This window comes from Candidatus Nitrosocosmicus agrestis, from assembly GCF_008389435.1.
GTDB lineage: Archaea > Thermoproteota > Nitrososphaeria > Nitrososphaerales > Nitrososphaeraceae > Nitrosocosmicus > Nitrosocosmicus agrestis.
Genome location: NZ_VUYS01000013.1, coordinates 1 through 57,671 on the forward strand (window position 1 = coordinate 1; position 57,671 = coordinate 57,671).

The 57,671-nt window shown below is 33.6% G+C and carries 54 protein-coding genes and 2 pseudogenes (1 of these 56 running past the window's edge); 33 read left to right on the top strand and 23 right to left on the bottom strand.

Features of this window, described 5'->3' with window-relative positions:
- Positions 1–660, top strand: a pseudogene (locus F1Z66_RS09130) (hypothetical protein); the annotation flags it as partial.
- Positions 661–2,109: 1,449 nt separating this feature from the next.
- Here the strand turns inward: F1Z66_RS09130 and F1Z66_RS09140 are convergent.
- Positions 2,110–2,733, bottom strand: coding sequence for a hypothetical protein (locus tag F1Z66_RS09140; protein ID WP_149863311.1), 624 nt, complete (start codon positions 2,731–2,733; stop codon positions 2,110–2,112).
- Between the two features lie 214 nt (positions 2,734–2,947).
- Here F1Z66_RS09140 and F1Z66_RS09145 point away from each other — a divergent pair, with 214 nt between their 5' ends.
- Positions 2,948–3,703: a hypothetical protein gene (locus F1Z66_RS09145; protein ID WP_149863312.1), complete on the top strand. Its 756-nt coding sequence runs from the start codon at positions 2,948–2,950 to the stop codon at positions 3,701–3,703.
- Between the two features lie 273 nt (positions 3,704–3,976).
- Here the strand turns inward: F1Z66_RS09145 and F1Z66_RS09150 are convergent, their stop codons facing one another.
- Positions 3,977–4,528 carry a hypothetical protein gene (locus F1Z66_RS09150; RefSeq protein ID WP_149863313.1) on the bottom strand — a complete coding sequence of 184 codons (552 nt, stop codon included), beginning with the start codon at positions 4,526–4,528 and terminating at the stop codon, positions 3,977–3,979.
- Positions 4,529–4,844: 316 nt separating this feature from the next.
- Between F1Z66_RS09150 and F1Z66_RS09155 the strand changes: the two genes are divergently transcribed.
- Together F1Z66_RS09155 and F1Z66_RS16260 are read left to right on the top strand one after the other, a co-directional pair.
- Positions 4,845–5,084, top strand: coding sequence for a hypothetical protein (locus F1Z66_RS09155; protein ID WP_149863314.1), 240 nt, complete (start codon positions 4,845–4,847; stop codon positions 5,082–5,084).
- A gap of 277 nt (positions 5,085–5,361) precedes the next feature.
- A complete protein-coding gene (locus tag F1Z66_RS16260; RefSeq protein WP_255437909.1) occupies positions 5,362–5,496 on the top strand; it encodes a hypothetical protein in 135 nt (44 codons plus the stop codon).
- Positions 5,497–5,753: 257 nt separating this feature from the next.
- On the opposite strand, the gene F1Z66_RS09160 is transcribed toward F1Z66_RS16260, so the two are convergent.
- The 3 genes from F1Z66_RS09160 to F1Z66_RS09170 all read right to left on the bottom strand — a co-directional run bounded on the left by F1Z66_RS09160 (position 5,754) and on the right by F1Z66_RS09170 (position 7,386).
- Entirely contained in the window at positions 5,754–6,185 is a 432-nt protein-coding gene (locus F1Z66_RS09160) for an SRPBCC domain-containing protein (protein WP_149863315.1), read from the bottom strand.
- A 526-nt stretch (positions 6,186–6,711) separates the two neighbouring features.
- A complete protein-coding gene (locus F1Z66_RS09165) occupies positions 6,712–6,891 on the bottom strand; it encodes a hypothetical protein (RefSeq protein ID WP_149863316.1) in 180 nt (59 codons plus the stop codon).
- Between the two features lie 261 nt (positions 6,892–7,152).
- Positions 7,153–7,386, bottom strand: a complete 234-nt coding sequence (locus tag F1Z66_RS09170; protein ID WP_159357415.1) for a hypothetical protein — start codon at positions 7,384–7,386, stop codon at positions 7,153–7,155.
- Positions 7,387–8,229: 843 nt separating this feature from the next.
- Here F1Z66_RS09170 and F1Z66_RS09175 point away from each other — a divergent pair.
- Complete coding sequence (locus F1Z66_RS09175; protein ID WP_159357416.1) at positions 8,230–9,069, top strand: dienelactone hydrolase family protein; 840 nt, start codon at positions 8,230–8,232, stop codon at positions 9,067–9,069.
- A 139-nt stretch (positions 9,070–9,208) separates the two neighbouring features.
- On the opposite strand, the gene F1Z66_RS09180 is transcribed toward F1Z66_RS09175, so the two are convergent.
- From F1Z66_RS09180 to F1Z66_RS16335, 3 genes and pseudogenes are all read right to left on the bottom strand, one after another.
- On the bottom strand, positions 9,209–10,654 hold the full coding sequence (locus F1Z66_RS09180) for an MGH1-like glycoside hydrolase domain-containing protein (protein ID WP_149863319.1): 1,446 nt from the start codon (positions 10,652–10,654) through the stop codon (positions 9,209–9,211).
- A 52-nt stretch (positions 10,655–10,706) separates the two neighbouring features.
- Positions 10,707–11,528: a glucose 1-dehydrogenase gene (locus F1Z66_RS09185; RefSeq protein WP_230207506.1), complete on the bottom strand. Its 822-nt coding sequence runs from the start codon at positions 11,526–11,528 to the stop codon at positions 10,707–10,709.
- A gap of 25 nt (positions 11,529–11,553) precedes the next feature.
- A pseudogene (locus F1Z66_RS16335) lies at positions 11,554–12,579 on the bottom strand (cation diffusion facilitator family transporter).
- A 410-nt stretch (positions 12,580–12,989) separates the two neighbouring features.
- Here F1Z66_RS16335 and F1Z66_RS09195 point away from each other — a divergent pair.
- Complete coding sequence (locus F1Z66_RS09195; RefSeq protein ID WP_149863321.1) at positions 12,990–14,825, top strand: ATP-dependent DNA ligase; 1,836 nt, start codon at positions 12,990–12,992, stop codon at positions 14,823–14,825.
- Positions 14,826–14,963: 138 nt separating this feature from the next.
- On the opposite strand, the gene F1Z66_RS09200 is transcribed toward F1Z66_RS09195, so the two are convergent.
- Positions 14,964–15,872 carry a DNA-formamidopyrimidine glycosylase family protein gene (locus F1Z66_RS09200; protein WP_149863322.1) on the bottom strand — a complete coding sequence of 303 codons (909 nt, stop codon included), beginning with the start codon at positions 15,870–15,872 and terminating at the stop codon, positions 14,964–14,966.
- 157 nt (positions 15,873–16,029) lie between these two features.
- Between F1Z66_RS09200 and F1Z66_RS09205 the strand changes: the two genes are divergently transcribed.
- The gene (locus F1Z66_RS09205) at positions 16,030–16,461 is read left to right on the top strand and encodes a hypothetical protein (protein ID WP_149863323.1); all 432 of its coding nucleotides are present in this window, start codon (positions 16,030–16,032) and stop codon (positions 16,459–16,461) included.
- Between the two features lie 345 nt (positions 16,462–16,806).
- Here the strand turns inward: F1Z66_RS09205 and F1Z66_RS09210 are convergent, their stop codons facing one another.
- Complete coding sequence (locus tag F1Z66_RS09210; protein ID WP_201448557.1) at positions 16,807–17,118, bottom strand: PadR family transcriptional regulator; 312 nt, start codon at positions 17,116–17,118, stop codon at positions 16,807–16,809.
- 90 nt (positions 17,119–17,208) lie between these two features.
- Here F1Z66_RS09210 and F1Z66_RS15500 point away from each other — a divergent pair, with 90 nt between their 5' ends.
- Positions 17,209–17,361, top strand: a complete 153-nt coding sequence (locus tag F1Z66_RS15500) for a DUF5320 domain-containing protein (protein WP_154670534.1) — start codon at positions 17,209–17,211, stop codon at positions 17,359–17,361.
- Between the two features lie 181 nt (positions 17,362–17,542).
- Here F1Z66_RS15500 and F1Z66_RS09215 read toward each other — a convergent pair whose 3' ends face one another.
- Positions 17,543–18,088, bottom strand: a complete 546-nt coding sequence (locus F1Z66_RS09215; protein ID WP_149863324.1) for a BppU family phage baseplate upper protein — start codon at positions 18,086–18,088, stop codon at positions 17,543–17,545.
- A gap of 598 nt (positions 18,089–18,686) precedes the next feature.
- On the opposite strand from F1Z66_RS09215, the gene F1Z66_RS09220 reads away from it, so the two are divergent.
- From F1Z66_RS09220 to F1Z66_RS09265, 10 genes are all read left to right on the top strand, one after another.
- Positions 18,687–18,995 (top strand): hypothetical protein, encoded by a 309-nt coding sequence (locus F1Z66_RS09220; protein WP_149863325.1) that lies wholly within the window; start codon positions 18,687–18,689, stop codon positions 18,993–18,995.
- 318 nt (positions 18,996–19,313) lie between these two features.
- Positions 19,314–20,417 (top strand): GTPase HflX, encoded by a 1,104-nt coding sequence (gene hflX / locus F1Z66_RS09225; RefSeq protein ID WP_159357417.1) that lies wholly within the window; start codon positions 19,314–19,316, stop codon positions 20,415–20,417.
- A 185-nt stretch (positions 20,418–20,602) separates the two neighbouring features.
- Positions 20,603–21,127 (top strand): MarR family winged helix-turn-helix transcriptional regulator, encoded by a 525-nt coding sequence (locus F1Z66_RS09230; RefSeq protein ID WP_149863327.1) that lies wholly within the window; start codon positions 20,603–20,605, stop codon positions 21,125–21,127.
- Between the two features lie 70 nt (positions 21,128–21,197).
- Positions 21,198–22,799 carry an MFS transporter gene (locus F1Z66_RS09235; RefSeq protein ID WP_149863328.1) on the top strand — a complete coding sequence of 534 codons (1,602 nt, stop codon included), beginning with the start codon at positions 21,198–21,200 and terminating at the stop codon, positions 22,797–22,799.
- Positions 22,800–23,341: 542 nt separating this feature from the next.
- Positions 23,342–24,172, top strand: coding sequence for an ABC transporter permease (locus F1Z66_RS09240; RefSeq protein ID WP_149863329.1), 831 nt, complete (start codon positions 23,342–23,344; stop codon positions 24,170–24,172).
- Between the two features lie 3 nt (positions 24,173–24,175).
- The gene (locus F1Z66_RS09245) at positions 24,176–25,282 is read left to right on the top strand and encodes an ATP-binding cassette domain-containing protein (protein ID WP_149863330.1); all 1,107 of its coding nucleotides are present in this window, start codon (positions 24,176–24,178) and stop codon (positions 25,280–25,282) included.
- A 514-nt stretch (positions 25,283–25,796) separates the two neighbouring features.
- The gene (locus tag F1Z66_RS09250) at positions 25,797–25,982 is read left to right on the top strand and encodes a hypothetical protein (protein WP_149863331.1); all 186 of its coding nucleotides are present in this window, start codon (positions 25,797–25,799) and stop codon (positions 25,980–25,982) included.
- 64 nt (positions 25,983–26,046) lie between these two features.
- A complete protein-coding gene (locus tag F1Z66_RS09255; RefSeq protein WP_159357419.1) occupies positions 26,047–26,301 on the top strand; it encodes a MoaD/ThiS family protein in 255 nt (84 codons plus the stop codon).
- A 149-nt stretch (positions 26,302–26,450) separates the two neighbouring features.
- The gene (locus F1Z66_RS09260; protein WP_149863333.1) at positions 26,451–26,894 is read left to right on the top strand and encodes a molybdenum cofactor biosynthesis protein MoaE; all 444 of its coding nucleotides are present in this window, start codon (positions 26,451–26,453) and stop codon (positions 26,892–26,894) included.
- An 89-nt stretch (positions 26,895–26,983) separates the two neighbouring features.
- Positions 26,984–28,276: a molybdopterin molybdotransferase MoeA gene (locus F1Z66_RS09265; protein ID WP_159357420.1), complete on the top strand. Its 1,293-nt coding sequence runs from the start codon at positions 26,984–26,986 to the stop codon at positions 28,274–28,276.
- 17 nt (positions 28,277–28,293) lie between these two features.
- Here the strand turns inward: F1Z66_RS09265 and moaCB are convergent, their stop codons facing one another.
- The 3 genes from moaCB to F1Z66_RS15505 all read right to left on the bottom strand — a co-directional run bounded on the left by moaCB (position 28,294) and on the right by F1Z66_RS15505 (position 29,889).
- On the bottom strand, positions 28,294–29,202 hold the full coding sequence (gene moaCB, locus F1Z66_RS09270; RefSeq protein WP_195907522.1) for a bifunctional molybdenum cofactor biosynthesis protein MoaC/MoaB: 909 nt from the start codon (positions 29,200–29,202) through the stop codon (positions 28,294–28,296).
- A 71-nt stretch (positions 29,203–29,273) separates the two neighbouring features.
- Positions 29,274–29,573, bottom strand: a complete 300-nt coding sequence (locus F1Z66_RS09275) for a hypothetical protein (protein ID WP_149863336.1) — start codon at positions 29,571–29,573, stop codon at positions 29,274–29,276.
- Positions 29,574–29,721: 148 nt separating this feature from the next.
- Complete coding sequence (locus F1Z66_RS15505) at positions 29,722–29,889, bottom strand: hypothetical protein (RefSeq protein ID WP_154670535.1); 168 nt, start codon at positions 29,887–29,889, stop codon at positions 29,722–29,724.
- A gap of 290 nt (positions 29,890–30,179) precedes the next feature.
- On the opposite strand from F1Z66_RS15505, the gene F1Z66_RS09280 reads away from it, so the two are divergent.
- Complete coding sequence (locus F1Z66_RS09280) at positions 30,180–31,889, top strand: molybdopterin-dependent oxidoreductase (RefSeq protein WP_149863337.1); 1,710 nt, start codon at positions 30,180–30,182, stop codon at positions 31,887–31,889.
- 192 nt (positions 31,890–32,081) lie between these two features.
- Here the strand turns inward: F1Z66_RS09280 and moaA are convergent, their stop codons facing one another.
- On the bottom strand, positions 32,082–33,077 hold the full coding sequence (gene moaA / locus F1Z66_RS09285) for a GTP 3',8-cyclase MoaA (RefSeq protein WP_149863338.1): 996 nt from the start codon (positions 33,075–33,077) through the stop codon (positions 32,082–32,084).
- Between the two features lie 180 nt (positions 33,078–33,257).
- Between moaA and tatC the strand changes: the two genes are divergently transcribed.
- Both tatC and F1Z66_RS09295 read left to right on the top strand, forming a co-directional pair.
- Positions 33,258–34,043, top strand: a complete 786-nt coding sequence (gene tatC / locus F1Z66_RS09290) for a twin-arginine translocase subunit TatC (protein ID WP_159357422.1) — start codon at positions 33,258–33,260, stop codon at positions 34,041–34,043.
- Between the two features lie 123 nt (positions 34,044–34,166).
- Positions 34,167–34,826: an MOSC domain-containing protein gene (locus F1Z66_RS09295; RefSeq protein ID WP_201448558.1), complete on the top strand. Its 660-nt coding sequence runs from the start codon at positions 34,167–34,169 to the stop codon at positions 34,824–34,826.
- Between the two features lie 302 nt (positions 34,827–35,128).
- On the opposite strand, the gene F1Z66_RS09300 is transcribed toward F1Z66_RS09295, so the two are convergent.
- Positions 35,129–37,063 (bottom strand): sensor histidine kinase, encoded by a 1,935-nt coding sequence (locus tag F1Z66_RS09300; protein WP_149863340.1) that lies wholly within the window; start codon positions 37,061–37,063, stop codon positions 35,129–35,131.
- A 720-nt stretch (positions 37,064–37,783) separates the two neighbouring features.
- Between F1Z66_RS09300 and F1Z66_RS09305 the strand changes: the two genes are divergently transcribed.
- Together F1Z66_RS09305 and F1Z66_RS15510 are read left to right on the top strand one after the other, a co-directional pair.
- Positions 37,784–38,299, top strand: a complete 516-nt coding sequence (locus F1Z66_RS09305) for a 6-bladed beta-propeller (RefSeq protein WP_149863341.1) — start codon at positions 37,784–37,786, stop codon at positions 38,297–38,299.
- Between the two features lie 245 nt (positions 38,300–38,544).
- Positions 38,545–38,721: a DUF5320 domain-containing protein gene (locus F1Z66_RS15510; protein WP_154670536.1), complete on the top strand. Its 177-nt coding sequence runs from the start codon at positions 38,545–38,547 to the stop codon at positions 38,719–38,721.
- Between the two features lie 66 nt (positions 38,722–38,787).
- Here F1Z66_RS15510 and F1Z66_RS09310 read toward each other — a convergent pair whose 3' ends face one another.
- A complete protein-coding gene (locus F1Z66_RS09310) occupies positions 38,788–39,156 on the bottom strand; it encodes an MGMT family protein (protein ID WP_201448559.1) in 369 nt (122 codons plus the stop codon).
- A 141-nt stretch (positions 39,157–39,297) separates the two neighbouring features.
- Here F1Z66_RS09310 and F1Z66_RS09315 point away from each other — a divergent pair, with 141 nt between their 5' ends.
- Positions 39,298–40,785: a hypothetical protein gene (locus tag F1Z66_RS09315; protein WP_149863342.1), complete on the top strand. Its 1,488-nt coding sequence runs from the start codon at positions 39,298–39,300 to the stop codon at positions 40,783–40,785.
- Positions 40,786–40,998: 213 nt separating this feature from the next.
- Here F1Z66_RS09315 and F1Z66_RS09320 read toward each other — a convergent pair whose 3' ends face one another.
- The 5 genes from F1Z66_RS09320 to F1Z66_RS09340 all read right to left on the bottom strand — a co-directional run bounded on the left by F1Z66_RS09320 (position 40,999) and on the right by F1Z66_RS09340 (position 44,999).
- Positions 40,999–42,018: an adenylate/guanylate cyclase domain-containing protein gene (locus F1Z66_RS09320; protein ID WP_159357424.1), complete on the bottom strand. Its 1,020-nt coding sequence runs from the start codon at positions 42,016–42,018 to the stop codon at positions 40,999–41,001.
- A gap of 177 nt (positions 42,019–42,195) precedes the next feature.
- The gene (locus F1Z66_RS09325) at positions 42,196–42,519 is read right to left on the bottom strand and encodes a hypothetical protein (protein ID WP_230207507.1); all 324 of its coding nucleotides are present in this window, start codon (positions 42,517–42,519) and stop codon (positions 42,196–42,198) included.
- 251 nt (positions 42,520–42,770) lie between these two features.
- Positions 42,771–43,106 carry a hypothetical protein gene (locus tag F1Z66_RS09330; protein WP_149863344.1) on the bottom strand — a complete coding sequence of 112 codons (336 nt, stop codon included), beginning with the start codon at positions 43,104–43,106 and terminating at the stop codon, positions 42,771–42,773.
- A gap of 71 nt (positions 43,107–43,177) precedes the next feature.
- Positions 43,178–43,669, bottom strand: a complete 492-nt coding sequence (locus tag F1Z66_RS09335) for a DDE-type integrase/transposase/recombinase (protein WP_149863345.1) — start codon at positions 43,667–43,669, stop codon at positions 43,178–43,180.
- Between the two features lie 868 nt (positions 43,670–44,537).
- The gene (locus F1Z66_RS09340; RefSeq protein ID WP_149863346.1) at positions 44,538–44,999 is read right to left on the bottom strand and encodes an NUDIX domain-containing protein; all 462 of its coding nucleotides are present in this window, start codon (positions 44,997–44,999) and stop codon (positions 44,538–44,540) included.
- Between the two features lie 1,360 nt (positions 45,000–46,359).
- On the opposite strand from F1Z66_RS09340, the gene F1Z66_RS09345 reads away from it, so the two are divergent.
- Positions 46,360–46,662, top strand: a complete 303-nt coding sequence (locus F1Z66_RS09345; protein WP_149863347.1) for a hypothetical protein — start codon at positions 46,360–46,362, stop codon at positions 46,660–46,662.
- A 262-nt stretch (positions 46,663–46,924) separates the two neighbouring features.
- Positions 46,925–47,716, top strand: coding sequence for an ion transporter (locus tag F1Z66_RS09350; protein WP_149863348.1), 792 nt, complete (start codon positions 46,925–46,927; stop codon positions 47,714–47,716).
- Positions 47,717–47,973: 257 nt separating this feature from the next.
- Here the strand turns inward: F1Z66_RS09350 and F1Z66_RS09355 are convergent, their stop codons facing one another.
- Entirely contained in the window at positions 47,974–48,246 is a 273-nt protein-coding gene (locus F1Z66_RS09355; RefSeq protein WP_149863349.1) for a hypothetical protein, read from the bottom strand.
- Positions 48,247–48,568: 322 nt separating this feature from the next.
- Here F1Z66_RS09355 and F1Z66_RS09360 point away from each other — a divergent pair, with 322 nt between their 5' ends.
- The 7 genes from F1Z66_RS09360 to F1Z66_RS09395 all read left to right on the top strand — a co-directional run.
- The gene (locus F1Z66_RS09360) at positions 48,569–49,045 is read left to right on the top strand and encodes a PPOX class F420-dependent oxidoreductase (RefSeq protein WP_149863350.1); all 477 of its coding nucleotides are present in this window, start codon (positions 48,569–48,571) and stop codon (positions 49,043–49,045) included.
- A gap of 181 nt (positions 49,046–49,226) precedes the next feature.
- Positions 49,227–49,616, top strand: coding sequence for a hypothetical protein (locus tag F1Z66_RS09365; RefSeq protein WP_149863351.1), 390 nt, complete (start codon positions 49,227–49,229; stop codon positions 49,614–49,616).
- A 262-nt stretch (positions 49,617–49,878) separates the two neighbouring features.
- Entirely contained in the window at positions 49,879–50,412 is a 534-nt protein-coding gene (locus F1Z66_RS09370) for a hypothetical protein (protein ID WP_149863352.1), read from the top strand.
- Between the two features lie 303 nt (positions 50,413–50,715).
- A complete protein-coding gene (locus tag F1Z66_RS09375; protein ID WP_149863353.1) occupies positions 50,716–52,512 on the top strand; it encodes a SagB/ThcOx family dehydrogenase in 1,797 nt (598 codons plus the stop codon).
- A gap of 165 nt (positions 52,513–52,677) precedes the next feature.
- On the top strand, positions 52,678–52,980 hold the full coding sequence (locus tag F1Z66_RS09380) for a hypothetical protein (RefSeq protein ID WP_201448560.1): 303 nt from the start codon (positions 52,678–52,680) through the stop codon (positions 52,978–52,980).
- A gap of 1,628 nt (positions 52,981–54,608) precedes the next feature.
- The gene (locus F1Z66_RS09390; protein WP_149863355.1) at positions 54,609–56,822 is read left to right on the top strand and encodes a DUF72 domain-containing protein; all 2,214 of its coding nucleotides are present in this window, start codon (positions 54,609–54,611) and stop codon (positions 56,820–56,822) included.
- A 184-nt stretch (positions 56,823–57,006) separates the two neighbouring features.
- Positions 57,007–57,671: the 5' portion of a M48 family metallopeptidase gene (locus F1Z66_RS09395; RefSeq protein WP_149863356.1), read on the top strand. 193 nt of this gene lie beyond the right edge of the window; only the first 665 of its 858 coding nucleotides appear in the window; it begins with the start codon at positions 57,007–57,009; the stop codon falls past the right edge of the window.

The following is a 57,671-nucleotide window of genomic DNA, read 5'->3' on the forward strand; positions in this document are numbered from 1 at the left end:
CATGTAGTACATGCACCACACAGATGGTATGCTCTAGAAGAAGAGATTCATGGTGTTAACCAATTACGAATAGTTGGTGGTGTTAGCAATTGTTGCTTACAGCATGGATTGAACTTTTATGATGGTAATATTAACAATTACAAAAGTAGTATTGAAAATTATGATGAGGTTAGCATTAAGAAGAATGCAAGTGAACGACCTTCATCATTGATAACATCAGAGAGTATATTGGAATTGATGGATAAAATGAATTATAGAGTCAATTTGGAACCTATTAACAATGAGAAAGAAAAGTATGGATCTATTCCTGTGTTAGAGATTCCAATGCATCCTGTTTCTTCAGTCGAAGTTGCAGAGTTGACTAAAATAATTGAAAATGCTCACAGATATCTCCAAATAGCATTCGCAGAAGAACTATACTTGTACTGTAAATCAAATGGCATAAGTTTCCCCGAACTTAGAGAATCACTAAACACAAAGTGGAATGTCGATATCCTTGAACCAAGAGATGGAATTGGTGGACACTGTCTACCAAAGGATACAAAGATGTTTATCAATTCATCTAACACAATGAAGAGCAAGATACTTCAAGCTGCCATGGAAATTGATGAGGATTATAGAGACTTGGAAAAGATAGTGAATCTGACAAAATTACATTAGATCTTTTAACAAATTTGTAGTCCTATCTCTATATCACATCAAACTAGAACTTGCAGTCGTTACATTGAACTTATCTTTATTCTGATCCTTTCATTATTTTGTAATAAAGAGTAACATAGAAAAATTACCAATTAAATACCAAGACTTTCTTGTTTAAAATGCCGCGTAAGGTGATTGTAGACTCTATATACATTTGTCCTTGATACCTTGCTCTCCACACCCAGGGTAGGAATGTACTGATAAAATAAAAAAAGAATTGTGAATACCTAAAGTAATTGTTCAATCCACCTTCTGATAAAATACTCCTGTGATTGTGGTCATGTTTATCCATTAGGTTTATTTTATCACTATTTTTTTTAGGTTGATCTTTTTTGTATTTACATGATATAAATAAAAAATTAACTCACTTTATCGAACTTTATTATCCATAGTTTAGTTTTATGTTTTATATGTTTAATTGGATAAAATGTATTTCCTAAATTTTTTGGGTTAGTTTATGCGTCTTATAAAGTATGATAAATAACTTTACTTGATGAAAATTGGTAAAAATATGTTAGGACTGTTATCTTTTATTATCAAAAACAGGCTGAATCCAAGAAAAAGAACCACAATTGAGCAATTAAGATGAAATATTGATCCGAATAGTATATAGTTTTAATAAAGATAGCATATATTCAAGCACTTGTTGAATCGATCGCAATAGATTCTATCAACAAAATAAAAAGACAAAACTACATACAAAATGGTTCAGACACCTTCTTTCAGTATAATAAAGTAAATGATATCAATTGTATAATAAATAGGTAACGTTTCTTATATTCAGAAATAACAGAATAATAGCGAATATTGATAGTTCCAAAACTTTTGTATTGACTCTTGGTAGAGTGATTATTGAAATAAATCGAATTATTAGTTTACTATGACCTTTCCTGTCATGGTGGGATGTAATTTGCAATGATATTCAAAAGTACCTGCTTGTTCTATTTTGTTTTCAAATTTATTATCAGGCCTCAAGTTGGCAGAGCTAAATAGATCTTTATTTTCAGTAACTGTATCGATTCTAAAGTCTTTGTTAGTTCCAATAATCGATTCACTTTTATTGATTAAAACGATTTAGATCAAAAGCTTTGTTGCCTAGCGATATAGCATCAGAAACAATAGATATAGAGAAGTTTGATTGTCCCTGTGCGAGAGAAAATATAGGCATTGATAGAATTAACACTATCAATATCCATAGTGTCATTTATCTTCAAATACCGCAGGTTTTATAAATAAATTATAGCACATTTTTGCTACCAAAAAAAGGTATGCTTTATTATGAAATAACCCGCAAGTATCATTATATTAAAAAGTTTGTATTTTTGTATAATTAAAAAAAACAGACCAATATAAAAAATTAATCATTTTCACCTGAGGAAGATGATTTGATGATATATTCTTATAATTTGTCTATTTTTGCATCAACCAGATCGTCCTTTTGATATCGGGTGTCTGTTTGTCTATTGCGATAGTATTATTTAGAAATGAAAAACTGGGGCTATCAGTATTATTGAATTGAATAATGCCATGAAACATTTCATTTGTGTCATTAATTGTCCCAATGTCTGAAGAAATCCAATTGATATTTTGTCCATCTTCAGCAGTGATTGTGCCATAGGCCGTGGCCTGAATCGTTCCATCTGCTAGATGAGTGTTTATAAAAGTCATATTGTTTGTTACGTTACCAATATTTTTCATAACTGCATATTCAGTAACTCTATCTTCGCTTATTAATGGCGAATGGGACGTCAAGTTTTTACTACCAAGAAAAGTTCCAAAATAGGCTTGGTAAACCGGATCAGACAAATTTAGTGAGTTTGTCACCATTGTGTTGATCTCGCTGCTGTTGCTGCTGTTGCTGCTGTTGCTGCTGTTGCTGCTGCTATTTCCGGTGTGGTATTGACTTGCATTTGATTGAGCCATTATATCGTAGTCATATTGTAAAAATGTGCTTGAACCAAATAGTAAAATCCCAAGCAATATTATTTCTTTCATAACAAAAGCAATAATTGATTCTATATAATTGCCTTTCACATGTTTTTTAAAGCAAAAAGGATGGGAATAACTAAAAAAAACATATACAAAAAAAACAATTCAACGACCCTTTTATTGAAGATTCTTTATCCATTTAACTGCCTATAACAAAGGTGGCGGATCTTGTCAAGAAAAATTAGAATACAATAAATTTGACTCCACCTATCACCATTAGATAAACATTCATAAGATATCTCAAAAGAATATCTTGAATATGAGATCATTGCCAATAATTGTTGTAATTTTATCATTACTTTCCATTATCATCGGATCCGCTATGATCGGGCCAGAATCTTATTTATTGGGTTTTATTTCAAATAATGAAACCAAAGACATTTCAAATATGATGTATCATGTGAATTCAAATCCATTTAATTTATCATATGCTGACTGGACTGAAAATTGGTGGAGGTGGACATACTCTATTCCCTGGGGAAGTAACCCTTCCTATGATGATAGTGGAGTAAATTGTGGCCAGCACCAGAATGGTCCTGTATGGTTTCTTACTTCATCATTTGATCATCCGACCACGCGAACATGTGAAATCCCATCTAATACCGCTATACTAACCACTTTGCTTAACTCAGAATGTTCTTTTGCAGAGTACTCCTATTTGAAAACCGAACAACAATTAAGGGAGTGTGCAAAAAAAATACAAGACATTGTTAGTGGCGGCAGTGCATCACTTGACGGCCAAAAAATACCTGGGCAATTTATGTATCGTATTCAAACGGATCTCTTCAACTTCACGCTACCACAAAACAATATATTAAATCTTAGTTCTCAAACTACCCAGGCCGTCGCAGATGGAACTTGGCTCTTCATTAAGCCTCTCTCTCCTGGAATTCACGTCCTGAAAGTTAAGGGAGATATTAATCCAACAACATTTGAAAATGTTACTGATGCTAATCAATACAATGGACCTATCGGTTGGAACCAAACTACAACATATAACTTGATCATAAAGTGATTTAACCACGGGTTTAACACAATTCTTTTACAAACCCAATCCTAAATTATGCTGGATTCATTTTTTCTTTTTGTATGGCAAACCTGAATTGTCTATCAGACAAAAAATTGTATTGTTGCAAAAAGAGATAAGGTCAAGATAAGACGATGCTGATGAAGTATGTTATTCATACTCTGGAAACTATTTTGTCGATTTTTACCCGATAAAAGATCATGATTGTTACTAACTCGGGTTCAAAAAATAAATGGTACAAAGGATGGCTAGACCAATTGGCTAATCACTGTTTTTTCCATCAGTCTTACCGATTCTAATATACAATTGATCCATAAATTCGATAAGTTTGTTCTTTGTTTCGTCATCCTTCTTTCGCATAAAGTAATATAGTTCCTCTGTAGAAGCATGATAATCTATTCCTATATTCTTTGCTAATTCTAAAGAAATCATTGACATTAACAATTTTCGCATAACAATATCTGGTCCATATTTAATTAGGTCTGCATGGAGCTCGGCTAGAGTGTTCTTGAAATTAGAATAAATATATGCATCTTTTGCATCTCTATTTTTAATTGCAAACCCAGTTCCCATTAATCTGTCTTTCAAATGTATCTTTTCCACCATTTCGATAAACGAAAGATCAATTTTTGGATCGGAGAAGAGGATCTGAGACAGCAAATCGGCAGCTTCTTGTTCGTTAATTTGCATTTCATTGGACAAAGTAAATACAACTTGACAGGCCGCACATCCATTGCCTTTTATTATTAAGGAGTTATGTTGAATGTTACTAATAGTTTCTGAGATTATATGCTTTGCTCTTTCAGTTTCCATATATAAAGTTAATAAATATTTCAACAACTTATATTTGATCTCTATTCATTTTCCTTTCCTATATTTAGATAGGGGACTGGCAAGCCAATATTTGAATAGAATTATTTTTCACAATAAAAATTCAATCATTAAAATGAATGAAAGTAGGCAATGTTAGTCTAATATGATATATATGTATATATTGTAGCATCCTTCCTTAATGTGGTATTAATGTGATTTTTTTGTTACTCTTTCAATTGCCTGGTATTTGAAGTATATTTATAATCGTGAGAGAATTATGTTAGATCTATTTAAAATATTATGTGTAATTTATAACATGAGTAACAATTCGATCAATTGGAATGATGTTATTAAAAAAGAAGCAAGAGGTATTAATGACGCAGATTTAGGTGAAGTACAAGAGGTTCGACAAGACAAAGTTATCACCAAAGCAGGTGTAGTGGATAAAGAGGTGTATTCTATTCCCACAAGTCTAGTAGAGAGATATGATGGACATAACTTGTGGTTTAGAGTAACCAAAGAAGAAGCAGAAAGTGTTTACAAAATCAAAGATTAATTTTTCACCAAGCTGTACTTGAGGTTTGAATTACAGTTATCACATTTATAATAGTCCGGATTAACCTGACAATATAAATAGGCAACTCTACCCGTAGTTACACAGTTAAGTATTTATTTTCCTTAGTGTAACTTTACAATGTTAATATTTGCATTTTATTGCCAACACTTTATTCAAGTAGAGAATTCTAGTATAATCGATAAATAGCATTTTTGATAAGACTTTACTTTTGTATTTACTAGTAATACGTTAATAGTTTACCCACTTTAACCAAAGAATGGTAGCTAAAAAAGGTAACTCAAAGGCTCACAAGGAAGGATCAGCTAAAACAACTAAAACAGTAAAGAAAAAAGCTTCGGAGAAATCAAACAAATCTACTTCAAGTGGCAAGAAAACGACAAGCAAAAAGTAATCAGAAATATCCATCCTTAAAACTTAAACATACCTCGTATTTAGGTAAAATCAAATTTTTTTGGATTGTAGTTATAGTTTTTATTTCTTCGTTTAGAATCAGTATTAGTACTGTTTTGATGTTATCTCTAATAGCAACGACAATACTTCCAATAATTATAAAGCAAATTCTATCAATGACATACTAGCTGGATGTTGTAGACAGAATTTGAAAATGCTTTCACACAACACAAGATAATAGGCTAATTGATTGTATGATTATGTCTCTGCCCTTTTTTTCAAAGCCTCATTCATTTCTGTAAAACTGTCTAGCATATCTTTGTCTAGTCTATTTCCTATCAAGTCAACCAAGATCCCTGTAAAAATCTCCTTATGAATGAATTTAGTTTGTTCCTTGCTTATAGATTCTAAAGTAAAAATTCTCTCACCGTTAAAGATTCCGGGCAATATTGATTTGCCATACCAACGCAATTCTTTGTGAGGTTCAACCTTTGTTATGTACGGGCGATAGGTTCTGGTCTTTCCTTTTGATGTGTGAAGATGAATTTTTAGTCTACTTCCTACTTTTGCAGTTCCTTCTATCTTACGAACAAATGGATTCCATTTGTTGTATTCGCCAAATTCTGTTAATATTTGCCATACTTTATGCATTTCTGCATTAATGGTAATCTCTGTACTAATTTCTTTCAAACTTCTAATGTATGTTCTACCACGGTGTTTAAAAATCCCTCTGTTTTTACTAGCATTAGTAAAGGAAAAATTACTAGATTTTGTAATATATTTTATTGAATGTTGAAGAAAATTTTCAAGATTATTTTTTTTACATCTTGAGGCATGTTTGGATCCTCGACTATCTTGTGTAAATCGTTCTTATTTATGCATAATCCATTCTTATTTATTTTGTAAAACCATTTAATATTCTCGGAATGTATCAGAACAGGTGTGTTTAGACAACCTCTTACTCCACAACTCTTTATCTCATCTTTTGTAAAACATATGTGATCGGAAGAGCACTTGTAAATCATATCTTAATGTAAATTCATGTAGTATAATATTAAATATTAAATAATAAGATGAGTAGATTCTTATCCTGCTGTTCAATAAATTATTGCTGACCTACTGCGTTGCTCCCGACGTTCCCATTTACTGATAGAGCAACATTATTGCATGATGCTAATGTATTGTTCAAAAATTCACAAAATGCATCTTGCTTCATTCAGGATCCTTGTGCTATGCCTTGTAAGAGGGAATTAGATTTTTTATTCGTAGTGTATACACCATGACTATCAAATCCCATACTGGGTAGTGCTACTACCAAAATTACTGTTGCAAAAGCTAATACACTAACAATTATACTGGTATTTTTTTTGAAGTAGACGTTTAAATTGCTATTCATATTTAAAGATAGAATATTTACTCTATCGCACTCGGATCTGTAGGTCTTTCTTTTAATTTGATCTCTATTTCATGTTAGTGTTTGAATATATGAAACATTTACAACGTTTCATTATTGAGTATAGATACATACAAAATACTTTATATTGAATTGGATGTGATGTAGGGGCAAGAATAAATTGAAAAAATTGCGATATAATTATCGAACAAATAACCAATCATATTCTATCCCATTAATATCACCCCATCCAATAAAATTTATTTAGATTATTTTTGCTTCTTTCAGTAACGGTTTACCACAGTCTATGCAATATTTCAGAGGAACTCTGTACACTGCACCCTCATCATCAGATATTTGGATAAATATTTTTGTGAATGAATCAAGGTTATTCAAACCTTCTAAGAATACTAGTTCACCTTTAGCATCATTTACATAAATGTATTTCATTTTGCATAGCTCAAGAAGATTATTACATTCTGAATGCATTACACTCATATCTAACGTCTTGTATCGTTTATATTCTTTCTACTTGTAAAAAGTTATCGCACGGTCTGTGAAACAATCGTAAAAATTTCAATACTATGCAGAAAATATCGCAAATCGTCGAAAAATAGACGAATCTCTCTCCTATCGAAGGAAAACCCTCTTCCTGAAACGCATAGTCTTGATTTTGTGTGCTCAGTTTAAATCATTATAAACAATAAAATATAAACCCAATAAAATGAGGTTATTTTTCAAAGGGACTTTACCTATAACCCTCATTTTATCGGTATAGATACGGAGTTCGTTATTTTTGGTACCGTACAAAGGTAATCTTGAATTGTAAGTATTAATAGAATATGTATCTTTTTTTAGTGAAGAAAATCAAATAAATTTGGTTATAAGTGGCCAAAGCTACTTTTAATTTAATAATATAATCACAGGTTTGGGCCTATAATTGTACCAGTATTTTATTTATTTCCAAAGTCAGGATGCGCGGATAATCTCGTTATATCATATATTTTAGCATCATTCTCTTTATCATTACTACTACTACTACTATTTTCATAATTGTTTTTAATTGTCAATAAATTTTCAAAGACGATTTTCTTGTATGTTCAAATTAATTATTTTTCATTGTACTGTGAATGGATTTTGATATTTGAAATATATTTTTAATTTTGATATACAATTACTTGTTTATTAGAATTTGCAATTTATTTCAAGTGATTTGATTAATTAAGCATCAATACGATTACAAGACTTTACACAAAGGTTAAAAATATTGACACACTGAATAGTGTAATGAAACATTCAAGGATGATTTCAATCCTATCTATCCTAGCTGTTTGTTCATGTTTGATTACAAATCCGCCTAATGTCGGAGCTCAAAAGAATACAGGGTTGACTGCTATGACTTTGGCAAGTATTGAAAATGTCAATAATTCTTCAATTCCATCCTCTTCCTCCACAGATTCAATTAACCTGCCCCTCCAAAATGAAACTGTTAATTATTATAATAACGCTTCTGGATATTTGGTTTATCCAGCAATATCTCAAAATGAATCCATAAAGAAACTTCAAGCAGTTGTAATGATTCATGAAAATAAAGGATTAAATGACTACATCATAGAGTCTGCAAACTTGGTAGCACGAAACGGATATGTTGTCTTGGCTGTTGACCTTTTTAATGGAGAAGTTACAACCAATCCCGATAGGTCAAGCGCACTAACCGCTGCAATTAGAGAAAATCCAGAAACTGCAATTTCAAACCTTAAGGGAGCTGTCCGTTACCTTGGATCATTAGATAATGTCGAAGCAACTAAAATAGCATCTCTGGGTTGGTGCTTTGGCGGACAGCAGTCCTTGCAATTGGCTCTTAATAGCAAAGAAAATCCTCTAGCAGCCACTGTGATTTACTATGGCAGACCATCTAACGATACTCAAGCAATTTCCAACATTTCGTGGCCAGTTCTCGGAATATTTGGTGGAAAGGATCAAGCTATATCTGTAGACTCTGTAAAGCAATTCCAGAAAGCATTGAATGACACAGGGATTACAAATGAGATTTATGTCTATCCAAATGTAGGTCATGCATTTGCAAATCCTTCCAATGATAACTATGCCCCACAAGAGACTGCTGATGCATGGAAAAAGACTTTGGAGTTTTTAAACAAATACCTAAAGTCCCATCTATAAATTCCTATATAATGCTACATTAATAATTATTTTTTTTGAGTATTTGATCTAAATAAAAATATGATCAAAACAATCTGCCCTTTTAGATAAATAAAAAATTGGTTTTGGTTGTGTGTAATGCTAATATTTTCACAGAGATCTAGGCAAAACCTTTGGGGTTGTGGATCATGTCTATTACCAGCGCTGCAGTCCAGGAGAAATCCTTGCCTCCCAATCCTTTGCCAGTATATGGATCGTAATATTCTCTGACACCGTGTCTTTGTACTAATTCAAAGACACCATTTCTGATTGCATCAGCCTCCTTTGAGTAACCATACTCTAAGAGTCCGAGCCAAAACAACCAATTCATATTAATCCAGACGGGGCCCCTCCAATAAGTCAGTGGACTAAAGTATTCTGCCTTAAGGCCTACACTAGGCAGAGCAGGTTCATGACAATATTTACCTGGACCGCAATGATACGAATGCTTTAACCATTTCACCATAGTTTCGGCTTCATCTGGCAGCAATAGTTCGGTCGCCAACGGTATAAGTGAAGACACAGTTTTAGTTTTTATCCAATCTTTTGCTATTAAATCGTAATCCAAAAACAAACTAAGTTCATTTTTTCCCACCTTTGAATAATTTGGAGGTAAAAAGTATCGATAGTAATTCCGCTCTGTTCTGGCCATCCAATGCTTTATTTCTATTTTATAATCTTTGTATTGAGAACTTGTAGAATGTTGTCTGGAGTCTGACACATTCAAATTATCGTTTTTCACTTTGTTTTTCGAATCGAGATCAACATTCTCGAGAATATCAAGGATTTTTAGCAAATACTTGTTTGCAATATATAAAATACTGCTAAAAAGCAAATCCTTAATTTTGAAAGGCATTTTTTCATACATTATTTTTTCATCATAATTGCATTTTTTCATAATTTCTATCATAAAGATAAATTTATCATATTCATCATTGCTTGGAATAGTATCAGCTGCTCCATCTACCGCTATTAGATCAAGCCTCTTAAATTCTGGTAGTTCAGATTTTGCAAAAGTGACATTAGATAATGGTTTATCCCAGATCGGAGAGTCATCCTCGCCAGACTCCCAAGGATGTAAAATTGTCACAAGGCCCGATCCCTCAGGATCTCGGTCAGTAAGCAGGTACCGGTGAAAATTCATTAATTTAGGAACAATTTCAATTAAAAATTCTTGTGTCTTTCTTTTGTCGGTAGAGTTTTTATGAATGTAATAACAAGATATGGCGTGTATAGGAGGTTGGGTCATTCCCGAGGTACCAATATGGGTAGGAGCATTTTCGGATCGAGTAATCTCATAAAAATCAGCAGCAGGAAAATAAGTCTTTTCTCTTTCATTAAACACTATATGGGGTACCATGCCATTTTTCCATTGAGCATCAAAAAGAAACCGGATTTCTTTGATTGCCTTATCTGTCTTACCATATGAATTACCTAATGCAATAAATGCCGCATCCCAGCTCCATTGGTGTGGATATAAAGTTCCTGCTGGAATGGTAAAGGAACCGGTCCAGTTTTTTTCTAAAACATCTTCACACTTTTTCAATAGTAATTTCAGGTCGTTCAACCAAACATCTGATTTCTATTTGATAGAGTGATTATTATTGTTATAGCAAAGACTAGTTTGAATCTTGTGGAAAAACATGTTTGGATCCATGATCATTGTCTAGTCCAAATGAAGGATAAAGAGTCATTCCGCCATCCACTACAAAGGTACTTCCGGTAATATATGATGCTTTAGCAGATGCTAAAAAATCAACAACGTTTGCTACCTCCACATCTTTACCAATTCTGCCCATAGGTATCTTCTTTATTGTTTTCTCTCGCTCCCATTCATCAGTACGCAAGCTTAAATTCATATCCGTATCTATTGCTCCAGGGGCTACAATGTTTACCCTAATATTATCAGCGGCTAACTCAAGTGCCATTGTTTTTGTCATCATATCTATGCCACCTTTTGAAGTGGCATAGGGTACATAATGCGGTTTAGGTATTATTTGGTGTACAGAAGAAATGTTAATGATGCAACCACCTTTAGGATCTTGGATTTGCATTTGTTTGACCGCTTCTCTGCTACAAATAAAAGGACCTGTTAAATCCACTGATATTATATTATACCAATCTTGCAGAGTCGTTTCAGTTAATGGGATGTCCTTTTGAATCCCTGCATTATTGACAAGAACATCGATTCTGCCGAACTTGTTTACCGTTTCCTTGATAAGTCTGATACAATCTTCTTCTTTTGATACATCTCCGAGAATTGCCACTGCATCGCAATTTGTTGATGTCTTTATTTCTTCCACAACTGCCTCTGCTTCTTCAATCTTTCTTGAATTTATCACCAAAGATGAATACTCATCAGATTTGGCAAATGTTATTGCAATTGCTCTCCCTATCCCTTTACTAGAACCGGTTATGACTGCAATTTTGCTGCCGGTCAATTCATCTATTCTAACAATTACCTGTTTATATCATTGATGTTATTGAAATGACCACAATTATATTCTCAAAAGGCCAAAGAATTAAATCCAAAAATGAGTTATTTTGTTCTCTCTCTCTTCCTAATTCTACATATATTATTGACGATACAGCATAAGGAATTACTGCCTTTATCTTGCTTTCAATATTGTCTATTACTGATTCGATCATGTCCGTATCCAAATAATCAACAAGACTTACCTCTATTGCTATCAAAACATCTTCTGGTGCAAAATACATTGTACGAATTGAAGCAATCTTATTTACTTCAGAAATTTGAGAAACAGCCTTGTATATGGATTGATAGTCTCGTTTTGACATGGACTCCCCAATCAACAGATCTTTATTTTCTCTTGCCAAAAAGAATGCAAATGCCATTATCATAAACCCTATTAGCCAGGATCCAAGAGCATCAAAAGCATTATTTTTCGTGATATCCGATAATACTAATGCAGCAAAGGCAATAATTATTCCTAAAAGTGCAGCCGAATCCTCAACTACAACTGTAAGGACTGAAGTATCTTTACTCTTTAAATTCTTTAACAATTGTTGAAATTGATAGTTTATCGCCCTGTCCTCTATGACATTTTTAAAAATTCCAAGGGCTATTCACAAAACATTTGCTTCAAAAACAAATGAAATTGCAAGGATTATATAATTTATAGAAAGATCATTAAGTCGATGAAAATCGTTTCCCATAAAAGAACCTATTCCTTGCTCAAGCGATAACACTCCAGAGATCCCAAAAATTAGAGTAGCCACGATAAAAGACCACAAGAACTGCTCTTTGCCATATCCTAATAGATGCTTTTCTGAAACTTGCTTTTTACTTGTTCTAATTCCTACAAGTAAAAGAACTTGATTAAAAGCGTCTGAAAATGAATGATATGTTTCAGCCCACATAGAAATACTACCAGTAAAAAGAGCAGCTATTAATTTTGAAATAGCAATTCCCAAGTTTCCAAACAACGCAGCATAGATTGCCTTTTTTGAACCGCCGCTACCTCTTACCATGATTTTTGTAAACCTGTATCAGCGTTCTTCTTATATAGATTGGTTTGACTATTTCTTTGTAAATTGAATTCCTTGCTATTTTTCTTGTCTTAGTCATAATGAACGATCTGGGGCTGGACCTACAAATTATGAGTACAAGATCTATATGTTTGGCGGACCGCGTGAGGGTTTACATGCACTAAATGTAAAAGAAATCTTAGTATCAAGTTCTAGTAACGATATAGATTCATAGGTTTATTTTTTTTAGTATCTTTCTTTAGCGGCACGTCCAAATATAACTAAAATTGCTGCTCTGCAAAACTATGAAAAGTCTCTATTTGCTTCCCACTTGATTTTTTTTTTTTTTTTGAAATTGAGATAACCCTGTAATAGTAAGCATATTAGCAAAGTTTACCCGATACCATTGTAAAATGGAAGAAAGCACAAACAAGGTTTTGTCTTCTTATTTTTCTTCATTAGTTGAAACTTGTGAATTAGTTCGGAATACCTCAAGTAAAAATACAAAAATTGATATTTTAGTAAAATACCTGTCGACACTCGATGACGACTCGTTACAAATAGCAGTTTTATTTCTTTCTGGAAGGATATTTCCAAGAGGTTCGCAACTTAACATAAACATAGGGTTTAGGACTATTTTGCAATCATTAATTGAAATATCGAATATGAATGAATCAGAAATAACCAAAATACATTTAGAGTATGGCGACATGGGCAGCATGGCTGAATTTGCTGTTTCAAAAAAAGAAATGCTAACTCTATTTAGCTTTGGTCAAGAATCTTCTCACAGACTCACTCTACAATACTTGAATTCCCAATTCAAAAGAATTGCAGGTTTACGTGGACCAAGTTCTTTACGTGAAAAGAAAAGCCTGCTCAAAGCCATACTTGTAAGTTGCTCACCGTTAGAAGCAAAATATTTGGTGAAAATAGTCACAAATGAAATGAGGATCGGATCCTATGAGGGTTTAGTCGAATCAGCTATTGCAAAAGCGTTTAGTAAGGATATTGAATATGTAAGAGAAGCAATATTGCTTTCTGGAGATATGGCCAACGTGGCTCTTTCTGCTAAAAGCGGTCAACTACATCTAGTAACAGTCAAACCATTTGTTCCCATGAGTTTTATGCTAGCAGATGTAATGCATACTGCTGATGAAATAATTGACTACTTTGGAAAACCATTATTTTCCGAATTTAAATATGATGGTATTAGGGTACAAGTACATCGATTTGGAAATATTTGCAAACTTTTCTCTAGAAATTTTTCAGACATTACTTTCGCGTTTCCTGAAATAGTTAGATCAATATTAAGGATAAAAAGAGATAAGGAAAAAGATAATAAGAATTCAAAAGAAGCTGTTCTGGAGAAAAATCAAGAGAACGAATTCAACTTTATTCTGGATGGGGAGATAATAGCATGGAAGAATGATAGGCCGTTACCTTTTCAAGAATTGCAGAAGAGATTAAGAAAGAAGGTTCTAACTGAAGATATAATGTCGGATATTCCAGTTCAATATATAATTTATGATCTTATGTATTTCGGGGAAAGTCAAGTTATCAAGAAAGAATTAGAACTTAGGCGGAGTTTAATGGCAAATTTGGAAATACAGGACAAGAACATTATTTTGGCTAAAAGTAGTCTGATCAAATCTGTAAATGACGTAGACAATAATTTTAGAACTAGCAGAAACGAGGGGCATGAGGGATTGGTCATTAAGGATCCATTATCACATTATCATCCTGGAAAAAGAGGCAGGTACTGGATAAAACTTAAAGAAGAATTAGATACGATAGATGCTGTTGTGGTGATAGCAGAATATGGCCACGGTAAACGAGCGGGAACTCTATCAGACTATACCCTTGCAATTAAAGACTCGGTAAACATTTCGTCTGAAAGTTTTTCTCACGATATAATAGATAATGAATTTCATTCTCGGAACACTAAAAACCTGAAAATAATAGGGAAAGCGTACTCGGGTTTATCTGATGAAGAAATCGCATATATGACAAAAAGGCTAAAAGGGTTAACAGTAAGGGATGAGGGGAGTAGGCTGATCGTAAAACCCGAAATTGTTCTCGAGGTAACTTTTGATTCTATACAAAAAAGTAATAGACACAGTGGCGGATATGCGTTACGTTTTCCGAGGATCAAAAACATCAGATTTGATAAAGCCGTTGCTGACATTGACAATCTGGAAAAAATACAAAAAATATTTAATAACCAATTTCACACCAAAATGGGGTCCTAGTGGAATCACTACACACAACTCGACTTAAATAATATTCTGATGTTGTGTTGGCAATTGAGTCAAGTGAAAATCATGAGGCTGTGTATGCCATATGTTGTGAATCTATCATCACTTGAATAAATTTAATTTACTTGTTAATTACTTGGCTTGACATTTGGGGCACCAAAAAGTCTGCCTTTTGGTTATTGTTCTCTCTGATATAATCTTAGTCCCGCATTTCAAACACTCCTTACCTGATCTCCTAAAAACCCAATGCCTGCTATTTTGGGATTGCTTTTTGCCATTTAAAGATGATGATACTGTTGATCCGCTATTTTTGTATCCCATATTGAGAACGTTAGGAATACTTGTGGCAAGTTCATCTAATTCGTTATCTGATAACAATAATATTTTCCTAAATGGATAAATTTCATTTAGAAACAGAATCTCTGATTTGTATTTATTTCCTATACCTGCAATAACTTGTTGATCAAGGAGACATTCAGAAATCGAAAGATTAGGAGAACTTTTAGATTTTGAAATTAGATTTGAAATAACTTTATTTTTATCATAGTTTTGATCAAGTCCATCAGGACCTAGCAACGAAATGGGAGGTCTGAGAGACGGATCGTATGTTGAAAATTCTAAAATGGGATCGTTAAATTCAATTAAAACTTTGTTTGCAGTGGTAATAATTAATCTTATTCTTTTGTCTTTGCGTACATCAAGTGATTCAATTTTTTTCTTTATGGTAGAAGTGGTATTCGCGTCTTTAGAATTGTTAAGATAAATTTTTCGAGGAAGAGGTCTTGCGACACCATCATCAAATTCTTTTCTATCATAGATTCTCCATTTACCCCACATCATCATATGATTTCGCAAATAAATGCTCAAAAATTTAATGACGATATTTTTTCCATATGTTTTTACTGTTTTCACTTTTGAATGAAGAATCTTGTTTTTCATTTGTTGATCAAGCTTATTGCATTTGATATCTTCGATAGATGTATTTACTATTGCTTGTAATATTTTGTCTGCAACGATTTTAACTTCAGGACCTTCAGACATCTGTCAGATGTAGATGGTTAATATTGTTAATAATTGGGATAATTTGTTCACACTTTTTTGACTCTAAATATTATGATAATCTTCTAAAACTGCTAGAATATTAGAGTATTGCACCTAGTTAGCAAATTCAATATATTTTTTCTATTATAGCAATTATATGAATAAAACAAATATTCACAACAAGAAATACGTAATTACAGCATCAATCGCTATTGTGGTCGCATTGGCATTAATCACCAGCCCTTTAATGGCTATCGATGACGCTTTTGCAACGCATAAGAAAGGAAACAAAGCAAAACAGTCTATATCACAATCACAGTCATCAAGTCAAAATGCTGGGTGTGTCTCTGGTGGAACAACATTTCTCTCATGCAATAACCTAAGCTTCCAACATCAAAAAAATACTGGTAGCAACGCATTAGCTCAAAGTGGTCATGGCGGCAACTTTGCAGACCAAAGTATCAGTCAATCACAATCCTCAAGCCAAACAAGCAATGTAGTTTCTGGTGGAAATACAATAGGCTCTGGTAACAATATCAACGTCCAAAACCAGGAAAACTCTGGTAGCAATGCAGCAGCACAGAGTTAAAGAAACAATTCTTAATTTTCATTTTATTTTTGATATTTTGAGGGAAAAAACATCCAAAGACTCATGTCATAGCATGAATTAATTCTTGAAGAGACGCAAATCTGTCGGATCTTGGAGAATATGTCTCAAAATGAAGGAATCATATCTTGGAATTGTTCTAACTACAAATATCTTGAGGAACGTTTTCACTTAGAGCATTGACTGTTGACTTTTATTGATTGTTAAGAGAATTAAAATGAGGGATCAAATTTAGTTTAATAAATTGATCTTTGTTAATCTTAAATTTACTAGATTGTATACTTTAATTTTGAGTCATCAACATTCTTTTAAAATTTCATGTTGTGTCTAATCTTGAAATATCCCAAAAAAAGTCCTTACAAATTTTCTTTTTGCTAGTTTCAATGCATTTTCACCTTTTTCAGTCAAACTATAAACTATCGTTTTACCTTCTCTTTCTTCCACTATGAATCCTAACTCTCTCAAGCTTTTTAGAGCGGGATAAATAGTACCTGGACTAGGTTTCTTTTCACCCTTCCTAGTGGCAATTTCGGTTGCTAATTCTTGACCGTGCATAGGTTTTTTTGAAAGCAAAAAGAGGATGAGAAATCCCAACATTCCTCTCATATCACAACAATCCCCAGTACTGTCTCCTCGCATTTTCTGTAAACAATATTGGGTATCCGATATATATAAATACATCTTGTTTGATTAATATCGTATGTCCGATGAATGTAATAAGGAGATGGAATGATGGGTTACGGTTGTTGCAATTCAAGCTTTACAGGAAGAAATTTTCTTACCAAAGAGGAAAAAATAGAACTACTTAGAGAATACGAACAGGATTTAAAAGAGGAAGTTCAAGGCATAGAACAAAAGATCAAAGAACTTGAATTAAACTAGTTTGTCTTTCCTCCTTCATTGCTGTTTTTTAGGTTGCAAACGCTTTTTTCTCTGCAAATTATAACAAAGCTTGGTTAAAAACACCGGTTTGATTTTTTTTTGAAAAACCATTGATACAAAATTTTTACAAATTACCTGATTAATCAAGCATTATGAAATTCTAAAAATAGGAATAAAAAGACTATTTAAATATATTTCCAAATAAATTTGTAAATATATTGCTATTTGAACTGCCATTAGGAGAGGGGTTGCTAGCGGATGATGGTGATGACAATGGTACTACAATATCAAATGAACCTACCGTCATAGGGATGGTGTTATTATAAAGCTGTACAATAACCTTGTTGTCACCATCTGATGGAAAGAAGTAATCGACAGAAAATTTACCATTGGTTATTGAAAAAATCTCATTATTAAATTTGTACAATCTCCCGTCCTGATCTGTAATGGTTAGTTTGGCTGTCAATCCGTTTAATGGTTTAGTGTCATTAATCTTATTAATATCAAAATTTAATGTGGTCTTTTGATCAATAATAGGAATCCTCGGATCAAGCGATAAACTTATGTTTAAACTGTCCCTTTTACTGGTCCACGTACTATTTACGATAGGATTGTTTACATTATTCTTACCGATACCTAAAGACACTGATTTTTCTATGGTTGATGAAAAACCAGTGAGCAGAACTACAACCAATAAGAATAGAGTATAATAAACGATAGACTTCATCTCTAATTCTTTATCTATTGATTGTTATTTCTTAAGTTATAAATAGATTATACCCATTGAATCTGAAAAAATCTACAAGAATAATATTTAGAGTATTATATGGGGTTGTCCAAAAATAGTATTAACTAATACGACTAAGCAATTTTTTGTAAAGTTAAGGTTAATCCTCTAAATTACAATTGTGTAAAAACATATATTTAAAAAGGTCACGTTTATTTTGAATTGGTTCATATTATTTTACTTTGCTTTTAAAGAATGCTCTATAAATTATCGAAATAGACTCTACTCACAATCTTTTATACTCATTGTCATTTTGATCCTTTCTAAAGATAAAAATATAATGTCTTTTGTCAATTTTCTGGTCTTATATCTATAAATTGGATTTTGGCATTGGACATTAATTTATATGCAAGACGAGTTAGAGACTGGTTATGAATATTGCTGATTTTTCGGAAATATCTCTAAAACTCATTAAAATGAGCATTCATTTTCATGTATGAATTATATCCTATACTTTCGTAACTTCAACTTGTAAGTAATTTAATATATAATAATTTTATATGTTTTTTTACTATGATCATATAGCTTGTCGCATTATTTGTTGCTAGAAACGGGAACCAATAAATACCCGTTACTTGTTACTACATGCATGCGAGATGCAAATTTAATAAAAATAATGATAGAAGAACGCGCATTGATAAAATTGATAAAATCTATAGGAGAAAAGGAGTACTCAACTAGAGACTTGCTTAAAAAACTTGGCGCCTATGGTTATGGGCACAAGTTACTACTCAAAGCAGCTGACAAAGGACTGGTTGAACGCAGTACTGTGAAAAACAAAACTTACAATAAGTTGACAAAAGAAGGCAAGAAATTTATGAAACTTGCCTCTGAGATAGGCGTCTAAGTAACTTTACGCCTATCCGTCTGGTCCTTTTTTTGAAGGAAGGATGCAAATAGATGTATCCCACTTAAATTAGTGATTTCTTTTATTTTTCGATTTAAATGGACATCGAAAAGGGAGACAAAAAATGCCATACCCAACCTTTCAAATGCTATTTTATTCAACAGGTTGTTAAAACCCACTCTTATGAGAACTTTTTAGCATCTAGAGACGCTTTTTCTACAAGTGTAGCAGTGTGTGTATAACTCATTTACTGTAATGTTAATATGATAATGAAATAGTAATATCTAAGTTATCAGGTTGCGCCAACAAAAAGTAGTCTTGGTTACTTATCCAGAGGAATTTACTATGGAGGAGGCCAAGGGATTGATAGAATCTATGTCAAATTATAAAATAGTAAAGACTTTTACTCAAAAATATCTAAACCGAGCGAGATTTGGAATGGGAATGGGGAAGGCAGAAGAATTAAAACAGTTTATTTCTCAAAACTCTGATATTGAAAAGGTATTTGTCGATGAACATCTTAGCGCAAAACAGCTTTTCAATTTAGAAGATTTATTAAAGATCTCTGTAATCGATAGGGAAAGATTAATCCTTGATATTTTTTATTCTAGAGCCACTACTACCGAATCTAAATTACAAATTCAACTGGCAGAAGTACAATACGAGATCCCGAAAATTCGTGAAAATGCTCGTCTAATGAGTAAAAGTGGTGAGCGAGCCGGAAAAGGGGGAATGGGTGAATATGTTGTCGATGTTCAGTTTCGTGACCTGAAGCGACAAATGTCCTTTATAAAGGATAAACTGGCTAGCGCGCATTTGAAACGTCAGGAGTATAGGAAACAACGGCTTAGAAAGGGCATGTTCATAGTATCTTTGGTTGGCTATACAAGCTCCGGAAAGACAACCTTGTTTAACTTGCTTACTGATGAACACAAAGAAACGTCCCACAGTTTGTTTACAACTTTATCCACGGTAACAAGATCCCTTCGTCTTCCTTCAAAAGTAAACGAAAACGATCCTGAAAATTCAAATATCCTACTTGTTGATACAGTGGGTTTCATTAGTAGATTACCGCACTATATGATTGAAGCTTTCAAATCTACTTTAGAAGAATCCCTTGAAGCAGATTTGATATTATTCTTGATTGACTCTTCTGAGGAGATTGATGATATAGGTAGAAAATATTCTAGCAGTTTGGGGGTCCTACAAGAGTTAAACGTTGATCAATCAAAACTCTATATCCTGCTAACCAAAGCAGATAAAGCTAATAGCGAAAAATTACAAGAAATAATGGACTATATGGACCCTTCTATCTCAAAACTGCCTGTTTCTTCAAAAACTGGAGATGGGTTAGAGGAACTCCAAAATTTGATTTACTCAAAGAAAAAATCGAGGAATTCAACTATCCTTGGTGAGTCGTAATAGAACTTGGTATTCGGATTTGATTTCTAAACTCCTACTGATATTTAAATGGCATCTTCTATCATGGTTCTTTTAGCAAATAAATTATTAATTTTACAAACAATTTCTATCAGTATCCTGAGTATTTATTGAAGGCCTAATGATTTAAATACAATTAGTTAGTATATTATTGATTAGTATATAGTATGATTAAATATGATTATCAAAACAGCATTGGTTTTATAATTAATAGGATTGGAAAATCATTAATTTATGTAATTGACCAAGAATTGAGAAAAAAATTCGGTATCACTTTTGGACAATGGAAAGTTCTTATTATACTTGCAAATAGCGACTCTGGCTTAACCCAAAAAGAGATCGCCGATAAACTCGTATTGGAAGGCCCCACACTAATTCCAATAATAGATAAGCTGGAAAAAGATGAACTCGTTATCAGAAAAAATGATCCCAAAGATCGTAGAATTAATCGGGTCTATTTAACCGACAAGACTAATGATTTGTTAAACGACACAATACAATGCGTTACCCAAATTAAACAAATTTGTGTAGCGGATATTACAGAAGGTGATGTTCTGATAACCAAAAACACTTTGGAAAAAATGTGGCGAAATTTACAAAGTGCCTTTAATCTTAATTGTTATGAAGAAAACAAATCTAGAAAGACTTCATTAGACGATCCCGGTCCTAGCATTCTCGTAGGCAAGAACTAGAACTCTTGGCGTGAAAAAATTAGCCAAAGAAGGATAGCAATGGGAAATGAAAAAGGTTGAAAATTGAGAAATGAAAAGAGCTGCATTTGATTATAAAAAAATTTTAAACATATCAGAAGCTTGGAGGATATTGATAATTTTAAGCTGTCTGGCAACCATGGTCATGTACGCAGAGACTATGTTGATACCTGCTATACCCACATTAATTAATGATTTTCAGGTGTCATATGGATTATCATCGTGGATCTTGACTGCATATTTGATTGCTGGGGCCGTTATGACGCCTATAGCCGGCAAGTTATCTGATATTTACGGAAGGAAGAAAATCCTTATTATAATTATGGTAATATATACTTGCGGCGTTTCACTAGGAGGATTCTCTGAAGATTTTCTTACAATGATAATCGCAAGAACCATTCAGGGTGTTGGTCTAGGAATGTTCCCAATAGCGTTTAGCATCATTAGAGATCAGTTTCCTCGAGAGAGAATATCGATTACAACTGGGATTATTACTTCCATGTTTGCAGCAGGTTCTGTCATAGGGTTATCGGTTGGAGCACTTATAATCCATGAATTAGGTTGGAAAATGACATTTTTTACTATAATCCCTATATCACTAGTACTATTGTACATGATTGTTAAATTTGTTCATGTTTCAAAAACTAACAAAGGCCATACAGACAAAGACCTTAAAGAATCTAAAACCAATACCACTAAGAAGCATTATTTACATGATGACAATAAGATGAGACAAAAACCAAAGTTTTATGCTCAAATTGATATAATAGGTTCTGTCCTCTTGGCAATTACCATCGTTTCTTTCTTACTGTCTTTGACGTATTTGCAAACACCCTCATCTGCTGTAGATCAATCCGTGAATTTAACAGATGAACAGACCCCGCTTGGTTATGAATCGTCTCCATCTTCGACTTTGATTAATGTTGCACCATTTTTGATAGTCGGAACAGTTGCTTTAGCATTATTTGTGATTCAGGAAAGAAAATCCAATAATCCTTTAATTGACTTTAGCATTTTTCTGCGACCTCCAATTTTGCTGTCAAACTTGATAATAATGATAGTCGGATTGTCTATGTTTATGGTTTTTCAGACTATTCCTATTTTGGTACAAAGTCCGGAACCTATTGGTTTTACAGAAAATGCTATTAATACAGGTAAAATTCAATTACCTTTTGCAATTGTCTTGCTCATATTCGGACCGACTTCTGGTTTTATAATCTCCAGATTGGGATCTATTAAACCTATTATAATTGGGACTGTTTTAACCGCTGCCGGCTTTCTCATATTATTGGTTTTGCATTCTTCTGAAATTTATATTTCCATAGGTTTAGCCGTATTGTCCACAGGATTATCACTTGCCTCTGTAGGCGCAGTAAATGTTACAATATTGTCAACGCCCGTTCAGTTTACTGGTGTTACAATGGGTATTAGCACGATGCTTCGAATAGTAGGTTCATCAATTGGGCCAGCGCTAGCAGCAATGTACATGCAAACAAATCAAACATCATTAAGCATTCAAGGAATTGTCATGTCTTTGCCGTCGTCGTTTTCTTTTAACCTTATTTTTTTAACGGCTTTAATGTTCTCTGCAGCTGCCATTGGTATGTCGATAGTTCTTGGAAGGAAATTGTCACTTCGGGGTCAAATAACATAACTGGAGAGAATATACAAATTTTTATATTTGAAAACTTCTTGCCTATTTTTTAATAGGCTTACTATTCATTACTTTAATACAGGAATTAGTAGTGATAATTAAAAAAAGATTTTATTACTCTCTAAAAAAAGCAGAAGAGTATAAGCAGGTTTAATTCACATTTTATCAAAATCGTAAATGAATCCTAAAGTCTACATATTTTTTATAGTTTGGTATATGCTTGCAGAAATATGAAATTGATGGTAAGGAAGTAGATGCAAACTCTTGTTTAACCGCGATGGGGTTGGTTTGAAACTATAACCTTGCAAGCCTTATTCTGTCTAATAATAAATTTGAGGAATTTTTTAACGCACATTTGGGATTAACCACAGTCACTCGCATTATTAGGAGAAAGGGAATCGAGTAACTTTAGTCATTGGATCAAACTTTTTCTATTGGTTTTAAGCCATGGTAGAATAATACTGCGTTTTATCAATTGTTTTTTTTATTCCGATACTGATAAATGTTATTAATATACATAAATTAGCGTTCAAGATCTCCTTATGACAAAATACAATCATTTATTTGGTTTCAAACTTTTGATTTGTTTCATTTCTGCGATGGGTATATTATACATTCTCTATCCATTTGTTAGCATCGTTACCTTTTTTGATCCTCAAATATTTGCAGTTACAATTCAAGATTCCCAAGTCCAAACCGCATTTCTTCTTAGTATCTGTACTGCGTCAATATCCACTGCTTTGATAATTTTGTTTGGACTTCCTTTATCCTATGTTCTGTCGAGATTCGATTTTCCTGGCAAACCGGTGCTACATATGGTTGTGATTATTCCTCTAATTATTCCTCCTTTAGCAAGTGGTGCTTTACTACTGGGGGTCTTTAATCCATCTTCTGTCTTTAACAAGATTTTTCCAGACATTGAGTTTACTCAATCTATTTTGGGGGTCATTATAGCACAAACTTATGTGGCATCGCCATTTTTAATTCTCGCCAGCATGTCCGCATTTGATTCTGTGGACAAATCGTTAGAAAATATGGCAAGGGTATTGGGTAGGAAGAACTGGCAGGTGTTCTTTGAAATATCTCTTCCTCTTGCAAAAAAAGGAATACTAGTTGGGATTTTAATGTCTTGGATCCGAGCGATAGGAGAGCTTGGTGCTACAATGATGCTGGCGTATAATCCTCACACGATTTCAATTCAGATTTATGAAGATAATGCCTTGGGGGGCCTCACTCAAGCAATTCCAAGTATATTATTATCGATTACATTATCAGCGATTTTGATACTTTTATATTCTGTAATAATGAAGAAGACCAATCGTAATCCCAATGAAAAGAGTATAATAAAATTAGAAAGATTTTGGGGTCGCTAATAATTGAAACTCGAATTAATCGATATTAGCAAGTCATACACTGGGTTTAAGCTAGGACCGATAAATATCAAGGTTACTGGTGCAGTGATTCATGTATTTATGGGTGCTACGGGAAGCGGCAAGTCTACTTTGCTCAATATAGTGACAGGGTTGGTAAAACCAGACACAGGCAAAGTCCTCATAGATGGGGAAAATATTACAAACAAACCCTTAGAGTCTCGTAAAATTGGATATTGTTTTCAAAAACCATGTCTATTTCCTCACTTAAACGTTTACAAAAATCTAGTTTTTGGATTAAGCAAAAGTGATCGAAATAACACGGCAACACATTTAGAAAAACTTGTCCAATCCTTTGAATTGAATCATTTATTGGAAAGGAACACCGAGGATTTAAGTGGGGGAGAAATGCAAAAGGTGTCGTTAGCAAGGATGCTTGTCCTTAAACCAAAAATAATGTTGTTGGATGAGCCTTTGGCACATCTTGACAGCCTCACCAAAAATAAACTTAGGATGGATATTCGGAATATTTTGGTAGAAGAAAAAGTTCTGGCATTATATGTAACTCATTTTAAAGAAGACGTTTATGCTCTTGCTGATAATGTCTCAATAATTCAGTGGGGTCAATTAGTTAGAACTGATACTTTGTCAAAATTCTTATCTAGAGGTGTCAAAAACCGTAGTACTTTTAATCATTATAATCCTGAAATATTCGAAAGTAACCATAACTATATTGAAGGACGGGTAATAGAGACAAAGAGCGGAACATCTGTCTTTATGACTGGAGATTTTAAGATTGAAATTATGGGTGAATTTCCGTTAGGATCAATTGTTGGTATAATGGTAAAGCCTGAAGATATAATTATATCCAAAGAGCAAGTCAAAACTAGCGCACGTAACAGTATAAAAACTGTCGTTGCCGGTATTATAAAATCTCCTACGGAGAACTCGGGTGTAGTAGAGGTCTATCTTAATATACACAGTGATTCTTATCTGAGGTCAAAGATCACTATAGAGTCCAAAAATGAACTTGAGATAAGTAAGGGCGATACGGTGTATGCGATTTTTAAAGCAACTGCACCAGAGATTATACGCAAAGAGATATTAAAATAAACAATATATAATATAGTAGACAGTTTATTGTGGATTAATATTTTGAAATAGAATGGGATAATCCTTTTTCTGATTATGGTAATTCTTTTTTCAGGTGAAATCTCTTTTAATGATCTGTCTGTTAATTTGCCAGTTTTAGACACATGGATCATCTACAAAGGTGATCTAAATTGTACGGATATATTTGGCTGTGGGATCTACAATTCGTCTAATTAATTAATATTTAATAGGGTGACAAATTAACAAAATTTCATAAAAATTTTGATATATTTTTTTGTAGTTGAAAGATTAAAGAAGTAGAATATATAGAAAGATTTAGAAAAATTGCAATCAAGTATAAATAGTTATTGTATTCTTAAAAAAAGCGTCAAGTATCGATTTTACTAAAATTTCCGTTTATTCTTCAGAGATAGAATATCTCAAATTCTAAAGAAGCAAAAAGTACAACAGGTATAAACCTAGTTAATATATAAAATTCACTAATGAATCTATGCTCTTAGAAAGCCGAGATATTATGAAAACAATACTTTTCTTTGGGATGAACCTTGATTCCATAAAGGTAAACACCGATATTTCTGAGGGTTTGGAACTTTGTAGTCTTCTGTTTAATGGATGGGGGATGATTCTTAAAAAGAGACGATTATATATGTATAAAGGACCTAAAATTGAAATAGATAAGATTTTTACTAGTTACTACTGAATAGCGTTATGATAAAAGACCGTAAAAGAAATTTTATTTTACCGGGATGCAAATAGTAGTCAAAATGACTTCATCTATTCAGATTAAAATGCTTTATTTTGCCCAAGTTAGAGATATTACACAAATCCCAAACGAAGTTCTTGAAATAAAACAAAATTCGTCTACTAAAGATCTCTTGACACTCCTGTACAACAAATATCCTAAATTAAAGGATGAAAAAAACCTTAGTATATCTATAAATTGTTTGATTTCAAATTCTGATATTGTATTGCGAAATTTAGATGAAGTTGCTTTACTTCCACCCATTTCCGGAGGCTAATTGTGTTGGTATCCACTAATAGTAAAATCGATGAAACCCATTTGAAACCCAAAGATTTGGCTATTGCATCTAAAAGAAACAGATTTCACATTGATTATAATGATAAAAATGACTTCATTCAATAGGATACAAGAAAGAATTCCAAAGCCATGATGCACATAATAACATCAGAAATTGATGTTAATCAGATCCTAAATTCTATGACTGACAAGAACGGTCAGTCTGGCGCAACCGTGGTTTTTACAGGATCGGTTAGGAACTCGGGGAAAAGAGGTCCTGTAACGGAAATGTACTACGAGGCTTATACGGAAATGGCAGAAAAAACCTTAAAAAAAATAGAGGACATGGCGATGAAAGAATGGGGTATAAACCGTATCCAAATAGTACACCGGATTGGTCGTCTGCACCTTGGAGACATTAGTGTTGTTATTGCCATATCTTCACCGCATAGTAAAGAAGCATTTGAAATATGCGAGAAAATATTGGCAATGATAAAACAATCAGTACCAATATGGAAAAAAGAACTGTTGTCAAATGGTATCGAACAATGGGTCGATGGGAAAGTGATTAACGCGAACAATGGTTCTGGCTAAAGTCATGCCTTACTATTGCAACTTTGATTTTTCGTGAAATAATGCAAGTTAAAATAATCTTCTTTAACTACAAGGTAAATAATCAAAGCATGTCTAAAGTTTCTTCTTCATATCTTTCTGTTGACCGATGCCTACATTTATTACTAAAAGGTGTCTCATTACCTATTAGGAATGAGGAAGTTCCTACTCTTCAATCGATTGGTCGAGTATTAAGTAAAGATATACTTGCAAGGTCTAACATTCCAAAATACGATACATCGCATATGGATGGGTATGCAGTAAGGTCCAAAGACATTGCGGAGGCATCAATTAATAATCCTGTTTATTTGAAAATATCTGAGCATGAATCCGCTTTGGGGAGTATATCAAATTACCGTTTAAAAAAGACGGAGGCTATCAGGATACATACTGGAGGAAATATGCCTAAAGGATCTGACGCTGTGATCCCTATAGAGGATACGGAAATTATAAAAAACGAACAAGGAATTAAAATAAGAAAACCATCAAAACCTGGCAATTTTGTATATTCATCAGGATCTGATATCAAAAAAGGTAGCAAAATGATTCTTAAGCATCAGACAATTTATGCACAACATGTTGGTCTTTTGGCAACTTTGCAGTTTAGCACGGTTTCAGTCTATTCAAAACCAGTGGTTTCAATTATTCCTACTGGTAATGAGCTCACTAATGATATTGAAGAAACCAAAATTAAAGCAGGTTCCGGAAAGATTGTAAATATAAACAGTCACATCCTTGCCACTTTGATAAGGGAACTAGGCGGAGACCCTATTGATATGGGAATAACTCCGGATGACTATCTAATTCTAAGAGAAAAAATAAAACATGCTTTGACTTTCTCTGATCTTTTATTGACTGTGGGTGGGACTTCTGCAGGAAAATTCGATATTGTAAAGTCTACCATTTCTCAAATGGAACCAACCGGACTGCTAGCCAGCCGAATAAAATTGGATCGCGGTCGTGTGGCAGGACTGGGTGCCCTTGATGGTAAACCGATCATAATCTTGCCTGGTCCAATACAGGGCGCTTTGAATGCATTCTTTATCTTTGCAAGACCTCTAATTTCTTTACTGTCAGGCAAAAATCAGGCGGAACCATCTTATGTTAATGCTATTTTAACGGAAGAATGGAACTCCCGAAAAAAATTCTCTGATTTTAGAAAAATACTGTACGTCAAACTAAGCTATTCAAAATTAAAAGAAACTTTTTATGCAAAACCCATCACAGGTGATACTCAAAGCATTTCGGCGATTTCTGAATCAAATGCCTATGTTATTGTTCCAGAAAAAGTCATAGATTTATTGCCCGGTGCTAAAGTGAAGGCTATTCTGATTCCAGGATTTTCTACTTACTTTGATCTATAGATCTGAATACCAGTTCATTACTTATGGTGATTGTCTCCAGAGATCATTCTGAAAATATGCACTATTCCTGGGAATAACGCATTTAGTGATTGAGTAACTGCAGTATAACTGCCGGGCATGTTTATTATTAGTGTATTTCCTCTTATTCCTGCCATGCCTCTTGAAAGCATTGATAGCGGTGTCCTTTTCTGCCCATATCCTCTTAGATTTTCTACAATTCCATTCAACTCTTTCTCTAAAATGTTGCTTGTGGCTTCTGGGGTGACATCTCGTGGCCCGACACCTGTTCCTCCGGTAGTGATCACAATGTTTACTTTTTTGTCATCAGTCATTTTCAATAGTTCGTTTGTTATGATTTCTTTATCATCTGGTAGTATTTTATATTCAACAATTCTAAAACCTTGATTTTTTAATACCTCTATTAATAACTTTCCAGACTTGTCTTCTTCTATCGTCCTTGAATCGCTTATTGTTAGTACTGCTGCGGAAACTTCTAGAGGTTGTTTCTCTTTAAAGTCTCCTAAACCTCCGTGTTTTTCTAACAGTTTTATCGATTCTATTGTTACCGATGAGTCTAGCGGTTTTAGTATATCGTATACTGACAAAGCCGCAATGGATACTCCAGTCAGGGCTTCCATTTCAACACCTGTATTCCATATGCCCTTTACATTTACTGTTATTGTTATGCAAGTCCTTTCTATACGTGTATTCACTTTTATGCTGTCAATGGGTATCGGGTGACAATAAGGAATTAGATCCGGGGTTTTTTTTGCGCCCATAGTCCCTGAGATCCTTGCCATTTCATGTATGTTCCCTTTTGGCGAGCTTCCGTCTCTTATCAAAGAATATGTTTCTTCACCAAATCTTAACACTCCCTCGGCAGTTGCTGTTCTCAATGAAACTGGTTTGTCCCCTACATCTATCATTCCAGCAGGCATTTTACAATACAATAGAGTCTTTGGTATTTAAGATTAGGATAATGCCTACTCGGCTCTGTTCACTTAATATGTTTTATTTCATTGTTATGATAATCTACAAAGAGCCGCAGCCAATTCCGTACATGCTTTAACTTGCAATTCTTTAGTCTACAAGGAAAGTAGTCATCAAAACTTTCCGTTCTGTCTTTTATGTATTGCATCTTTCTTTCAATCAGACTTTTCTCCAGAAAGGAATGAATGTGATGATCGAGATTTAAGAATCTACAGGCCATTGGATACCAAGTACCTCCATCAGTCGAAACGGGATGAATTTCATGAATCTTGACTAAACCTGAAATGAATCTTTCAGCTACAAACATGTTTCTTTCTTTAGATTTATTAGCAAAAGAAGTGCGAGAATTTGCCTGTTTTCGGGTTCAGTTGCAACCCAGAGCCAGACAAACTCTGATCCCACCTTCAACATGGTCTCATCTATGATATACTCTAGAACTCTTCTTCTAGTTGACTTCAGCTTTTGAGGCTTGTACTTTTGAATCCAATTCCAAATGGAAACGTGATTTCTCTTGTATATATCTGAGATAATCTTTCCGAGGCTTTCCTTAAGGATAGACCTGAAAAGTACAAATGCAACCCATAATATACATACTTTGAAGGCGTTCTGTTTCTAGTAAGCATAAAAGAAATGGAATGCTTTCAAGCTATAGGCTTATCGTTAACTGAACAGAGCCGCCTACTCGATTGTACATATATATATAATCAAGAGGTAAGCAATCAAACCTTTTAAATTTGAGGTTTAATACTATAGTAGCAGATTTGCCATAAAAGAACAAGAATATTGATTTTATATGATTCAATCTTACTGCAATCTATTGAATTACGAGTAGAGGAAGTACAGGTACAAGTACAAATAAAATTGGGATTGGATTTGGAAAAATCCTTAAATAATCTTGTCCTATTGATTTATAGTGGTCCAAAAAGCCAAAACCAATCTTTATTTGGTATTTTTTATATTTGGTCTTGTAGCTGGAATTTCATGTACAGTACTAGGTATTTTTCTACGGATAAATTATGATGGAATATTTCTCCCCCAGTTGGCCGCCCAGGGGCTCATTTCAAATACATCTGGTGAAATTGAATCACAGGCCGTACTTACTCTAGGACCCTTAGCCAAATACTCTACATTTATTGGAGCTACTTTTGTCAATATATTGATTTATGGCGTGTTTGGTATACTTCTTGGAAAATTTTTTCAAAGAATTAAACAGAGTAACTTGGGAATCCGCTTCATATTATCAACTTTAATTCCATATATCTTTATGCTGGCTATTGCAGTTGTATTGCTGATAATTAGCACCACGCCAGGACAATCAATATTGTATCCTACAGTTAAAAGTATTGCTTTATTTTTGTTACCTCATATGATATTTGGACTTGTTTTTGTACTTTTGTTAGGTAATAAAGGCCGGAGGGGAGTGGTGTCTCAACTCCAGTCAAAAGAGTATGATTTGACGCCGCCTGACAAGAAACCAACACCAACAATTCCAATCAGAGATACAGATTACAATAAAAGAGATATGATTAAAGCTCTGCTCATATCAGTTGTAGCAATTCCACTCATTTACCTTGGATTTAATCGTTTAATTTCAGGAAGCGAACAGAAAACTCAACCATCTGCATCTAGTTCATCGAACACTGTAATACGGCAAATATTGCAATCAAAATCTAAACCCGCAGGTTTTGAGAATCCTCTTTTAACTCCGCTTGTGGATGCAGAAATTACACCTACTTATCTCTTTTATCGAATCGATATTAATACGGTAGTTCCTAACGTGGATGTTACAACCTGGTCTCTAACTTTAAAGGGCTTGGTCGATGCACCAATGACGTTTAATTACGATCAGATTAAGAAAATGGAGTCGGTAGAACAGTTTGCTACATTAGCATGTATAAGTAACAAACTTGGAGGTAATCTCATAAGCACGGCCTTGTGGAAAGGTGTAAGACTCAAAGACCTACTTGTTAAAACTGGGGTTAAACCAAATGTCAAATATATCGTATTTAGATGCTCCGATGGCTACGACGTTGGCATACCTATTGAAAGTGGTATGCTTGATGGAACAATACTAGCTTACGATATGAATAAATCTCCACTTACTAGTGAACATGGTTATCCACTAAGGGCCATAGTACCTGGATTTTATGGAATGATGAATCCAAAATGGATTTTAGAAATTGAATTGGTAGATAAAACATATGAAGGTTTTTGGCAAAGGAAGGGATGGACAAACAATGGTATTGGCGCCATAAATTCAACTATAGTATTTCCTGGGAATCAACCTATTGATGATCGATTTCCGCATTCGGTTACTTCTAATGCGTTTCCTCCAGGAAAGAATATTCCTATTGCCGGAATCGCATTTGCCGGTGACCGTGGCATAGCAAAAGTGGAGGTGAGTGTTGACGGGGGGAAAACCTGGAAAACTGCTGTTGTTAAAGATCCATTGTCTCAATATACTTGGGTATTATGGACCACTGGGTTCGTTGCTCCTGATAAAGGTAGTTATGAAATTGTTGTAAGAGCGACTGATAAGACAGGTGAGGTACAAACTTCAACATTAGTAGATCCATATCCAAACGGGGCACAAGGGTATAACCGCGTCGATCTAACAGTATAGATCAGATCTCTTGTTTTTTTCTGAAATATTTGATACCAAACCTATGAGATTGTAATGCGATATATTTTATTTATCCTATTCAGGTCTTTCTAGCTGAAATTCCACTATAACGTCGACTGGATTTAGTTACAATTGTTTTCCTTCCTTTGTAATTGATAGCAATTTATCCATGAACGTTCTTCTATCGGGTTTTTATCCTCCAATCGAATACATGTCATTCATATTCGGTACCAGGGACTGGTTTCTGATGATTCTTACTATGCCTTCCGGTTTTTGTCTTATACACTTTTGAATATATTCGTATATTTCATTGTCTGATTTACTGTTATCTAAAAGACATTTTAAATCGTGGTTCCTGTTATCAAACAAACATCCATATAATTTTCCATCGGCAGTGACCCTAATTCTATCACAACTTTGACAAAAAGGCTCAGTTATAGATGGTATAAATCCTATAACTCCTATACAATCTTTAAATGTGTATAGTCTTGCCGGATCGGCAGCATCATTCTTCAAGTCAAATAATCTACCAAATTCCTTACTTATTTTGTCCATCATTTCCTTTTTACTTACAACCAGATCTTTTGACCAAATACCTGTTCCATCTAAGGGCATAAATTCAATAAACTTTACAGGACAACCTGTGTCTCGTGAGAACTTTACAAAGTCTAAAATCTCGTCATCATTCCATCCTCTCATAATTACTGTATTTATTTTGACAACTATCTTTTCTTTAATGGCCGCCATGATCGCTTCTCTTACTGTTGATACGCCATCTACACCACTTATCTTTTTGAATCGGGTGCGGTCGAAAGTATCAAGACTTATGTTAATACTATTTAAACCTGAATTTTTCAAACTGGTAATCTTGTCTTTGAGGAGCAATCCGTTCGTAGTCATACTTAAGGAACGAATATGATCGATATTGGACAAGCCTTTTACGAGAGTTTCTATGTCTTTCCGAATGAGGGGTTCGCCTCCAGTAATTTTTAGTTTTTCAATTCCAAATAAGGTAAAAACTTTTACGATTTGAATCATTTGTTCGTAACTTAGAAGGTTTTTTTGGCTTAACCATTCTGTATTATTATCTGGCATACAATAAACACATCTCATATTGCATCTATCAGTAACCGAAATTCTGAGCTTTTTAGCAACCCTTCCAAAACTGTCCTTCAGTGGATCGTTCATTTTTATACTATTCCTATTTAACCTTGTTTGAAAATCTCATTTGATGTATATAGATATTTATTTATGCTAGCCAGGAATATGGAATTCTTATAACAATCGGTTCACACTTGCTCTTTATCTTGGATATGGCGAAGGGGGTAAATATTCATTTCAGCTGACGAGCGCCCTTTTATCAAAGTATTGAAGGAAATTAGATCACGAGTAATTAGGATTTTCATAGTCATGGCTGTAATAATGATAACATGCCTAACATTGGGAGTTATTTTTGTAGATGTCAATGGTTTGAAGGTGCCAATATTATTTCCTAACTCTTTTGACAATATTTCAGTTCAAATTATCCTTTTACTCAATAACGATATTATTCCAAATAACGTTAATTTGATCCAAACCACTCCAGGACAAGCCTTTACAGCTCAAATGTATGTGGCAATAATAGTGGGATTTCTTGGTTCACTTCCAATAATCTTTCGTGAATTTATGGCTTTTTTGAATCCTGCTTTGCTTCATAATGAAAGATTGGTGATCAAACGAACTATTATTCCTGCAGTTACTTTATTTGTTTTGGGATGTTTGTTTGCATATTTTGTTGCAATTCCGTACACTCTCGAATTCTTGTACAAGTACGGGCAGGCAATGGATGTCCTTTCATTTTTTGATGTTACTTCTTTTATAATGTTTGTTTTAAACTTTCTAATAATTTTTGGCTTATCATTTGAGTTACCTCTGATTATGTGGGCAACTTCCAAATCAAATTTGGTTACTATTAATTTTTGGAAACAAAACATGAAATATATTATTATTTTGATAGTAATACTAGGTGCATTCATAACTCCGGATGGTGGCGGAATCACTATGTGGTTTATATCTGGACCATTAATTGTATTATATGTACTGGGATTGATAATTATCGAAAATAACTCTAAAAGCAATTTCACAGTCAAACGGGTCCAATCAACTCGACCATAGTTTTTTACATTTATTAAAATATGCCAATATAATAAAAAAGAAAAGAAAACATAATCAATTTAGGGAATGAAAGATAATACATAGAGTTAGAAGGCTTAGGAGAAAAGGAGGGTGGGTAATTAGATGATGAATGTCATATCGGTAAATATAGGCTTACCGAGAGATGTTTCTTTTAATAATCAAACAATAACTACAGGAATTTTTAAAACTTCAATAAATAAAAAACTTAAGGTCACGAAACTAAACCTTGAAGGCGATGCCCAGGCCGATTTGTCAGTGCATGGAGGATTTGATAAAGCCGTCTATGCATATCCTGTTGAACATTATCCTTATTGGAAGAAGGTTTTTCCAGATAAGAAGTTATCTCATGGTATGTTTGGTGAAAATCTTACAACGCAGGGTCTTTTTGAGGACTCGGTAAATATCGGAGATGTCTACGAAATAGGGACTACCCGTCTTATTGTTACCCAGCCTAGGATGCCGTGTTATAAATTGGGGATAAAATTTGGCAGGATGGATATCATTGAGAAATTTATCCATAGTAAAAAACCCGGAATCTATTTTAGAGTGCTTCGAGAGGGTGAGTTAGAAGCCGGTAATGAAATCAGATTAATAAAGAGTGATGTAAATAAAGTTAAAGTAAATGATATTGTGTGGTTGTATGTCAACGAGCCCATGAACTCAAATGAAAAAAAACTCTTAGAAAAAACTGCCAAACTTAAATATCTTCCAACCGGCTGGAAAACCCATTTTCAAAATAAATTAAACAATTCCAACTTGTAAACTAATGAGATATCAACAATTGCCTATCCAATCTATCTCTATTCTAGAATTAAACTTTTTTGCAAAGAAAATGTGATTTAAATCTTGTTACTAATATTCTGCATGATAATATAATATTAGTAACAGACGTAATTGTCCGTGTTGGTGATTTTTATTTCAATTCCATATTAAATTTACAGTTTCTTGTCTAATTTAATGGTCATTCTAATTGAGCCTTGCAAAATCCCATAAATTATTCCCAATAGAATGACTTTTTGTCAACTTTATGATATTTGTGTGTTTTTACTCTGCATTAACAGTATCTATTTTTCAATAAATACATCACCACTACTAAAAGGAAGACTAAACCCAAAGGTTGCACCATTTTTATCCTGATTATTTCTCGCCCATATATTGCCCCCGTGAGATTCAATAATCTTTTTTGAAATGTACAAACTTAATCCAGCACCGCCTTTTGATTTTTTAACATATTTTATAAATAAGAATGGTAATACATCTGGATGTATTCCGTAACCATTATCAGATATTGTAACTACTGCAGCTTTATTGTCTTTACTTTTTTCAAGTTTTACTTTTACAACACCTTCGTCATGGGTAAATTCAAAGGCATTATCAAGCAAGTTGGTTATGACTTGAGCAAGATAATATCGATCGCCGCTTACTATTATAGGGTCTTTTGAATCGTCTGCATAAACAAAATCAATCTCTACACTGTAATTAGGTTTTTTGCCTCTATCCAAACTGTCTGTGTCATCAATTTTTTGGCTTGCTTTGTGTATTTTTTTAGTAGATTGATTTTCATACTTGTAGTTTGTTGATATTTCTTGGATAAAATCTTTCATGTTTATATTCTCTTTGTTTAGCATCAACAAGTTATTATCCAATTGGGAAACATCAAAAATGATATCAACCAATCTTTTAAGCCTTCTTGTGCTCCTAATTATTGCTTCTATGGGATCTTTGTAACGATCGTTTTCCTTCCCCTCTGGGGCTAAAGTATTAATTTTTTTTAATATCTCTGAAAATCCCATCAAGGATTGAACGGGATTTCGTAACTCATGAGCTGCCAAATTTATAAACTCTTTCTGCATATCATCATGAATTTGAATATGTTTGTTGGCAGACTCTAGTTTGATTTTGGAATCTTGGAGCTCTTTTGTTCTCTTGTTTACTTCTTTATTCAATGTTTTATTGATTTTATTTAAATATATTATTAATAATAACACCGCGGCGATAGTGCCTGTTATGAGTGACAACATTTGGAGCCTTTCTTTATCGATAATTTCATTGATTTTTGAATATATCAATGAGGTGGGCGTCACTACAAATACAGAAAATCTTGGTTTATCTTCAATATATATGGGATAGCCTGTGTTTAATCTTTCTTGGCCTACTAAATCATAAACTGCAAATCCTGGCTGTCCAGAAACGACTCTTCTTACCATGTCATCAAGTACTTTGTCATTTCCTATTAGATTTTGAGTAAATTCTCCAAAGAATTGCTTCCCTACAAGCGATGGAATCGGATGTATCAATATTGTAACGTCATGGTCAAAGACGGATAGATATTGAGATTGAATATCATAAATATTACCATAGTATCTGAAAAATTCATCTACTGGTATGACTACACCTATTAAACCGTTGTAATAATTACCGCTATTATTTGTTGAGATTATAGGATAAGTAATTGCAAATCTATCCTTTCCTTCAATACCCTCAAACATTTCTGAAATAACTGGTTTCATCGTGTTTTTGGTCTCTTTTACCCAACTTCTGAATGAAAAGTTCTTTCCAGTATATATGGGATCACCTGATGGACCAATGTCAAATATTGCTATTCCGTCCTTATTTTGAAGAAACATTCGATCGACCGGAGTTGTATCATTTATTTTGTTATATGCATCAGTTAGCGCACTTTTCGTCATGTTTGGCAGAGGGTCTTCTAGATTGGTATTTATGGAGTTAGAAATTCCTTCAAGCCTTGCTAAAATTAGTTCAAAATCTGATTGAATTTGTTGCGATATTCCTTGGGTGACTTGTTTTTGATTTTGCTTTTGTTGTTCAAAAATGCTATTATAGATGCTGTCTTCAGTTTCGTGCTGCAGAAATGCAAATAATATCAAAGGTACTGATATAATTAAAATTGCTATAATGATTACTGTCTTATTCATTGTCATGAAATTACGGACTGAGGAGAAGGTCCAATTATTCAATCCGTCCAATTTCATTGCCATTGATATATACTTTAGCCAATCTAATAATGTTATTTTCTTTAGAAATTACTAGATTTGAGTATACTGATGGACCATACAATTTTGATTCAATTGGTAATAAGTAAGTCATTTGTTCTTTCTAATATTCTTGGGAATAATGTGCAGAATTTTTACAAATACTTAATAAATTCACAAGATATTAATTTACATGAAGCTCGATTTCAATACAAAATATACTTTCTTGCCCAAATCTGGTTTGACCATTTCATTTCTTAATCTATTATTAGTCATAACTACTAATTCCTTGGTGTCTTTTTTATTTTTTCAGAATAATTTCAACATAGATTTTGCTAGCGCTGCAAGCCTACAAACATCTGTAAACAAATCATCAAATTTTGAATTTGAATTTTTTAGATATATCTCTCCATTTGATCCGGACCATCCAAATTCTACACAAATTCTTCAACCAGAAGGAAACTTACAGATGAATCTGACAATCTGTATGTAAATGGTATAGATCCAAATGAAATCAAATTCTATGATAAGGATGGAAAATTTTTAAATAGTTGGGGTCGCACATCTGAAAATGATATTCTTTTAAACCATCCACATAGCAGTGAATTTGATGAATACAAAAATCTGTACATCACTGATCAAAATAATAAGAGAATTGTCATATTTTCAAACAATGGAACTGCGATTGATTCTTGGGAGGACAATCCTTCTAAAGGTATAAGGTTAATGCATCTTCATGGAATTGATTTAGATTCTAAAGGTAACGTATTTGTATCTGACAGAGATCCGAATACCGTTCAGAAATTCTCAAGCAATGGGACTTTGATTACCTCGTGGGGCGGTGCTGGAAATGGACCTGGACAATTCGATATGCCCTGGGATGTTGCATTAGATGCTCAAGACCGTGTGTACGTACCCGATTATGGAACTAACAGAATTCAGGTTTTTGATGAGAACGGCGCATTTCTGTACCAATGGGGAACCGCCGGAAAAGGATTTGGTGAATTTAGTCATCCTGCTGTAATCGCGTTTGATCAGAAACAAATATTATACATGACAGATTCCGATAATCATAGGGTTCTCTTCTTTAATAATGGCACTTTTATTTCTGGATTTGGATTTGAAGGAACGGGGCCAGGGCAGTTCGCTAAACCAGAAAGCATTGCAATTGATTCTAAGGGAAACGTGTATGTGGCTGATACCACTAATAATAATGTACAGATGTTCTTTCCAAAAAGATAATCAGATTTGGTATTGATGCCTGGAAATTCTATCAGATTTCCTCTGGATAATTTGTCATAACTTGACTTTGACTCAATTCCGTATACTAGAGGGCTAAATACAACAATATGATGGAAGTGTCAAAATACCCTTAACCTTCCATGCCATCATCAAAGTAATATATTGGATATACGATATATATAAATATGACAAGATGATATCATATCGTATGTCCAATACGAAGGATAAGGAGGTGATTTAACAATATGGGTTGTGGCTGTAGTTATAGCGGTGTTGGCTCTTCTGCTCACTTAGGATTCCATAGATCAAGGAGTTTTCTAACAAGAGAAGAGAAAATAGAATTACTTAAAGAATACCAAAAAGATCTTGAAAAAGAGATCAAGGGTGTGTCAGAAAGACTGAAGGAATTGGAAGTGGTCTAGTTCTGTCAGCCCTTTCTAAACTAGGTTTTCCTTTTTTATTACATGTTATGTAGATGACTAAGTAGATTATGTTATTTTTGGTCGGAATCTCTTTTTCTCAAACTCATCAATCGTAAGATCTTTAAAAAATAATCCTTCATTTTCTAACAATTTTTTTTTCTTGTCTATTCCTAGTGCATATCCGCCAATTTTTCCGTCTGCCTTGACAACTCTATGACATGGGACTACAACAGGGTTAGGGTTTTTGTTTAAAATCCTTCCTATTCTTCTTGAAGCAAGAGGATTGCCTAATGCTCTTGCAATGTCCCCGTAAGTAGATACCCTTCCCGTAGGTATGGTTAATAGTATTTTGTAAACATCTTCACTTTTTATAGATGAATCAGATTCTTTATCATTGGTTTCCATGGTAATAGTTCTACCATTGGATTCTTGCATTTGATTTATTGGTGTTAATCATATTTAAATATATACGTATGTGATATCTTGATATCAATAGGGATCCATGGTTTTATTTTAAAAAGATATTGACGATTTTATTTTTTGTTCTAAAATTATTAGAATATAAGAATATTGCAATTGGGTAGCAAATTAAATATACTTAATCAATTTAGTATGGTTGTGAATAGCTCACAATATAATAGTAAAATTTCAGGTAAGAAGGGTCTAATGACTCCTCTTATGGCTGTATTAACTTTGACAATATTGCTAGTGGTGGGTCCAACATCTATGACCCTGAGTGTATATGCTCAAGGTAATACAGCTAATCAAGCAATTGGTCAAGCTCAATCTTCTACACAATTGGGGGTTTGTGTGTCAGGTACAGGTACCTTAATCTCATGTAACAACTTGAATGCTCAAAACCAGGCAAACAGTGGTAACAATGCATTAGCTCAAAGCGGTGATAATGGTGGTAGTGGCGGCGGCGACAATCTTGCTAATCAAGCAATTGGTCAAGCTCAATCCTCTAACCAAAATGCATTATGTGTGTCAGGTACAGGTACCTTTGTCTCATGTAACAACTTGAATGCTCAAAACCAACAAAACACAGGAAATAATGCCTTGTCACAACAAGGTGGAAGCGGAAAAGGCGGCAACAAAGCCACTCAAGGTATCGGCCAATCACAATCCTCTAACCAAAACAGCGGAGTAGTATCTGGAGGCAACACTCAAGGTTCTGGAAATAACGTAAATACACAAAACCAACAAAACAGTGGTAATAATGCAGCAGCCCAAAGTGGTGGAAGCGGAAAAGGAGGAAACTCTGCAAGCCAAGGTATCGGCCAATCACAATCCTCTAACCAAAACAGCGGAGTAGTATCTGGAGGCAACACCCAAGGTTCTGGAAATAACGTAAATACACAAAACCAACAAAACAGTGGTAATAATGCAGCAGCCCAAAGTGGTGGAAGCGGAAAAGGAGGAAACTCTGCAAGCCAAGGTATCGGCCAATCACAATCCTCTAACCAAAATGCACAATGTGTTTCTGGTGGAAATACTGCCGGTTCTTGTAATAATGTCAATAACCAAAATCAGGCAAATACAGGAAATAACGCAGCAGCCCAAAGCGGTGGAAGCGGAAAAGGCGGCAACAAAGCCACTCAAGGTATCGGCCAATCACAATCCTCTAACCAAAATGCACAATGTGTTTCTGGTGGAAACGTAGCAGATTCCTGTAATAATACTAGCACTCAAACACAATCAAATAGTGGTAATAACGCTGTAGGACAACAAGGTGGAAGCGGAAAAGGAGGAAACTCTGCAAGCCAAGGTATCGGCCAATCACAATCCTCTAACCAAAATGCACAATGTGTAGCAGGTGGTTCATTGAGCAACTCTTGCAGTAACAAAAATACTCAGTCACAGACAAATACAGGAAATAACGCAGCAGCCCAAAGTGGTGGAAGCGGAAAAGGAGGAAACTCTGCAAGCCAAGGTATCGGCCAATCACAATCCTCTAACCAAAATGCACAATGTGTTTCTGGTAAAGACGCAATAGTCTCTTGCGATAACGAGAACTTTCAAAACCAAGTAAATAGCGGAAGTAACGTATTAGGCCAGCAATAACTCTAATTTTTTACTTTCTCATTTTATTTTTACGATCTTCATATTTTCGTATTTGTTTTACTTGTTAGTTACATATTCAAATAAATTATAGACTGTGAACCGTTGATACCTCAGACCATTAACCAAATACTACAAATAAATACTACATGTGGATAAGCAATTCGAATTGAGTGAAAATAATTTAGAAAGTTTAGGTCCAATTAAACAGATTGTCTATTTATTTGTGAACACGTCATAAAGACCATTGTTTGTCTGATTTACATAACTCCATATTTCAGAATTGGTTTCCAATTTCTTGAAAGATTTTTTTGAAGCATCGTCTAATTCATCAAACAATTTATTTCCAATAACAATGTGATCTGGTTCTGCAAGAGATGTCATCTTGACCGCGACACTTATCGTGTAGCCTATGAGGTCTAAATGAGGTGTTTTTAGTGTTTCTTTTTCAAATTCAAAGATATCAATTCCATACTGAACTATGGCTACTTCACCAAAATCTATTCCTATTCTGACCTTTAATTCGGGATAATCATACTGGTTTAATATAGGATTTATTCCTTCTTGTATCGCTTTGATCATAGTAAAAGCACATCTTATAACATTACTAAATTGCAGACTGGAAAGATTGTTATCATCAGAAACGTTATTGCTGATACTGTTATCAGTATTTGATTTATCTGGAGTTTTTCCTTCTGTTACAAAGAATGCTAACACAGCATCACCAATATATTTTAGTACATATCCACCATAAAGATTTATTATTTTTGTCATCTCTTGCGTAAAAGCTCTTATTATCATTGTTAGTCTATCGATGGGCAAAGTCAATGCCATTTTTGTTGATCCTACTAAATCTATATGGAGCATTACTAGTTGAAGCTTTGATTCTGCATGTTGTTCCAAAATCGCTTGAGTTTCTTTAAGTATGATATTTAGCTCTGGTTTTGATTTCAGAGCATTCCACGTTCTAATCTGTGATTCTTTAATAATTGTATCAATATCAATTACAGCATCAAGATAGAATTTGTTTATAAGATGATTTGACAATTTTTTGTTTTCTGCTTCTTTGCCAATCTCCTTGTTGCTTTTGTTCTCGTTCTCGATAATTTCACGCACCAAATCTTCATCAATGTCTAATTCTAAAGAAATAGTTTCTGAATTAAGACCCGAATTATATAGATTCATAACTGTATTTTTCTGATTTGGATTTTCCTTCGACCGGTCAAACTTTGTCAATATCATTTATACTGTTTTTTTTAGATATAAACCTGCTTTGATGTTGATAGTTGGAAATATGACATAGCCCATAAAAAAATTATCAATTCTATTAAATGATTAAGCAGATTTCATATTTGATATACAAATATACATACTTACACAAATCTCAATACAAAAGGACCCCACTACTGATAACTAAAAATGCCACTCTTTAGAAATACCATTCCACCATGATTTTTTATCCGTTATGTCATGACCAACTTCATCCTTTATTCTGAGCTGCACCGAATAAAACATGTTTTCCATTGCATCACTGCCACCATCGTCAAACAGTTCTTTTCCAATTTCTTTTATGCGTTGTTTTTTTGCATCCAAATTTTCGGCGCTAGGGTTTTGTACGTAAAAAGTAAATAAATCGATCAACTCTTCTTCTAAACATGCATCCATTTTTCTATTTAAATAATCCCTCCTATTTATCGCTATTTTTTTGCCCTTGTTCCGTTTGTTACTCCAAACCATCACTTAAATAAATTACCTACAAAAAAAATTTTCATTCTCAAACAAATCGATTGGTAACATTTCTGATTTGTCTTACTTTTTTGGGTGATGGTAAGGATACTGACAATCAACTTTGATTTTCAAAATTCTTGTAATGTGGCTAGAATATTTTACCATAAATAAGAAGTCATACATACAATTGCATCATGGGTCAGAATACTTGATGATGATATTTAATTACATGTTGAATCTATTATCTTTCAACAAGTCATTCATATTTCTTTGAATGCCGTTTCAATCTCTTTTTCTATTTTATTAAGATCATCCTGTGTTTTGATTGTATGTTCGGTTGCAGGCTCCTTTCTATTTTTTCTTATCGCAATAGTCAAACTATCCTTATTTGGATAAATGTCTAAGAAATACCTAAAAGTCAGGGATTTGGCATATACAATTCTATGTGGTCTGATTTCCTCAACTACATTATTTCCTAACAGTAAAACAAATTTTCTCAAATTAAGTAGGATTCTCTTCATCGTATCATCAAGGTGTAGAAGATGGCTGTCAAACGAAATAGATGGTTTATTTGTATATAATCCAAATTTATTCATGATATAATATAATACACAATCTGTATACTATATATTGTTTAGAAATATCGGCTGTGTTCAGTTAACGCGTTTTATCTCTTATTGTGATAATCTACAAACATGTTCATCCAATTTCTTACATGCTTTAGTTTACAGTTCTTCTGTCTACATGGAAAGTAATCATCGAAACTTTCTGTTCTGTCCTTGATGTATTGCATTGTTCTTTCGATTATGCTTTTCTCGTACGGAGAATGGATATGATGTTTTAATTTTAAAAATCTACAAGCCATAGGGTACCAAGTACCTCCATCTGTGGAACCTGGTTGTCTTCCATGAATCCTAATTAACCCCGACAGAAATCTTTCAGCAACAAACATGTTTCTCTCTTTAGAGATTTTTAGCAAAAGAAGTGCGAGAATTTGCCTGTTTTCTGGTTCTGTTGCCACCCAAAGCCAGATGTATTCTGAGCCTATCTTCAACATTGTCTCATCTATAACATACTCTAGGATTCTTCTTCGAATTGATTTCATTTTTTGGGGGTCGATACTTTTGAATCCAGTTCCATTCTTTAGCAAAGAAAACATGATTTCTCTTATAAATCTGGGATAGCCGTTCAGATGTTTTCCTTAACGATAATCCTGAAAAGTACAAATGTAAGCCATAATCCACATATTTTGAAGGTGTTCTGTTTCTAGTATTCATAAAAGAGATAGGACATCTTCAAGCTATAGACTTGACGCTAAATGAACAGAGCCGAAATATCTCTTTCTTTTTTTTAACCTTCTTGTTTTAGAGACTGAAGTAAGTAAATGATATGTACAACTTCTGTCCTCCTCACAGGAGATGTCGTTGCCTATTAAATAAATAATTGATGAAGATCTCTTGTGTTAGGTATTGTATATCACTATCTTTATTTTGATTGTGTATTTAAAACGAAGCAACCGGTGATAGATAGCTATATGTTCTTTTGTTTGTGACCTGTATCTATTATCTTGTAAACCTGTCTTCATTTTGATAATCCAATGAATTCTTAAACACTCTTTGGATATGGATTTTTTTATTAGATGGCCTAATTATCTTTCGGAATTGAAAGAGTACTGCAAATAAATGTTAGTTGCAGCCGAATGTTTTTGGTGGTGTCGGGGCTATTATAAGATGATATATTAAAAGATCAGGCCTCTCCCAACTTTAAACCACCATCACATCACCTAACCCAAATGATCAAATGAAATTATGTTTGGTAACAAATTTTGATTAATTGCCTTTATCAAACAAAAGAAATTTGAAGAACAATCTCGTAAATGTTTTTTTCCAACTAATTCACCAAATTTCTTACAGTGTATCAAGACAATTGAATCTTTGTTTCAAGATTCTCCAATATATGAATATAATTTCTAAAAAGGATCAGAATATGCTATTATTATCTGATCCCTCGATAAGTAAGTATTATCCTTATGCAGGGTCCTTCGTAGACCAATAGGTACCTCGCATGTGTTTCCACCTCACAAAGTCATTTAGTATTCTCTTATGGTCAAATGCAAATTTAAAGTCTGAAATTGATCCGATTGATATCCATTTTATGGCTGATGCGTCATCCCCTGCAACTGGTTCTATTTTTTTATTACCAATTATTTCTCCGATAAAAACCGTGGTAATGATGTGCTTTCTTGGATCCCTTTTTGGATCCGAGTAAACTCCCAATATTTCTCTCAATCGAATTGGCAGAGCAGTTTCTTCCATTATTTCTCTAACTGCTGCTTGTTCTACGGTTTCATTTTCGTTTACGAATCCCCCTGGAATAGCGAGTTCGTCTTTAAATGGATTCCTTTTTCTCTTTACAACTAAAATTTCCTCTTCTCTTGTTATTATGACGTCCGTAGTAGGAGTTGGATTTTTATAAACTTTCGTGTCCAAGGATCTGCCCTTTACTCCTAAAGATATGGAAACTTCCTTTTGTATGTAGCTAATCTTTTTCGTTTATTGTGATATATTCGCTTAATTTGCAGACAACATTGGGTACAGCTAAATACCTTTAATTTGGAAAAAGGACTTGATGAAATGGTGTAGATAGGTATCTCCTGTCAATATTTTTACAAAAGTACATTGACTTCTTTTCTCATATCATATAAGATAACTGGTATTAAGAAAATTCTATCTACTATAATACCAGGATTAAGGTTTTTAATCAGATCATTTTGGAGGTATTAAATGCTGATATCAATTTACTTTAATTTCGGGTTTTATTCATTTAACTTCATTAATTATTCTATACCCGTTAATAATGGGCATCCGAAGATCAGTAATTACCAAACAATATTTGTTGAAATTTTTCTTAAAATGGTTCAAAGCTAAAGTGGATCTTCGAAAGTAGATATTGTAATACTGGTTTATTCAAGGCCATTTTTGTATACGAACATAGACTTTTTTCATCTTCAATGATTATCAAGTGAACGGTATTGATTTAGGAACCTTATACATTTAAATCCAGTTGATTTATGATACGATCATATCATACTATAGGTTTCTTCATTTGTAATAAAAAATAGGAACAATCAACTTTTGTATCCTTTAAAGATTATATTATTTTAGAGGATCGGAACTTTTTTTTGAGACAAGTTGTTTGACAAAATTAGAATAATTTTGCATGGACTATTAACACTCCTTAGTTTTTAATCTTTATTATTCTAATGGATATATGTATCCTAAAATTTACTGCATATGAAAAACCGTTTTAAACTTAAAGGAAGTTTCTAATCTTTTGGAATTGCCTTTCTTGAATTGTTATTTCCAGTTTTTTTGATTCTAATTGGTCTTATTTTATATGATTATTAAACTGGTGAATCTTGATATCTGCAAGGTAACTGGTAAGTGTTTAAGAATCATGCCATTCTATTCGTGTGAAAAAAACTTTATTATGATTTGACCGAAATGTAGACAATATAATCATTTATGGCAAAATTCATGCTCAAATAATTTTGATATACTGGAGCCCTTGAGGGGCTCTAATCATGTCCTGCGAAAGCAGATATACATGAAAGAACTTGATTATATAAGAAATTTAATCTATTTAAGAATTCCTACACTATTGCATGAAAGAAAATAATTTTAAAGCATTTGTTATTCATTTATATTTATTCAAATATATACAACTAATCGTAAGGCGGATACTTTTTGCATACCTGCAAATATTACTAGTTTCTATTTTATTTAATTCGAGATCTATTACACCAAACAAGTCAATAAATCTTACTTAAACGTTACAATAAGAAATTAAGTGCTAGTCAGAGTCTATTTTTACAAGGAAAATGGTGCTGATTTGATAACAAGGTTGGTAAAAATAAGTCGTATGGCCCTTGATACTGTCTATGAATTAGTGTGGGAGATGGAGTTTAAGAATGTCTTAAGCCCTGGGCGGATTTGGTTAAAATTTAAAGAAGAGGATAATCCATTTGGCATATCGTTAAAGTCAAACAGAACACATCATAAAGTGGCTATAGGGGATATTATCCAGATAGTGGAGGAATATTATTTAGTAGTTGATGTCGGCGTAAAGAAAATAACCGTTGTAAATGACTGAGAAGCAGAGCTAAGTTATTCTATAATTTTAGGTTGTAAGGTGGTAGTATCTTTAATGATGTTCTGTTTTGCTTCTTTATGTATATTATTACGCCTAGTCCCCAAATCTGCTTATTACTAATACTACTGTTTTGTTATTGATACAAAAACCTGTCAGCCATTGATTCTTTGGTCCTTAGAAGGTATGGATGGTTCAGGCAAACTGGCATCAAACACTTTAATCCAAAATTAGAAATATTGTTGACTGAGAAGATAATCGTGAATTGTTAGCCTCGGTAAAACAAATCATTAATAATTCATCTTTTAACCACTTCGTTACAGTTGTAATCTTGGTACAAGCTGCAGTGTTGGTGTTAGAAACTATTCCATATTTTAAAAGTTATTACTATTTTCTTGAGTCGATCAATATCGCTGTTTTGACTGTGTATATAGTTGAGGCTGGATTAAAAATTACTGGTTCCTATCCACACTTCTCAAACTATTTCAAAAATGGTTGGAATATTCTTGACTTTTCTATCATAGTACTATCTCTATTACCCTTGGGAGGGAGCTATACGACTGTAGCCAGACTTATCCGGCTTTTGAGGGTAACAAAATTAACCAACCGATCCAAGGAAATGTCTATGGTGGTAATGACGATTGTAAGATCAATACCTAGCATGGTAAATATATTCTTACTTTTGTCTTTACTCTTCTTTCTCTATAGCATTGCTGGATATCATCTATTTGGTGCAATTGATCCTACTCATTGGGGTTCTCTGCCTCGATCCGGGTTAACTCTCTTTCAAATCCTGACTCTTGAAGGCTGGGTTGAAGTGATGTCTACAGTTACTCAAGCCAATCCATTAAATATATTGTACTTTATCAGCTTCATAGTTATAGGCACATTTATTGTCATAAATATATTTGTGGCTGTAATAGTAAGAAAGTCCGAAGAGGCCTACAAAGCTTTGGAAGATGAGATTCGTAATCCTGTCACCCAAAAAGAAATACTCTCTGAGATTAGGGAAATAAAAAAGAAAATCGATGAATTAGAATCTCGTTTAGCTAAATAGAAACCCATGAAAATGCGTTGAATCGTCAATTTCATTAGGATTGAGGAGAACTACTGAGGATTACATCATGTTTTTTTACAATGATTCTGCAGATATCTTTGAATTTGCATAATGGTGCGTATTATACTGTATTGATTAAAAAAAGCATAATAATTTATTTCTTGCAGACTATTTTGATCTGGAAATAGTTTTAAAAACGAATGAATTATTTAAAGAGTATTTTGATGCTAATTCGAATTTTGCTTTGAAAAAAAAGTTTATTGTTGGCCTAATGCCAAATTGCCGTCGTTATTCTGGAAGAGAAGACCTACGTTGTTACATCCTGCAATAGTGAATGTACCTGATACACATTGTGCGTTTTGCTCATTTGCTTGTCCTTGCTCAATTTCTTGCTCTGCATCGTTTGATTTTTTGTGTTTTCCGCCAGCAAATGCCATGTTGTCGCCTAATGCAACTACTGAACCGATTAAGGCTGCTGCAATGAACATTGCAAATATTCCAACTTTATAGTTTTTTGTTAGGTTACTCATTATAATCGAAAAGTATAATCAAAATTAATTATATCATAGTTTGGATTAATGCTACTGCAATATAGATACAAAATTATATACTTTAAATAAAGTCTAAAAAATGTATTTGTACTTGTTTTTAATAAATATTTACCAGAATATTTTTACCGAATTTAAGAATCCCAAAAACCATCCTAAAAAATATATTTATTTTAGAGTATCTTTCCTCGGAGATTACTAATTCAGGCAATAATTTTATACTAGTTTTTAAAAAGATATACTAAATTATATCCGACTTATGTATTTAAGGGAGAAAAAGATAGTATAATATAAATTGACTCAAATGTCAAAAGAGGAAATAATTGATTTCCTAAATCAAGGGACGATGACTGCTAAAGTCTCGACAGCTAGTGCAAGCGGAGTGCCCCATGTTGCACCTGTGTGGTTTATGATAGATAATAATAATAATAATAATAATGAATCATCTAGGCCAAAGAATCGTGATGATGGGGACTTGGTATTAGTTTTCACAACTTCTGAGAAATCTGTAAAGGCAAAACAATTACTTGGCAATCCTAAAGTAAGTGTATGTATCGATGATCAAAAACCTCCTTATTCGTTCGTTATTATCAATGGAATCGCTGAGATAGAGCATAATCCAGATCATGATGTCTTGTTAAAGTATACTACAAAGCTAGCAGAAAAATATATGGGGAAAGAAAATTCTGAAAGATTTGGAAGAAGGAACGCAGTGGAAGGAGAATTAGTTGTAAGAATAAAACCCACAAAAATTATTGCTCAGAAGAATGTTTCTGATTGATAATAGTTACCATCGATAGGTTTTGCAATGGGCCAAGTAAGGCTCATATTTAGAGACAAAAATATACAATTTATTAGAAAATAATGTTTATATATTTATAGTTATTTTCCATTAATTTATAATTATGTACATCTATTTAAATTATGATGTATAACTTACCGTAATGAAGTATCTATACTTATTGCTATTAAGCGTAATGTTCATTCCAATTTCACAAGTGGCATATGGACAGAATATAATTGATCAAATCGGTCAGGCTTTTAATAATTTGACCTCTAGTATGTCGGGCGGTAACCAAACTAATCAATCATCAACCAATGGAAGCAGCGGCGCTGGCAGTGGCGGTAATTCTTCAGGAGGATCTGATAATCAATCTGCACAAGATGTTGGATCGATTCAAGAATTACAAAATCTTACATCTGGCAATCAAGAGTTACTGACAAACAATTCTGATATATCTCCAGATAATGCATCATTATCTCAAGGATTAGAAAAAGAACAATATGTTGAACCTGAAAACCAAAGCAATGCTTTGTCATCCTCTTCAGGTAGCAACAGCACTCAGCAGTAGTTACCACAATCCAATACCTTATTTTATTTTTACATTATTATGAATTTATGATTTATTTGACTTGATTAAAGTATTAGTAATTATGAATTGATGTCTAATTGCAAAAGGATGTTCACCTTTTAGATTATCATGAGTATAAGAAAGATGAATTCTTTATCCTAGCTTAATACTGCATATTAAATACTGGATACAAGAAAATCAGTCGAGTTCCCTCCTATATATAAACAATGTTGCCTTAAAAATAGCAATGGATTTAATGAATATGAAATCTGTAATCCCTGTAATATTAGGACTTTGTATGTTAGTTATGTTTAACCTCACATTCAATGACTCTACTGCTCAACCAGTTACCACAGGAAATTTAACCACAGGGAATGTTGCCAAAACTACAACAACAACTACTGGGGCTACTCCTTCTAATACTACTGCTCTTGCACCAACGGATAACGTTTCGACAGGAAATTCTGCATTCGATGCCTTAAATGCCGTAAACCAGACTACTGCTAACGATACTTCTCCATCCGTCACAACACCAGAACTAAACCAAACAGGTGTCCAACCGACACCACAGGATCAGTCACAAGTGGATAAGACAAATTCAAACACATCTTCTCTATCTAGTGGATCCGAGTTAAATGAAAGACTTCTTAATTATACCAATAATGCAATATTGGCATTAAATGAGGACAATGAAACAGAGATCCAGCAAAATCTAGTTCAAATTCAAGATGCTCTGATAAAAGCAATAGGTAAACCAGTTGTAATTATCCCTGCCCCAGCTTTTGAATCCGATTGAGTTTGACTGATCCGCCACTTTATCTATTTTTGTGATAATTGTCGTAATTATTCCAGTTTTAATAGTGAATGTTTTTTTGTAACAGTGCCTCTTGAAAAATACCATTGTTGAGATCCATTGCATTATTATAGACTATCATAACGGATGGATGTGGACATATGATAATATAAAAGGCCCAGGTTCTACTTTCTATACTGCATTAACTTTAATAACTCTTGTTTTGGCTAACAAAAGGTAATCTTTTTCTCTAAATTACTGATTATTGTTCTTATTTAAATAAGTAGTAATTGAAGGTCTTGTTAAATGAATAATGATTATACTCATGCTTTGGATTATCACGAAAAGACAAAGCATTCTCAGATTAGCATACTATATTCCAGACACTATTTGGACTGGGAAAACCGTCCTAACCCTTTTAAGGTATATGTTGATTTAAAATCAATTCTGCTGCCGGATTCATTTCCAGTACCTTCTATGAATGCAGTTAAAGCCATTGCTGCGGTTAATAATAATAATATTAATAATAAAGAAGGTGATATAAAGTTCTTAGATAAAGATACATCTATAGATGATTCAAATTATGCTGATATAAACCGTATCAAATCCTTTCGTTTAACAGATCTAGCATCGATCCTCTTTTTTACATGCGGAATAACCCGACATATTAAATTCAATTCAACTGATTATTATATGAGAGCTGCATCTGCAACTGGAGCACTTTATCCTATTGAGGCTTATGTCGTAAATGGTGATATAAACAAAAACGATTTAGATGCAGGAGTCTATCACTTTAATCCTGGAAGTTTTAGTTTGACGGCTATTCGTAAAGGTGACTACAGAAAAGTACTTGCTTCATACTCCGCCAATAATTCTACAACAATGCATTCTCCAGTGTCACTCGTATTTACATCAAACTCTTGGAGGAATGCTTGGAAGTATCAGTCGCGATCATATCGCCATTGGTTTTGGGATTGTGGGGTTATTCTTGCAAATCTCCTCGCCGTATGCAAATCGTTTGGACTTCAAACTAAATTATTAATGGGTTTTATTGACGACGAGGTGAATAAATTATTGGGATTAGAATATCATGAAGAAGCGGCGATAATTGTTGCTTCTTTGTACGCTAGCAGTTACTTAAAAGGAGGAGTAACTAATTCCAAATCGACTATGGGAAATGGATGCGAGCCTACTAATGAACATGGTAATGAAAAAAGTGATGGCAATATTATTCAACAGGTTGATAATCTCAAACCAAAAGTTTATCCTCTTTCTTTGTCAAAAGTTTTCTATCCTGATATCTGGAAAGCATATGATACTTCAAAACTACAAAATAGTTCTCAAGTCGTTAACTGGATTAGTAAGACTAATTTTATAATTGATAGTAGTAGTAAAAGCAATAATAGTAACAATAAGAAAAGAGTATTAAAGAAATATCCTATTGAAACTAATTTCACTGACCTTGAAATCCCTACTATTGGGAAAGTGATTCTTAAAAGAGGTTCGTCAAGAAGGTTTTCAAGAGGGGCAGTTAGCTTAAAAACCCTTTGTAATATACTAACTAGTTCAATGGGTGTTGAGGGAAAGGCCAATTTGCCAATGGATTATAATCTTGGCCAATTGGGTCTCGTAGATCTTTATTTTATCGCAAATAACATTGATGGGCTCCAAAAAGGAGGGTATTATTTTAATGCCACCGAAAATACATTGGACTTTCTTTCAGATATCCCTTATGCTGATTTTTCTGGTCATCTTTGTCTTGATCAGCCTCTTTTTGCAGATGCTAGTGCAGTAATATTTCTAATGGTTGAGCTTAAAAAAATTCTTAGGGTCCTAGGTAACAGGGGCTATAGGGTGGTTCAAATGGAAAGTGGCATTATCGCAGGCAAACTGTATCTTCTTTCATACACTTTTGGGATTGGTGCATCGGGCTCAACTTTCTACGACGATGAGGTAACGGACTTTTTTTCATATCATGATGGACCAAAATCAACTATGATTGCAATTGGGATAGGAACCTCTCCATATCAATCAAAATCTGGTACTGTTTTACCTCTGAGATTGACAAATGAGCAAATGTGTGGTGAATCCAAAACGCTTTAGTATTTTTTTATGTAGTAACTTGAATTAACTAGGCAACGTGTTTTTAATTCAGGCGAGGGTAAAGTGCGCTTAGCTAAACATTTCTTTCATTTTTTTGGACGTCATGTGATATGGATACACAATATGCAGTGATATCTATTTAAACCATAGTCGATATGAATAAGCATGAGTGAAATATCAAATACTAATGATAGTAGTACAAATACCTATAATGCTGAAGAAAAATCTAAACATACTTCCAAGGAACATCTTTCTGAATGGTCTGATCTCATTTCCCGAGTAATAGACAAATTGACAGGCAAGGATTTACAAGTTACATATACATTTGACGATGTTGAAATTGAAATTCAAAGAGCAAACGGATCACAAGGCACACATCAAACTGGTGCAAAATGGAAAATCGACGGAAAAATTACAATTTCGACAGAATTAATAAACGAATCCAAATACAGTGGTTCTAATTCGTAACTGACCATTTAATTTCTGATCCATAATTTTTTGAAATTGGGCTAACTCAATTCACCAATAATGATCTGTTTCTTTCAATCTTTATAAATACAAAATAAACTTCTAAAAATTGATAAAATACTGGGCTTTCTATATTGTAGTCATATGACTTGACATCCTCATAAACACATAGAAATTGCTATTGGATTTGACTAGATTCCAAAGTCTGACTCTTTTTTTATCTGAGTATCCTTTCAGCTATCTAAACTTGTATTCTATGCATGTATTAAAAATTATTCAACTTTGATTAAGATACTACGCCCTGATAAATATTAACAACAAAGCTTGAAAGAAGAAGACGCAAATATATATGAATATATCGATCAATATGGGGGTGCTAAAAAACCAACTTGAATCTGGTTATCAAACAAAGAAACACCTAAAAAAGTTGAATGGATTACATTAATTCAAGGTAATGTAAGCAAGTTCTAAATCTATGACTGTGACCCAGAAGGTGTGTGATCATAGAACGGCTAAAAGCAAGATCTGTCATCTTCTAACAAATAAATGAAATATGGATGATCAGATTTTATTCTGACTTATTAGATCTATCTTGGATTTTGTCATTTCTTGCAAGTCTATATTATTACAAGAGTTGTTGTTATCTTCTCCAGCCTCACAACTTGAGCCCTGCTTTGATACCTGAACTTTGTTACCCTTGCCATTATCGCTATCACCGTCGCCTTGTCTACTTATGCTAATATTATTACAAGAGTTGTTGTTATCTTCTCCAGCCTCACAACTTGANCCAGCCTCACAACTTGAGCCCTGCTTTGATACCTGAACTTTGTTACCCTTGCCATTATCGCTATCACCGTCGCCTTGTCTACTTATGCTAATATTATTACAAGAGTTGTTGTTATCTTCTCCAGCCTCACAACTTGAGCCCTGCTTTGATACCTGAACTTTGTTACCCTTGCCATTATCGCTATCACCGTCGCCTTGTCTACTTATGCTAATATTATTACAAGAGTTGTTGTTATCTTCTCCAGCCTTGCAGTCAGATTCTTGTGAACTATGTTGAACATCAAGGCTCTCATAGTCGTCACCATTGGGTTCTTCTGCCCATACTCTATAATAATTATTGTTAAAAACTGACAAAAGTGTTATTAAAACGAGTAAGGATATTAACATTGTAGAAAACCTTCTAAAAGAAACTTTAGACTGCAACAAATATCTCGTATTTTTTTTAACTATTCAATAAGATATTAAAATTTTTAAAGATTCCTATATAACTTAATTACATACGAAAATAGTATTAGATAATTCTGTTAATTTATACTATATTTACTATCGCGTTTGATTTGGTTGCATTCATGGATCAAATGCACTATCTCTGATAAGGTGTGTATTTTTTTGTTATCTTGATCTTTTTAATTTTAATTCCTTCTTCCTTTTTCTTTATTTGGATTTATTTACGCCTAAGGATTATCATTTGTTTTAATTTTATGAATAGTCTTTAGACTTCATATTTCTGTTATTGAATTTATTGCTTGACGTTATGTACATTTTAATCAAACTGAAACCGCACCCAGAAACTATTATTAAATAAGATACCCAAAATCTAATAAAATAAGGGGAGGAGGGTCATGAAATTTTTTGTTGGATGTAGTGGCTGGAGAAGTCAAAATTGGTCTAATAATTTCTATCCAAAAGGGCTTGATCCGTCGCATTATTTATCTTACTACTCGAAAGTTTTTAACATGGTGCATGTAAACTTTGGTAACATTTCATACCTTCCAAAAAAATCAACCTTGGAGCATTGGGCGAATGAAACACCTGATGATTTTCGTTTTACCATTAAAATTCCGCAAAATATTATTGACAGATCAGCCGCTAAATATATGCCTCAGACTTCTGATTCTTTTTCCGGATCAATTCAGGACTTCCACATCTCCTTAGGGGATTTCCTCGAAAGCCTGAGCAATATTGAGGAAAAAACTCTATCTGTTTTGATATCTCCTCCGAATGGTTTGACGTTACAAAACAATGGACGTGTTTGGTTAGAGGATATACTAGCTAAATGTACCTATCATGGATACTCTGTAGTAGTTGATTTTGGCAAGATCAGTTCTTGGTACCAAGAACTGATCTATAATATTCTACGAAAACATAAAGCCTGCTTTACTTGGTCAAATGTTGGCCATCAATATTACTATCCTGCAATTACTTCAAATTTTGTATTCTTAAATCTGTCTGGTGTTTATATTAATAAAAACACCGCTATCAAATATATAAATTTGATAAAAACCAAGTCTTCAGAGCAGGGGAGATATGATAAAGAATACGACCTACTTAGATCCAAAAAAAGCCAAAATTTTGGGAATTACCCTAAAGAAGAGGGACTAGACTTTGCCATGATAGTAGCTCAAAACCCCTCTATATTACAAATGCTTCAAAAATTACTAAGGGTCGAAAAATTGGATCAGATTACTCCTTCCGTTAGAGAATCATTGCCGGATCTATCAAAAATCTGGTCTGGAAGGGTTATAATGCATATAGATATGAATGCATTCTTTCCTGCCTGTGAAGAACTTCGAGATCCTTCCTTAAAAGGTAAAGCTCATGCAGTTATTATGACCCCTGAGAAAGAAATGGGCGGAATTACTAGAGGAGCGGTTGCCTCTTGTTCTTATGAGGCAAGAAAATACGGTGTCAGATCTGCCATGTCGTTGTCAAGGGCCTTGGAGCTGTGTCCAGGCCTGATTCTAAGACCAGTTGATAAAGAATATTATAACTTGATATCCCAACAAGTCATGCGACTTTTAGAAGAATATGCTGATGTTTTGGAACAAACTAGTATCGATGAAGCATACATTGACTGTACAAAAAAGATTACAATGCAACAAAATACTTATCCTCTTGAGTCAACATCAACCGCTAATTGCCGTTCAAACGAAAGTCCATTGTCTCAAGACTCGTCATATCAATCTTCATCGATCCCGAGTTCCCAATCTAATGGTCATAATAGCTTTTCTGTTAAGGACTATGCTCTAAAGATAAAATACTCAATCAGAGAACAGTGTGGAGGACTAGCGTGTTCTATCGGTGTTGCTACAAATAAATCTACCTCTAAAATAGCATCCGACTTTCAAAAACCTGATGGATTGACAATTGTTTATCCCCAAGAGACCAGGAATTTTTTGTCCAAACTAAATGTAGATCAAATTTCCGGTATTGGGGTCAAAACAACAAAGTCCTTAAAGGATATGGGAATCCAAATTATTGGAGATCTTGCAAATGTAGATATCCAAAGACTGACAGAAAGGTTCGGAAAAAAACAAGGATTGTGGATGTGGCAAATAGCAAATGGTAAAGAAAATGATTTGGTTGTTCCTAGAGAGGACAATATATCGCTAAGTACTGAAGAAACTTTGCTTGAGCCAATCCGAGATAAAGAAGAAATTTTAAAAATACTTCTTTCTAGGATGACTGATGATATATACAATCGAGTGACAAGAAAGGGTTATGAATTCAAAACAATCGGAATTAAATTAGTTAGATCTAATTTTACCATAGAAACACGAGAAACTACTTACTCTACCTATCAAAAATCCAAAGAAAGTATTACTTCAGTCCTTGAAATGTTGTTGGACAGATTTACCTTTGAGGATGAGTGTGAGCAACAGGATTATGAAACGGTTTCTTCTCCTTCAAAAATAAAAGAGCAAAAAGACCTCACTCCAATAACGAAAAAAGTGTATCCTTTCTACGTCCGCAAATTAGGGATAAAGATATCAAATCTTTCGAGGATAGATTCAAAGTCCAAAAAAGCTCAAAGATCTATACTCGATTTTGTTTAAATTATTATACTTGCCTGGTATTTATGTGGATAAAAAAATAATGTGATATATCATGACTTTAAGCACTGATCTCTTATTCAATAAAATAGGGTCCACCCTGCACTTTGATTGTTTAATTCAGATAAAATGCGATGTGGCTGGCGTATCAAAGGACATGCCAAATCTTTCTTATCTTTAAGAAGAAATGCAAATCTCCAATCCATTAAGGAACATAATCTTTTATCCTCTTGTTGTTAACTCAATTCAAACCATTAACTATGTCCGTCTTCGCCCAGACCACGGTAATTGTTTATCTTCTATTTGTTGTTCCACTATTTCCCATACTACACATCACAGTTTTATGCATAACAACTCTGTCATGGAATTTCATATAATCCGTTCACATAAAAGAAGAAAAACTAGTGAAATTTTTATACAAGATGGACTCATATATTTAAAAACACCTTTTTCAACACCTTTAGACGAAATGGAAACTTTGCTCAGAAACAAAGCCAGATGGATAGCAATGAAAGTTAAAGAGCAAACTAATCCTGAAATTACCATTAAGAGGGCAACTTACAAAGACAATTCGACATTGCCTTATTTAGGTAAAAATTATCCATTGACTGTTGTTCCTTTAGATTCATCAAACACCCATGATTCCAAAATGTCATTGGAATTCATTAATGAAAAGTTTGTTGTTTACACCAATAGGAAAAATGTAAAGAAAATCTATGAAAAATGGTTGTTTGAAAAGGGTCCTGAGGTGGTAAATCCTCTTATTACCAAATACTCTAAAATATTAGGTGTATCACCGAGAAAAATATTGTTAAAAAATCTAAAAAGTCGATGGGGAAGTGCTACTTTTAA

Bases quoted from the DNA above. Each gene is read 5' to 3' on its own strand.
- F1Z66_RS09240 (WP_149863329.1), top strand. From the start codon at position 23,342: ATGACAAAATACAATCATTTATTTGGTTTCAAACTTTTGATTTGTTTC.
- F1Z66_RS09200 (WP_149863322.1), bottom strand. From the start codon at position 15,872: ATGTCTGAAGGTCCTGAAGTTAAAATCGTTGCAGACAAAATATTACAA.
- F1Z66_RS09375 (WP_149863353.1), top strand. From the start codon at position 50,716: ATGAATAATGATTATACTCATGCTTTGGATTATCACGAAAAGACAAAG.
- F1Z66_RS09275 (WP_149863336.1), bottom strand. From the start codon at position 29,573: ATGTTTGTAGCTGAAAGATTCATTTCAGGTTTAGTCAAGATTCATGAA.
- F1Z66_RS09205 (WP_149863323.1), top strand. From the start codon at position 16,030: ATGAATAAAACAAATATTCACAACAAGAAATACGTAATTACAGCATCA.
- moaA (WP_149863338.1), bottom strand. From the start codon at position 33,077: ATGAACGATCCACTGAAGGACAGTTTTGGAAGGGTTGCTAAAAAGCTC.
- F1Z66_RS09330 (WP_149863344.1), bottom strand. From the start codon at position 43,106: ATGAATAAATTTGGATTATATACAAATAAACCATCTATTTCGTTTGAC.
- F1Z66_RS09295 (WP_201448558.1), top strand. From the start codon at position 34,167: ATGATGAATGTCATATCGGTAAATATAGGCTTACCGAGAGATGTTTCT.
- F1Z66_RS09170 (WP_159357415.1), bottom strand. From the start codon at position 7,386: ATGAGTGTAATGCATTCAGAATGTAATAATCTTCTTGAGCTATGCAAA.
- F1Z66_RS09355 (WP_149863349.1), bottom strand. From the start codon at position 48,246: ATGAGTAACCTAACAAAAAACTATAAAGTTGGAATATTTGCAATGTTC.
- F1Z66_RS09325 (WP_230207507.1), bottom strand. From the start codon at position 42,519: ATGGTTTGGAGTAACAAACGGAACAAGGGCAAAAAAATAGCGATAAAT.
- F1Z66_RS15505 (WP_154670535.1), bottom strand. From the start codon at position 29,889: ATGCTTACTAGAAACAGAACGCCTTCAAAGTATGTATATTATGGGTTG.
- F1Z66_RS09150 (WP_149863313.1), bottom strand. From the start codon at position 4,528: ATGGAAACTGAAAGAGCAAAGCATATAATCTCAGAAACTATTAGTAAC.
- F1Z66_RS09145 (WP_149863312.1), top strand. From the start codon at position 2,948: ATGAGATCATTGCCAATAATTGTTGTAATTTTATCATTACTTTCCATT.
- F1Z66_RS09360 (WP_149863350.1), top strand. From the start codon at position 48,569: ATGTCAAAAGAGGAAATAATTGATTTCCTAAATCAAGGGACGATGACT.
- F1Z66_RS09255 (WP_159357419.1), top strand. From the start codon at position 26,047: ATGACTTCATCTATTCAGATTAAAATGCTTTATTTTGCCCAAGTTAGA.
- F1Z66_RS09310 (WP_201448559.1), bottom strand. From the start codon at position 39,156: ATGCAAGAATCCAATGGTAGAACTATTACCATGGAAACCAATGATAAA.
- F1Z66_RS15500 (WP_154670534.1), top strand. From the start codon at position 17,209: ATGATGGGTTACGGTTGTTGCAATTCAAGCTTTACAGGAAGAAATTTT.
- F1Z66_RS09335 (WP_149863345.1), bottom strand. From the start codon at position 43,669: ATGTTTTCTTTGCTAAAGAATGGAACTGGATTCAAAAGTATCGACCCC.
- F1Z66_RS09230 (WP_149863327.1), top strand. From the start codon at position 20,603: ATGATTAAATATGATTATCAAAACAGCATTGGTTTTATAATTAATAGG.
- F1Z66_RS09155 (WP_149863314.1), top strand. From the start codon at position 4,845: ATGAGTAACAATTCGATCAATTGGAATGATGTTATTAAAAAAGAAGCA.
- F1Z66_RS09260 (WP_149863333.1), top strand. From the start codon at position 26,451: ATGATGCACATAATAACATCAGAAATTGATGTTAATCAGATCCTAAAT.
- F1Z66_RS09250 (WP_149863331.1), top strand. From the start codon at position 25,797: ATGAAAACAATACTTTTCTTTGGGATGAACCTTGATTCCATAAAGGTA.
- F1Z66_RS09370 (WP_149863352.1), top strand. From the start codon at position 49,879: ATGAAATCTGTAATCCCTGTAATATTAGGACTTTGTATGTTAGTTATG.
- F1Z66_RS15510 (WP_154670536.1), top strand. From the start codon at position 38,545: ATGGGTTGTGGCTGTAGTTATAGCGGTGTTGGCTCTTCTGCTCACTTA.
- F1Z66_RS09195 (WP_149863321.1), top strand. From the start codon at position 12,990: ATGGAAGAAAGCACAAACAAGGTTTTGTCTTCTTATTTTTCTTCATTA.
- F1Z66_RS09215 (WP_149863324.1), bottom strand. From the start codon at position 18,088: ATGAAGTCTATCGTTTATTATACTCTATTCTTATTGGTTGTAGTTCTG.
- F1Z66_RS09305 (WP_149863341.1), top strand. From the start codon at position 37,784: ATGCATCTTCATGGAATTGATTTAGATTCTAAAGGTAACGTATTTGTA.
- F1Z66_RS09265 (WP_159357420.1), top strand. From the start codon at position 26,984: ATGTCTAAAGTTTCTTCTTCATATCTTTCTGTTGACCGATGCCTACAT.
- F1Z66_RS16260 (WP_255437909.1), top strand. From the start codon at position 5,362: ATGGTAGCTAAAAAAGGTAACTCAAAGGCTCACAAGGAAGGATCAGCT.
- F1Z66_RS09300 (WP_149863340.1), bottom strand. From the start codon at position 37,063: ATGGCAATGAAATTGGACGGATTGAATAATTGGACCTTCTCCTCAGTC.
- F1Z66_RS09380 (WP_201448560.1), top strand. From the start codon at position 52,678: ATGAGTGAAATATCAAATACTAATGATAGTAGTACAAATACCTATAAT.
- F1Z66_RS09390 (WP_149863355.1), top strand. From the start codon at position 54,609: ATGAAATTTTTTGTTGGATGTAGTGGCTGGAGAAGTCAAAATTGGTCT.
- F1Z66_RS09210 (WP_201448557.1), bottom strand. From the start codon at position 17,118: ATGCGAGGAGACAGTACTGGGGATTGTTGTGATATGAGAGGAATGTTG.
- moaCB (WP_195907522.1), bottom strand. From the start codon at position 29,202: ATGATAGATGTAGGGGACAAACCAGTTTCATTGAGAACAGCAACTGCC.
- F1Z66_RS09165 (WP_149863316.1), bottom strand. From the start codon at position 6,891: ATGAATAGCAATTTAAACGTCTACTTCAAAAAAAATACCAGTATAATT.
- F1Z66_RS09235 (WP_149863328.1), top strand. From the start codon at position 21,198: ATGAAAAGAGCTGCATTTGATTATAAAAAAATTTTAAACATATCAGAA.